Origin of the sequence: Gordonia sp. AC31, assembly GCF_031844505.1 — a bacterium.
GTDB lineage: Bacteria > Actinomycetota > Actinomycetes > Mycobacteriales > Mycobacteriaceae > Gordonia > Gordonia hongkongensis.
Genome location: NZ_JAUZVK010000006.1, coordinates 1 through 57671, shown reverse-complemented (window position 1 = coordinate 57671; position 57671 = coordinate 1). Strand labels below are relative to the sequence as shown.

Below are 57671 nucleotides of genomic sequence, written 5' to 3'. Positions count from 1 at the left end.
TGTGAAACCACAATCCGGTCCGTCAGCTCACATGGGTGGCCGCATCCGGCAGTTCTGGAGTAAACTCCGCTCTGCGGAATTTGATTTCCATTGATTCGACATGAAGGGGCGCCCGTGAGCGTGCAACCCGGTCGCCTCGGCGCGGCCTTCCTCGCCGAGATCGAGGCCGCCCTCGCAACGTCGGACGCGGTCCTGTCCGATCGGTATCCGGGTGACGACGGGAGCCGGCAGCCGGTCCACACGGTCTATGTCCCCGCCGACCGGTACTCCGCGGATCTCCCCCAGGCGTGGGGACGAGCGGCTCTCGAGGCGGCTGCCGACCACGGCGGTCTCGCCGCGATCGCCCGCTCGACCGTCGCCCGGACCGACTCGGCGGCCACCGCCCTCGCAGATCTCGTCGAGAACAAGCTACGCACCGAGCCCATCGAGGATCTGCGCATCGACTTCGAGGACGGTTACGGTGTCCGCGCCGATGACGAGGAGGACGCGCACGTCAGCGCCGCCGTCGCCGCGATCCGGGCGGCCGGCGACGCCTCACCGCCGTTCCTCGGCATCCGCTTCAAGTGTTTCGAGACCGACGTGCGCGCCCGCGGCCTGCGCACCCTAGACCTTTTCGTCGCCGGTCTCGCGGACACCGGCGAACTCCCGGCGGGGTTGACCCTCACCCTGCCCAAGGTCACCTCGACCGATCAGGTGCTCGCGATGGTCACGGTCGCCCGGGAACTCGAGCGGGTCCACGGATTCGCCGACGGCCGTATCGGTTTCGAGATCCAGGTGGAGACGCCGCAGTCGGTGATGGGTGCCGACGGCACCGCGGCCGTGGCGGCGATGATCCAGGCCGGCGAGGGCCGGGTGACCGCACTGCACTACGGAACCTACGACTATTCGGCGTCCCTCGGCATCGCCGCGGCGTATCAGTCGATGGAACATCCCGTCGCCGACCACGCGAAGGCCGTGATGCAACTCGCCGCGGCCGGCACCGGTGTGCGGTTGTCGGACGGGTCGACGAACATTCTCCCCGTCGGAGACGCCGAGGCCGTCGAAGCCGGCTGGGCGTTGCACGCGCGACTGGTCCGGCGCCACCTCGAACGCGGCTTCTATCAGGGGTGGGACCTCCACCCCGCGCAGCTCGTCACCCGCTTCCTGGCCACATACGCCTTCTATCGCGACGGATTCGATTCCGCCGCAGTGCGTCTGCGCAACTACGCGCACAAGCTCGAGTCGTCGGTGCTCGACGAACCGGCGACGGCCCGCGCACTCGCCGGCTTCATCCGACGCGGCGAGGTGTGCGGCGCGCTGACCGTCGACGAGGTCGAGACCGCGACCGGTCTGCCCATCGAGAAGGTGCGCGACTTCGCACTCCCCCACTCACAGAGGACAACCCGATGACCGCGACGCCGTACTACACCCCCGCCGGCGGACTCCCGCCGCAGACCGATCTCCTCAGCGACCGCGCGGTCGTCACCGAGGCATACACGGTGATCCCTCGTGGCGTGCTGCGCGACATCGTCACCTCGGTGTTCCCCGAGTGGACCGACACCCGCGCGTGGGTGCTCAACCGTCCGGTGCCCGGCGGCGCGCAGACCTTCGCCCAGACCATCGTCGAGGTCGCCCCGGGCGGCGGATCGGCTGCGCCCGAACCACAGTCGGAGGTCGAGGGTTTCGTCTTCGTCACCGCCGGTGCGCTGACCGTGACCGTCGAGGGCGTGGAGCACACGCTGACCGACGGCGGCTTCGGTTACCTGCCCGCGGGCACACCGTGGTCGGCGCACAACCGCGGCGACGTCCCCGCATCCTTCCACTGGATTCGCAAGCGTTACGAGCCCATCGCGGGTCACGAACCGGCCCCGAAGTTCGGCAACGAGCGCGACATCGAGCCCACCCCGATGCCCGACACCGACGGCGCCTGGCGCACAACGAGAATGCTCGACCCCCAGGACCTCGCCTACGACATGCACGTCAACATCGTGACCTTCGAGCCCGGCGCATCGATCCCCTTCGCCGAGACCCACGTGATGGAGCACGGTCTGTACGTCCTGGAGGGCAAGGCCGTCTACCGCCTCAACGAGGACTGGGTGGAGGTCCAGGAGGGCGACTACATGTCCCTGCGCGCCTTCTGCCCGCAAGCCTGCTACGCCGGCGGACCGTCGAACTTCCGCTACCTCCTCTACAAGGACGTGAATCGGCAGATCGTGCTCTGAACTGAACGAGCAGGGACGGAATGGGCCGCAAACTGCCACGCCGCTCGTCCACCTGGTCACAACCGCTTGACTGGCGGGCCCGAGACAACTCGTCCTGCTGCGGTGACTCCCACCTCAACCTCGTCTCGTGACCGCATCCGGGCCGGTTCTAGTGATCCCTACGGGTCGCGCCACAACCTGACGTAGCCCGGACTTAGTATGTGCGCTATGGCCGGACGACAGTTGAAAGAGATCTTCCGCGCGTTCCGCACTCGGGATGAGCTGGCGTTTCGGCGAGCAGCGATGGAGATCATCGAGGAAGAGCAAGCCAAGCACCACAACGCCCTCGCGCGGGACCTGCAGAAGCTCCTCGCTGCTGGCGGCGGTCAGGTCGACGGTGGGTCCTCAATTGTTGTGCCGGCCCCGCCCAAAGATCGCGAGGGCGAGTGGGACCTCGGCGAGGTTCGCGAGCCTCAGCGTCTCTTAGAGGATCTGATCCTCCACAAATTGGTGCTCTCGAACTTGGAGAGCATCGTCGAGGAGGTTCGGAAGTGGCCCGTGTTGGATGCCGCAGGCTTGCCGCGGCGTCAACGGCTTCTGCTTCAGGGGCCACCGGGATGCGGGAAGACGACTGCTGCCGAGGCCTTGGCAGCCGAGCTGGGTCGCCCGCTATTGGTCGTTCGACTCGACGCGGTCGTGTCTTCCTACCTGGGAGAGACAGCGAGCAATCTTCGGCGGATACTCGAGTACGCCGATCAGGCGCCGTTTGTCGTTCTGTTCGACGAGTTCGACGCGTTGGGCCGGTCGCGCGACGACGGATCCGAGCACGGCGAGATGAAGCGCGTAGTGACTGCATTCCTCCAAATGACCGACCGCTATCGCGGACCTAGTCTGCTTCTCGCAGCCACTAATCACCCTTCCCTACTCGACGAGGCTTTATGGAGACGCTTCGACGAGGTACTCACGTTCGGTTTGCCCACAGTCCACCAGTTGCGTCAGGTCTTGCGACTTCGCCTCAAGGGCGTACCGCACAGAAACATCGAAATCGATTTGCACGCGAGCGCATTGAAAGGTCTGCCCCATGCCGCAGCCGAGAAGCTCATCATCGATGCCCGTCGCAACGCACTACTTCGAAACTCGCCCATAGTCGAGACGCAGGATGTGAAGAGGGCGCTAACCGGCGTTACGTCACGGCCGTGGTGACACCATGCCCGAACATTTACTTCTTCCAAACCCTAGGCAACTCCAGTCACGCCGCACCGGCGGCGCTGGGGGCGGCACACCTCAGCGTCAGCGTGGTGCCCACGGCACTCACCTGCGCCAGCAGTTGGCGACGGCTCGCAGGCCGGTTCAGCTGAACGCGGGAGTCGACCCAAACCTGGTGTTCAAAATCAAGGCTCAAGCACGGCCGGAAGACTCTTCGTTTGAAGGTCGCGGACTCCAAGTTCTCGGCGAGACTGTCGATTACACCTACTTCGTCCTCGCCGGCGACCAGGGCGCGGCGCTCGACGAAGCCCTTGAGTGGTATGTCCGGACCGGCAACTTTCGGTCCTTCTTCAACCAGGTAGACGATATCGAGCCGTACGGACCCGAAGACCGGACTGGACCGGGGGTTGATCCTCTCACATCGTCGACCACAGTCGTGGTGGTCGACGTGTCCGTCTGGGCATCCGGGAACTATCAGGAAGCCTCGCAGCGAGCGGGTCTCCTAGAGTCAATCGTCAACGGCAACAACGGGACCGTGCTGCTTCGCACAGTGTCAGCTCGACGAACCTACTTCCGTGTCCAGGTTGATGCGACGGGACTCTCCGACCTTCTGAATACGAGCGTCGTCGAGTTAGTCCGAACACCGCCCGTGCCATTCTTGGACTTCCGAGACTGGCGATCACTCAATGTGACGAACCTGACTCGCACTTTTGAGGATTCCGAGGTGGTGGGGGTCCTGGATGACTCACCCGAATCATCGCACCCCCTTCTGGACAGCCTGGTCTTATCAGATGAGTCTCTGGCCCCAAGCGGATACGTGTGGCAGCAGCGCGGAAGCCATGGCACCGAAGTGACCGGACGGGTGCTTCTACCTGCACTCCACGAGGAACTCCGCGACGCTGAGCCGATCACGGCTGTTGGAACAGTCCGATCTGTGCGGATCCTCGAACCAGACCCAGATCGCCCACAGCATCCCCCTAGATTTGCTACTTATGCACCACCGCACATCCTTGTTGAACAAGCTATCCGCCACCTGCACGAAAGCTACAACGTCCGCATTTTCAACATTTCGGTGGGATACGACGAACCGTTCAACGACCTTCATGTGGGGCCACTCACCGAAATTCTGGACGACCTGGTACGAGAACTCGGAATCGTCGTAGTGGTCCCGAGTGGCAACGCGCCAATCGATCTCAACGCACGCACCTTAAGCGGGCACCACATCATTGATGACAAGCCAGAATTCTTCTTTAGCCCCGAGCACAGGCTTGCAGAGCCCGCTCCTGCCGCGTTGGCCGTGACGGTCGGCAGCATCGCCCTCAGTGGGGCTCCCGCTGAGATCCCTAGTCATTTCGGCTGGCAAGCCGCTGCCTCCGAGAACGAAGCATCGCCGTTTAGTCGCAGCGGCCCTGGGCTAGGAACGAACAAGAAGCGCGCCAACAAGCCGGACTTGACGCACTACGGCGGAAACACCGTGGTGAACGACAGCGGAGGTGCGATCTTTAATGACCCTGGAGCCTCAATTGTCAGCATCTCGACGGGAGGGCCCGCCGGAAGTATCTTCGCCGCCGTAAACGGCACAAGCTTCGCAGCGCCAGCTGTTGCCCGCGTGGCAGCCGACATCGCGTATGCCTACCCAGATGCGAAAGCCAACCTCATCCGCGCTCTACTCGCTACTGGTTCGGCGCACAGTAGCCCCGCCGCAGTTCTGTCGGAACCACACAGCCGCAGTAGGGTTTACGGACATGGCCGCCCAACGACCCCGTCCGCAACTGCAAGCGACGCGAGCCGTGTCACTATGACGTTTGAAGGATCTTTGCCGGTCGACACGGTGCAGATTCATCCTGTACCAATACCTGACGAGTTCCGGTCAGGTAGCAAGCGCGACCGCTCAATTGCGGTTGCCCTCGCGTTCGACCCGCCCGTCCGGCGACAGCGCCGGGAGTACCTGGCTGGGTCGATGAAGTTCGAGGTCTACCGCGACATAGACCCCGATGAACTAGCCAGAATTCTCACCCGTCAGGACCCAGATGATCCATCAGAACCCATTGCAGATCGCCGAAGACTTAACTTCAAACCTGGGGTAAACACTTTTACTCACAGCACCCTTCAACTGCGCAGCTGGGTCGGCAAGCAGTCGTTCCCGAACGATGCAGACACTTTCTATGTCGCAGTCACTCACAAAGCGCAGACGTGGGCACGGGAAGATCCAGAGTATCAGCGGCAGGATTATGCGCTGGCAGTGACGCTCGAGGATCGAGACTTAGTCACGGCGAACCTGCACGAGATCCTCAAAGCGCGTCTCCGACTACCGACAAGAGTTCGCGTTCGCTCCTGAGGTGGCGCCGGCTTGAAACCCGGATTTACTACCGATCGAAGCATCTCCGACACTTGCCGCGTATGTCGACACCGGAGACGCTCCTGGTCCAAGAACGCTGACGCTCCACCACATAGGACGGCCAGCCCGCCCTCCTCGTCTCCCGCACAAGAGGATGACGCACCTCCGCATTCTAGAGGCTTGCAGCACAGCGCTTTCGGCGATTTTGACCAACCAATCGCGGCCGTCAACTATCCAAACCGCAGGCGCGGCGTAAACCTAGCGCGCAAGTTCGAGCAGCCTGGGACAGCTAATGCCACCCAACTGGACGTACTCGTAGGACACCGCGCGGTCGACCAATCAACGATGGTGGGATTCTGTTCTCAGTTCGACTCGGTCTCCTACACAATGAGTCTCGACACCCGACCGACGACCAACGTCTGTCGGGATCGGGATCGGGATCGGGATCGGGAGGCTGAGCGATCCTCGTCAGTAGACATTCCGGTCCGGTGGCGCCATAACCAAGAACGGTCCGAGCGCTTCGTCGCGCCATCCCCAGTGGCGCCGTCGACCGAAAACCTAGAAGGAGACCATCGCGGCGGCGCGGTAGAAACCCCGAAGCCGTCCCCCTTTGACTCCACACCTCGCCTCATCTCGATAAATTGTCTGGTCTGGATCTGTGTGCACGTGGTGTGCGCGTCCACCGTCACGCTCCCGTTCCTGTCGTACCGTGGAAGCGATGCGTATCGCGGTGGTGGAAGACGACGACGGGGTCGGTGACGCACTCGTCGACGCCCTGAACGAGGTCGGCCACGAACCTCGTCGGATGCGCCGCGGTGCCGATCTCCTCCTCGGTCACCGGGAATTCGACCTCGCACTGCTGGACCTGGGATTGCCTGACGAGGACGGGCTGACCGTGCTGCGCCGATTGCGGGCGGTGAGTGAGATGCCGGTCGTGGTGCTCACCGCGCGGCAGGACGAGCGGTCGGTGGTGCGGGCGCTCCGCGGGGGTGCCGACGACTATGTGGTGAAACCGGCGCGCCTCGGCGAGTTGATGGCGCGCCTGGAAGTGGCCGCCCGTCGGCGCACCGCCGACGCACCGGCACCCGCGGCGCGACAGATCGCCACCGGCGACATCGTCGTCGATCTCGACGCGCGACTGGTGACCGTGGCCGGCACCGACGTCGCCCTCACTCCCAAGGAGTTCGAACTCCTCGCGCACCTCGTCACCCGCCGGGGTGAGGCCGTGAGCCGCGAACAGTTGATGGATGCGATCTGGGGCGACGCCTACGTCGCCATCTCGCGCAGCCTCGACGTCCACATGACCGCGCTCCGGGCGAAGCTCGGCAGGCCCGGCGTGATCGAGACGATCCGCGGGTACGGCTACCGCTGGGGTTCCTGAACGATGTGGCGGCGCGTGCTGCTCGTGCTCGTCGTCTATTCGGCGATCGTGGTCCTGGGTCTGGCGGTCCCCCTCGCGACGACGGCGAGTCGTGAACGGCTGCAACGGTTCACCGAGAGCCGGACCGCGTCCGCGGTCTACTTCGCCGACCTCGCCGATCGGGACCCGGAGATGCGGGGTACGGAACTCCAGCGGGCCGCCGAGCGCTACCGCGACCTCTACGACGAAGGCGTGGTGGTGGTCGATCGAGCCGGCACGACGCGCGCCTCGGCCGGCCTCGCAGCCCGGTCACCCGCGGTCGCCGAGGCCGTCTCCGAGGCATTGCGCAATCAACGCACGCGGATCGCGTCGGGGCTGACGCCCTGGTCGCCCGACTCGGTACTCGTGGCCATGCCGATCGGCACGGGCACCCAGGTCGACGGCGCGGTCGTCATCGAGGCGTCGACGACGGCGGCGAAACGCGATGTCGTCAGAACGTGGGCCGTGATCGCCGCCGGGGCCCTCGCGATGCTCGTGATCGGGTCGATGATCGCGGTTGCGTTGTCGCGGTGGACGGTTCGCCCACTCACGGCGTTGTCGGCACGGGTGCGCTCGCTGCGCGCCTCGATCATCGACAGCGGCCCGTCGGCGAACGACACGACCCCGGACGGATCGCCCGGTCAACGCCACACCGGCCCACCGGAGGTCCGCGAGCTGGCCCGGATCTTCGACGCGATGGCGGACGACGTCGAGAACGCCACCGCCGCCCAGCGCCGCCTGGTCGCCGACACCGCGCACGCACTTCGTAATCCGTTGGCGGCGGTCCGCTTTCGCCTCGACACCCTCGGCCTCGGATTGACCGGCCGCTCGCTGGAATCGCATCGGAAGACCGTCGTGGAGATCGACCGGCTCGACCGCATCGTCGACGACCTACTCGTCCTCGCCACCGCCGAGTCGCGGCCCGCCGGTTCCACCACAGGGGTCTGCGACGTCGCCGCCGTGCTGGTCGAGCGCCACGATTTCTGGGCGGACGCGCTCGCCGACGCGGGGATGTCGGCGTCGATCGCTTCGCCGCCCCGGCCGATGATCGCCGCACTCGACGAGGACGACCTCATCCGGGCGACGGACGTCCTGATGAGCAACGCGGTCAACCACGCCGGGGAAGGTGCCCACGTAGAGCTGGGCTGTCGATCCGAGGGAGCGCGTATCCGGGTCTGGGTCGCCGACACCGGCCGTGGCGTGACGGCCGACGACTTGCCACGCATCACGGAGCGGTTCTTCCGCGCGTCGGCCGACAGCGGGCCCGGCTCCGGACTCGGATTGGCCATCGCGGCGGCCCTTGTCGAAGGAGTCGGAGGCGAACTGAGGGTGACCGCCGGACGCCCCGCGGGACTGCGGGTGGACCTCTGGATCCCGGCCTCCGACGTCCCGTTCCACTAGGCCGAGGACGACCTGTCCTAAGGGACTGTTAGGAAACGGCGATCGGCTTCCGTTCCGCCTGTGACTGCGTTCACAGTGTTTAGGGGCACCGACGCCGGACCGGGTCGGGTGCACGTTCGACGACCTGGAGGACCCTGATGACCGACTCGCCCACCCGGCAGCCCGCGAACGCCCGGAGCGCACCGCCGACGTCGTCGGCCGCGGCGACGCGTCGTGCCGTGCTCAACACCCTGCGCGGGTCCTCCGGCAACCTCGTCGAGTGGTACGACGTCTACGTCTACACCGTCTTCGCGACGTACTTCGAGAGCCAGTTCTTCGACTCGGCCGACAAGAACTCGACCGTCTACGTGTACGCCATCTTCGCCGTCACCTTCCTGATGCGGCCGGTCGGCTCCTGGTTCTTCGGCCGGTACGCGGACCGCCGGGGCCGCCGGGCGGCGCTGACGTTCAGCGTGTCGTTGATGGCGGCGTGCTCATTGGTCATCGCGCTGACACCGGGTCGCGAGTCGATCGGCGTGTGGGCGGCGGTCGTCCTGGTGCTCTGTCGACTGGTACAGGGATTCGCGACCGGTGGCGAGTACGGCGCGTCGGCCACCTACATGTCCGAGGCGGCCACCCGGGAGCGTCGCGGCTTCTTCTCGTCGTTCCAGTACGTCACGCTCATCGGCGGACATGTGCTGGCGCAGCTCACCCTGCTGGTGATGCAGGGCTTCCTCGACTCCGACCAGATCTCCGACTTCGGTTGGCGTATAGCGTTTCTCATCGGCGGCGTGGCCGCGGTGGTCGTCTTCTGGCTGCGCCGCAGCATGGACGAGTCGCTCACCCCGGAGCAGTTGGAGGCCGTCCGCAGCGGGGCCGACTCCGAGTCCGGCTCGATTCGCGAACTCGTCCTGAACTACTGGCGCCCTCTGCTGGTCTGCTTCCTGGTCACCATCGGCGGCACCATCGCCTTCTACACCTACAGCGTCAACGCACCGGCCATCGTCAAGACCGCCTACGAGGACCACGGTCGCACCGGGACCTGGATCAACCTCATCGGTTTGATCTTCCTGATGGTGTTGCAGCCGATCGGCGGAATGATCAGCGACAAGGTCGGACGCAAACCGGTCCTCATCTTCTTCGGCGTCGGCGGTGTCCTGTACACCTACGTCCTGATCACCTACCTGCCCCAAACCACCTCGGTGGCAACGTCGTTGACCCTGCTCGCCATCGGCTACATCATCCTCACCGGCTACACCTCCATCAACGCGATCGTGAAGGCGGAGCTCTTCCCCTCTCACGTCCGCGCGCTGGGAGTGGGTCTGGGCTACGCGCTAGCGAACTCGGCGTTCGGCGGCACCGCGCCGCTGATCTATCAGGCCGCGAAGAACGGCGGTCATGTCCCGTGGTTCATCGCCTACGTCACCGTCGTGATCGCGGTGTCGCTGATGGTCTACATCTTCGTGCTGCGCAACAAGGCGGAGACCCCCCTCGATCGCGAGCAGGGGCGGGCCTTCCTCGACGCAGAGGCCGTTGCCCGGCGGGCCTAAGGTGTCATCATGTCGTTCGCGCGCGGGCCGGTGGACCGGCGGACTCTGCTCCGCGGGACCACCGGCCTGGGCGCGCTGCTTCTCCTGACCGCGTGCGGAACAGAGCGTGGCGCACCGGTCCGCCTCGCGGCGGGCGAGCCCGGTGGCTTCTTCTGGGAGTTCGCCGGTCTTCTCGCCGCGGCGGCGGACCGGTCCGGCGCGCCGGAGATCCGCCCGCGGCAATCCGGCGGCTCGGCCGAGAACCTCGACGCCCTGGCGGACGGTTCCGCCGAACTCGCGATCAGCCTCAGCGACACGGCCATCGAGCGAACGGGGACGCAGCTGACCGCTCTCGGCTGCGTGTACGAGAACTACTTCCAGGTGGCGGTCCGCACCGGGTCCGGGATCGCGACGGTCGCCGACCTGCGCGGGCGGTCGGTGAGTGTCGGAGCACCGGGGTCCGGCGCCGCCGGGCTCTCCGAGCGGGTACTCGCCGCAGCCGGCCTCGACGCCGGCCGCGACATCCGCCCGGTCCGGCAAACGATGGCCGACGCCGGCGCCGCCCTCGCCGCCGGAGAGGTCGACGCCGTCATGTGGGCGGGCGGTCTGCCGACCCCGGCGTTCACCGACCCGCGCGTGCCGATCGTCCTGCTCGACCTCGGTGACGTGGTCGCGGGCTTACGACAGCGGTTCGGACCCGCGTACGAGCCCGTACGCATCCCCGCCGACATCTACGGCCGGCACCCAGCAGTCACCACCGTCGGGATCGCGAATCTCCTTCTCGCCCGACGGGATGTACCGGACGTCACCGCCGCGGCCATCGTCGACGTGCTGCTCGACCAGGCCGCACACCTCGTGCCCGCCCAGGCGATCGGCAGCCAGTTCCTCGACGCGCAGTCGTTAATCCTCACCGGACCCATCCCCCTGCATCCGGGTGCCGCGGGCGAGTACCGCCGTCGGCACGGGTGAATCGCAGCCGCTCGGCGACGGGTCGCGGTCCGTGATACACCTAGGCCGACGAGTCGAGGGTCGAGAGGATCACATGAAACTGGTGGCTTCCCGCCGCGCCCAGTTCGTTGCCGGATTGTTCGTGACCACGCTGATCGCCGCCGGTTGCGGCACGTCAGACGCGGACGAGTCACCCTCCGGAGCCGCAACGACCGGGGTGTCGACGACGACCGCAGCCGCCGGCGACACGACGGGCCCCGTTCCTGTCGTGGAGAATGCGAAGCCCACCGAGACCACGGTCATGGGCGAGGACGATGTCGAGGTGACTCTCACCGGCCCGATCGCAACGAAGTACGCGTCGGCGACCGAGGCACAGCGGGCCGCCCTGGGCAAGCCGTTGACCGGCGATCACAACGCGGGGACACGAGAGAGTGGCGTTGTCTACCAACAGTTCCGCGGTGGCGTGATCATCGCGAGGAACAGCGACCCCGCAACGCCTGGGTACATCGTCACCTCCGGCAAGATCCGGGACGCCTGGAACACCGAGCGCGCTCCGGACGGCACCCCGTTGCTCCTCGGCACCAACGGCTCGGCCGGGCCGCTCGGTGTGCCCACGAGCGACGTGACGGTCGACGGTGACCTCGAGGTGGTCACCTTCGAGCACGGCGAGATCTCCGAGAACACCGAGACCGGCGAGGTGACCGTCACGGTCAACGGCAAGATCGTGCCCTCCGGTTTGCGGTGAGGCGATGAGACGTCGGATTGTCGCGGTGGCTGTCAGCGTGATCGCGCTCGTGGCCGGTGGTTGCTCGACTCCGCCGGACCAGCAGTCGTCAACGCCATCAACGTCTTTCGGTACGCCATCGGCTGCGCACGGACCCGCGACGGCTCCCCCGGTCCCCGCGGGGACCGAATCCTTCGACGTCGTCCGCGTCGAGTATCTCGATTCCGACGATGCCGACCCCGCCGAGAACTGGGCCGATCTGTACCTGCCTGCGGGCGCCCGCGACGACGACTCGCTGCCGCTGGTGACGATCATCCACGGTGGCGGTTGGGAAAGCCGGGCCGGTGCAGAGCAATTCGACGAGATGGCCAGAGACCTCGCCGACCGGGGGTTGGCCGTCTACAACGTGGAGTACCGACGTCTGGGCACCGGCGGAGGGTGGCCTACGACCTTCCACGATGTGGCTCGAGCACTCGACCATGTGCCCGAATTGGCAGAGACCCACCCCCAGTTGCGAATCGATGACGAGTTGGTGATCGGTCACAGCGCCGGTGCGCAATTGGCCGTGTGGGGCGGCACCCGCCATCGCCTCACCGACGACGAGGTGGGTTCGCGTCCGGCCTTCGTGCCCTCTCGGGCAGTGTCCATCTCCGGCCCGCTCGACATGCGTTTCGCCGCCGACCACGGCAACAACCGGGTGATCACCCATGTCCTGGGTGGCACACCACGACAGGTCCCCGCGCGCTATGACTCGGTCGACCCCATCCGCAACCTCGATCCGGCGCTACCGGTCACCTTGTTCCACGGACTGGCCGACGACGATGTCGATCCGACCAACTCCCGCCGCTACGCGACCGCCCTTGACGCCGCCGGCGGCTCGGCCGAGCTGCACCTGTTCGACGGCGAGACCCACACCTCCCTCGTCCACCGCCAGTCCCCGTCCTACACCCGAATCCTCGACCGGCTCACCGAGATCACGCGGACCGACATCGATGAGCTGCGCGACGAATAGCTACGCCGCCTCTCGGACGACTGGTGCTGAGCGAGTCTCGTTGCGCTGCTTCCATTCCCACACCGCATAGAGCACCTCGGTGGTGTAACCCAAATCCATCCGACCCCCACCGATCGGCACCGTCGCATCTACCCCGATCCGTTGATCGGGTCGCCACCCGCCCGGCCTCGAAGTCGGTGGCGCCACCTCGATCTCAGTGCCGTCCGGGCGTTGAAACGTGAACCGCTGCTTCCCGTGCGCGGTGATCGAGAACTCGCCCCGATGCAACGACCGATGACACGACCCACACAACAAGATCAGGTTGTCCGGATCCGTCCGCCCACCCGCCGACCACAACTGCACATGATGGGCATGCAGATGACGCGTCCGACCACACCCCGGCACCTGACAACACCGATCCCGCACGAACAACGCCCTGATCAGGGCTTTGTTCGGCACCCGCTTCCGACGCCCCACCCCCAACAACGCCAGCTTGCCGGGCTGCCCGGGAACCCGGCGACTCGCCACATCCCGCGTCGACGCCCCGCACCGGGCTTCGGCCACCTCAGCCTCCGACAACGCCGGACCATCATCGAGATGAGCCGACTCCACACCCTCACCGGCATGGATCAGGATCTCCGCACCCGGCGCAAGATCGGGCATCGAAATCCCGTCATGCACCATGTCGGCCATCGCCACCACCGCCGGCGCCACATTCGACGGCACCTGCCGCCACAGATCCCGACGCCGAGACGGAACCACCTCCGAATCCTCAGGTGCCGAACCGGCTTCAGTGTTCCGCGGAACACTCTCCACAGTGGGCAGATCCGGATCATCGCAGGTCCGGGTGCGTTCATACTCCGCCCGCACCGACCCAGCAAGGAACCGCGCACCATCCAACGGACTCAACCGCAACGACACCGACAACGACCCGTCATCGTTCCACGTCCACCGACCGGTCGACTCCACCGGTGGCCGGCTTTCCTCTTCGACGCCACGGTTGCGGTCGATCTGGCCCATCGCCCGTACCGCCCGATCCAACTGACTCGCCGTCGTCGACAACGCCAGATTCACCAACTCCGCCTCACGCTCCGGCGTGGCGACTCGCGTCAACGCGCGGACCTTCGAATACGACAACCGACCTTCGCGAAACGCCGTGCGGATCACCGGCAATTCCCGTATCGCCTTGGCGACCCTCAACTGCTCATGCGCCGTTCGCGGTGCGATGCCGGCCTTCCACGACAACCAGTGCGCCAGCGAATGAATCCCCGGCCCCCGCCACGACTCCCGCCCATCCAATTCCGCCACCAGTACAAGGAAGTTCGCTGTCAGCGCCGTGATCTGCGCGGCGTAACCCAGCACCCGCGCCTCGAGCACCTCATCAGACAACGACGCCGGATCCGCATCGTCGAACATCGACGACACATCCCCACCGCAACGAAAAGCACTGACCCCCACCGCAACCCCCAGACCCGAACGAGATGTACAGCAACAAGATATCGCCCGGCACCGACAAACTTTCGGAGCTCAACCCGAGGTCGAGAGTGTTCCGCGGAACACTGCGCCGGCTGCGGCGACCTCGACTCAGCTCGCCGCACTCTCCCGCTGCGCGACCTTGGGTTCGATCACCTCGGTCGCGTAGGTCTTCCCCCACTCGTTGAGGGCGGTGACGAAGGGGCGCAACGCCCGTCCCTGTTCGGTGAGCGAATACTCAACTCTCGGAGGGACTTCGGGATAGGCCGTACGCTGCACGATGCCGTCGCATTCGAGTTCACGTAGCTGGCGGGTGAGCACTCGTGGCGTGACCGGACCGACTGCCCGCCCGAGGGCGCCGTATCGCAACGGCCCCTCGAGAAGGTTCTTGACGATGGTCATCTTCCAGGAACCGCCGAGCACGGCGACGCTCACCTCGACGGGGCACACCTCGTAGGCACGTCGAACCGGGTCGCGCAGAACGGACTCGCCCTCGTTCTCCATCGTCAGACCCCTGCCGTCGGCGTGGACATCCTCGTCCATATGGACAATATTGTGCATACTACCGCCGAAGTGCATCAGGCGTTAGACAGAAGTCATGCACCTTTCCGTCGACAACCCCGAGACCTCTGTAGACCAGGACTTCGCGCGCTTCACCTCCCCGACGGTCGGAGCAGCCCTCGGCTCGGTCGCGATTCTCGCGACCGTCGCGACTGCGGCCCTCTCCGACACCGGAACACTGCCGGGGTTGCTCGGGATGGCCGGCGCCGGGGCGCTCCTGGCCCTGATGCAGATCGCCGTGCAGTGTCAGGCGGCGATACTCGTCCTGCGAGACAGACGATGGCTTCCGGCACTGCCGGCCGCGGCGATCTGCGCCGCGACACTGACCGCGCTCTACCTGCTGGCCTTCGATCACGCTGCCGGCTGGTACCTGCTCCTCATCAGCGCAGTAGCTGTCGCCGGGTATGTCGCGGTGCTCGGGGAGGGGCACGCAGCCATCCGCGTCTTCGACGGCGCCGAACGTCATATCGAGGACACACCAAGGCACCGGTGAAGCCAACTGCCGACGCCACCAGGCGGACCTCGAGGCGCTGCCATCTCACGGACGGGCGACTTCGAGCGAACAGGGAGGCAGGGCTACATGAGGGCAGACAGCTTCGAACCGGTGGTCGTCGACGATGACCAGGACGCGTCCCGGGCAGGTCGCGCGCTGGCAGTGATCTCGACGCAGCGCGATCAACTCATAATCCTGACTGTGCACGGCAGCATCGACCTGCTCACCGTCCCGCAGTTGGGTGCCGCCGTTCTGGAAGCAGTGAGCGAGCAACCCCGAGGGCTGATCATCGATCTCACCGCCACCGACTTCCTCGCGTCGTCCGGCATCGCCGCGCTCCTCGCCGCACACGCGTCCGTCACCCCGGCCGGCGGCCGGTTCGGCGTCGTCGGCGGGCATCCCGCCATCACTCGGCCCCTGCGGCTGACGGGCCTGGATGACACTCTCGACCTCTACCCCACCCTGGCCGACGCGTTCTCGGCGATGGTCCCGGACTGAGGGCGCCGGCTCACTCCGCCCCGAGAAACTGGACAAGGATCGCGTTCACGGCCTGCGGGGCCTCGATCGGGATGAGGTGCGTCCCGGGGATCACGGCCAGCCGGGCACCCGGAATGGCGGCGACGACGTCGCGGCTGTGCTCGAGGGTCACCTCGTCGCGGTCACCCTGCATGACCAGCGTCGGTGCAGTGATCGCGGCCAGATCACCGAGATCGATCTCGGGTTCGGAGTTGATCATGGCCATCGTCTTGTCGAAGACGACCTGGAAATGCTCTGCCCCGTCCGGGGATTCGGACGCGTAGTCGGCAGCGAAGAACTCCATCAGCTCGTCGTCGGCGGAATCGAGCGCGTCGAGGATGCCGCCGACCGCCCGGCCCGAACTGTTGTAGTACTGGCCGATCAAGACGAGATGCCGGACCAGATCGGGCCGACGCAGCGCGACCAGCACGCCCACCACCGCACCGTCACTCCACCCGACGATCTCGGCTGGACCACCCACCACCTCGTCGAGATAGGCGATCGTCTCGTCGGCCATGTCCGCATAGTGGAACTCGTCGGTCACGTCCGGGCTGTGACCATGGCCGTGGCGCTCGGGACAGAACACCTTCCAACCCGCGTCCACGAGGGCGGGTACCTGCCCACCCCACGACGACGCACCGGAGAACGCGCCGTGCAGCAGCACGACCGGCTGCCCGTCACCCTGGATCTCATGCCACACACGGGTGTTCGGTTCCGGATGGCTGATGGTCGTGTACTCGCGTGTCGGAGACGTCACGTAACCACAATACGGGGACATCGATGCGCGCGACCGATGAGAAATCGGCGTCGAGCGAGTCGGTCCCGGTGACTGTTCGAAAGACGACGAGAGGGATACGCATGCCCACCGACACGACCCAGGCGCGTCTGATATCCGAGGCCGCCGATCACATGCTCGGCTACACCGCCCGGATCACCGACGCGGAACTGGACCGTCCGACCCCGTGTCCCGACATGGCACTTGCCGCGCTGCTCGCCCATGTCGATGGACTCTCGCAGGCGTTCGCGGCCGCGGCGCGCAAGGACTTCGGTCCATTGACCTCGACGCCGCCGGACCCGGCGGAGAGCCGACTCTCATCGGAGTGGCGCGATGATCTCCACCGCCACGTCCGCGAGCTCGCGGACTCGTGGAACGACCCCGCCGCCTGGGACGGCATGACCCAGGCCGGCGGTGTCGACCTGCCGGCCGAGATCATGGGGATGGTGGCGCTGTCGGAGCTCGTCCTGCACGGCTGGGATGTCGCGCGCGCCGCGGACATCGCATTCGACATCCCCGACGAGATCCTCCAGGTCGTCTTCGACTTCCACCATCCGCCGCAACCGCAGGAAGAACGCGACGGCATGTTCGGACCGGTGATCGCGGTGCCCGATGACGCACCGCTCGTCGACCGTCTCGCGGGCCTGGCCGGGCGCGACCCGCGGTGGCCGAACGGTACCCGCCAGGACTAGCGGTTGAACGGCCAGCCGGTGATCTTCTTCTCCCGCGGCGGGGCGTAAGTCCGGACCTTCGAGGTTGAAAGCCCCATTCGGACAAGACCCTCGGCGATCGTGACCGCCGCCCGCACGCCGTCGACGATCGGCACCCCAGTCGCCTCGCGTACCTGTTCCTCGAGCTCGGCCATCCCGCCGCAGCCCAGGCAGATCACCTCGGCGTGGTCGTCGGCCACCGCGCGGGTGGACTGCTCGACGATCGCCCGGACCGCCCGCTCGGGGTCCGATTCCAGTTCCAGCACACCGAGTCCCGACGCCCGGACCGACGCACAACGCTGGTCGAGGCCGGCGAGCTTGAGCCGGTCCTCGATGAGCGGGACCGTTCGGTCCAGCGTCGTCACCACCGAGAACCGGTGTCCCAGATACATCGCCGTCGACGCCGCGGCCTCGGTGATGTCGACGACCGGCACCTCCAGGAGCTCTTGGAGTCCCTCTCGACCGTGTTCGCCGTAACCGGCCTGGATGACGGCGTCATACGGTTCGGGGTAGGCGAGGATCGCGTCCATCACGGCGATCGCGGCGAGGTAGGACTCGAAGTTCCCCTCACACGAGTCGGCGCCGAATCGCGGTGTGATACCGACGATCTCGGTCCCCGGGGAGGCGACCGAGCGGGCCGAGTCGGCGATGGCCTCGGTCATCGACACGGTGGTGTTGACGTTGGCGACCAGGATGCGCACGGTGATGTCCTTTGTGGGTCAGTGGGTGCTGGCGACGGAGATCGGCTCGCCCGACACCTCGGCGAACGGACCGCGACGGTCGGCGACCGCCAGGTACACGATCGCACCGAGACCGGCGCCGATGAACCAGGAGAACTCCGAGATCACCTCGAAGGCCGGGACGAAGGCCATCACCAGGGCGATGGCTGCAGTCGGGACGAGCGCGAGGATCGCCCGCATGTTGACCCCGTTCCGGTAGTGGTAGGCGGCACCCGGCGCCTCGGTGAACAACGCGGGCACGTCGATTCGCGAACGGCGGACGAGCCAGTAATCGGCCATGACGATACCGAACAGCGGGCCGAGAAGGGCACCGAGTCCGCCGAGGAAGTAGTTGATCACCGCCGGCGAGTTGTAGAGGTTCCACGGCAGGATGACCAAGCCGATGATCGCGGCGACGAGCGCCGCGCGCCGGAAGTCGAGGTGGCGCGGGAACAGGTTGGACAGCGCGTAGATCGGCGCGACGAAGTTGGCCATGAGGTTCACGGCGACGGTGAGGATCAGCAGCGCGAGGCAGGCCAGCACCAGCAGGAAGGTGTTGGGAACGGTCTGGACGATGTCCGACGGCGACTCGATGACGGTGCCGTTGATGCGGAACTGGGCTCCGGCGAGGGTGATCACGATGGCGCCGAAGAGCAGCATGTTCAGCGGGATGCCCCAGAAGTTGCCGCGCACGATCGCTTTTCGCGATTCCGCGTTGCGGGTGAAGTCGCAGAAGTTGAGGACGAAGGTGCCGTAGATCGCCACCCACAGGCTCGCGCCGCCGATGATCTGGAGCCACATGTCCACGCCGGTCAGCGAATCGGGCGTCGACCACGCGATGGTCCAGTCGGCGTTGCTCAGCATCCAGACGGCCAGGGCGACCATGGTGACCAGGATGACCGGACCGGCGAAGGCCTCGTAGCGACGGATCATCTCCATGCCGTAACTGACGATGATCACCTGGATCACCCACAGCGAGACGAACGAGATCCAGCCGAGGGTGGAGAGCCCGAGGAAACGGTTGGTGTCCAGGTCGGCGGCGCCGGGGAACAGCGCCACCAGCATGATCCGCAGGACGACCGACGCGAGGTAGGTCTGGATGCCGAACCACGCGATCGCCACCCCGCCGCGGATGAGGGCGGGGATCTGCGCGCCGCGGAACCCGAACGAGATGCGGCTCATGACCGGGAACGGCACGCCCGTCTTCTCTCCCATGAAGCCGGAGAGATTCAGCAGCAGGAAGAGGAACACCCCACCCAGCACCAGGGCGGTCAGGATCTGCCACCCGCCGAGCCCGAGCGCGAACAGACCGATGGCGAAGGCGTAGTTGCCGAGACTGTGTACGTCGTTGGCCCACAACGTGAAGATGTTGTAGGTGTTCCATCGTCGTCCGACGCGGCTGGTCGGTGCCAGGTCGTCGTTGTACAGCTTCGGACTCAGCCCGGCCGGGACGGTGCCGGTGACCTCGGAAACCGGTCCGTCGACGGGGGCTGTGTGCTGCTCAGTGCTCATGTCTGCACTTTCGGTCGGACGGTCATCGATGACCGCGCTCCTACACTCGCGGAGTTCCGTGATGTGGAATGAAGTTTCCGCGTTCGTGACAGTTAGCCTGACGATCGAGGCCGTTGTCAATAGCACGACACCGGCCTACTCGCGAGTTGAGTTCCGAAATGAGACGGCTTCATTCCATGATGAGGAATAACCTGGGTTAGTCTCTGGAACGACACCGGACACGGCACCAGCAAGGAGTCCCGCCCCATGACCGCAGCACCCGATGCCCCGGCCGCTACTCCCGACGCACCGTTCGACCTGGTCGTGCGGGGTGAACAGACTCTCACCACGGCCGGGATCGTGGCCCGCGAGATCGGTATCCGCGACGGTCGGATCGTCGCGATCGAGCCCCTCGGCAGCGGGCTGACCGGGGCCGAGGTCATCGAGCTCGCCGACGATCAGGTCATGATCCCCGGACTCGTGGACACCCACGTACACGTCAACGAGCCCGGGCGCACCGAGTGGGAGGGTTTCGACTCGGCCACCCGGGCGGCGGCCGCGGGTGGTGTCACCACGCTCATCGACATGCCGCTCAACTCGATCCCGCCGACCGTGAACGTCGACGCGTTGGCCGAGAAACGTGCTGCGGCACAAGGTAAGACGCACATCGACGTCGGATTCTGGGGCGGCGCCATCCCGGGCAACGAGGACGATCTGCGCGGCCTGCACGACGCGGGTGTGTTCGGCTTCAAGTGCTTCCTGCTGCATTCGGGAGTGGACGAGTTCCCGCACCTGACGGCCGACGAGATGGAAGCCGACATGGCCAAACTCGCCGAGTTCGACTCGCTGATGATCGTCCACGCCGAGGACTCCCGCGCCATCGACAAGGCCCCCTCCCCCGAGGGCGATGAGTACACCCGCTTCCTCGCGTCCCGTCCGCGCGGCGCCGAGAACCTGGCGATCGCGGAGGTCATCGAGCGGGCGCGCTGGACCGGCGTCCGCGCCCACGTCCTCCACCTGTCGTCGTCGGACGCGCTGCCGATGCTGGCCAGCGCGAAGCGCGACGGTGTGAAGATCACCGTCGAGACCTGCCCGCATTACCTCACCCTGCTGGCCGAAGAGGTACCCAACGGCGCGACGGCCTTCAAGTGCTGCCCGCCCATCCGCGAGGCCGGCAACCGTGAACTGCTGTGGGAGGGGCTGCTGGCCGGCACCATCGACTGCATCGTCTCCGACCACTCGCCCTCGACCGTCGACCTCAAGGACCCCGAGAACGGCGACTTCGGCGTCGCATGGGGTGGGGTCGCCTCGCTTCAGCTCGGGCTGTCGCTCATCTGGTCCGAGGCAAAGAAGCGCGGCATCGACCTGCCGCAGGTCATCGAGTGGATGGCGTCGAAACCCGCCGACCTCGCCGGCCTGCCGACCAAGGGACGCATCGCCCTCGGCTGCGACGCCGACTTCGCGATCTTCGAGCCGGAATCCGCGCAGATCGTCGACGTCAACCGCCTCCACCACAAGAACCCGGTGAGCCCGTACGACGGCCGCGCGCTCGCCGGCGTGGTCAAGGGGACCTGGGTTCGCGGGCAGAAGGTCGACTTCGAGACCGCCCGCGGTCGCATGCTCCGTCGCGGCGACGTCTGAGCCCCGGTCCCCGCTGCCTGAGCCCCCGGTAAGCTGGGCCGAATGAGTTCGGATGACCAGCACACCGGCCTGGCCGATGAGTTGGCCGCGCGTTCCGACGATGCGCTGACCGAGCTCCTCCTCGAGCGCCCCGACCTCGCCTCACCGACTCCGTCGGGGACGCGGGTACTGGCGCAACGGGCGCTGTCGGCGGCGTCGTTGGCCCTGGCCGGCGAGGATCTCGACATCCTTGCCGTCGCGGTTCTGGAAGAGGTCGCCGCCCGCCACAGCCGCAGCCCGAAGAAGTCGCGGCGTCCGTCGGTCACCACGATCGTCAAGGCCCTGGCCGGCCGCGCCGATGCGGCCGCCGTCCGCGCCCGTCTCGATCTCCTCCGACGCCGCGCGATCCTCTGGGGCGAGGACTCGTCCCTCGGCGCCGGTGAACACGTCGACTCCGCGATGCCGTGGAAGGCCAAGCACCTCAGCGGTCCGCTCGTCGGACTGTCGGGCGAGGAGATCGCCGCGCTGATCGCCGGTCTCGACGAGCGGCCCCTCGAACTGCTGCAGACCCTCGCCCGCGGACCGGCGCTGGGCCGCAGCCGCGATGCGGCACCCGACGCCGACCCGGATTCCCCGGTCGCGCGCCTCATCTCGTCGGGCCTGCTGGCCCGCGTCGACACTCACACCGTGGAGCTCCCGCCGATGGTCGGTGCCATCCTCCGCGACGAACCACCCTGGCACACAGACGTTCTCACACCACCGCCGTTACACGAACCCGGCGCCAAGCCCCGTTTCGGGGCCAAGGCGGTCGACGCGGCCGCCGGCGGCGAGGCACTCGAACTCATCCGTCATCTCACCCAGCTGATCGCGGTCCTCGGCGCGACGCCGGCGGCGGTGCTCCGCTCCGGCGCGCTCGGCGTCCGCGAGCTGCGTCGTCTGGCGAAGCTGACCGGTCTCGAGACACAGCGGGTGGCGTTCCTCGTCGAACTCGCCGCCTATCTCCGCCTCATCGACGCGGGCTTCCCGGATCCCCCGCCGCCCAACGATTCCGGCGAACAGTCCTTCGCGCCCACCTCCACCGCCGACACCTGGCTGCACCAACCGCGCGAGCGCCAGTGGCTCGCGCTGGCCGACGCCTGGATGCACATGCCGCGCCGCGCCTGGCAGGTCGGCGAACCCGATCGGGACGGCAACGCGCTGCCGACGCTCGGCTCCGACCTCCACGACGCCTACGCCCCGGTGCAGCGTCAGCTCATCCTGTCCACCCTCGCCCACGCCGACCCCGGGGTGGGAGTCCCCGCCGACACCCTCCTCGCGAACCTGCACTGGCACCGTCCCCGTCAGATCCGGCGCTTCAGCCGCCGCGTCGTCGCCGAGACCCTGCGTGAGGCAAGGGAATTGGGCCTGGTCGCGCACGATGCCCTGACCACCGTCGGTCGTGCGTACACCATCGAGGAGTCGCCGGACTCCGACCCCGCCGACGTCGACGCAGCGGTGCTCGCCGCGATGCGCAAGGCCCTGCCCGAACCGGTGGACCACTTCCTGACCCAGGCCGATCTGACGCTGACCGTCCCCGGCCCGATGACACCCGAACTCGCCGAACAGGTGGAGCTCGTCGCCGATCTGGAGTCCGGTGGTGCGGCGTCGGTCTATCGGGTCTCACCCGAGAGCGTGCGCCGAGCGCTCGACGCGGGCCGCAGCAGCAACGAACTGCTCTCGATGTTCACGAAACACTCGAGAACCCCGGTGCCACAGTCACTCACGTATCTCATCGACGACGTCGCACGACGCCACGGCCAGTTGCGCGTGGGCGTCGCGTCGGCGTTCATCCGCTGCGAGGACCCGACCGTGCTGGCCGCCGTGCTGCGCAGTCCGGCCGCCGAACCGCTCGCGCTGCGAGCGCTGGCCCCCACGGTCGCGGTGTCGCCGTCGGAGGTCCGCGACGTCATCGATCAGCTGCGGGCGGCGGGATTCGCTCCGGCAGGCGAAGATTCGTCCGGAGCCCTGGTCGACCTCCGCGAACGCGGCAGCCGGGTCACGGTGTCGCGGGCACGACGACAGAGCCAACCGCGCCGGAACGCGCCATCGGAGGCCCAATTGCGGTCGGTGGTCACCCGGGTTCGATCGACCGATCGCGCGGCCGCGGCGACACCTGTTCGGAGCACCGCCACGACGACCCCGGTCCGGGCCACCGGTGCGGGCGAATCCGCCACCGCGCTCATCCAGCTCGCGCTCCGCGCCAACCGCAGGCTGCGCGTCGGGTACGTCGACGCACAGGGATCGGCGAGCAGGCACGTGGTGACCCCGAAGATCCTCGGCGCGGGCCAGCTCGTGGCCGTCGAGGAGGGCAGCGACGACGAGCAGCGGTTCTCGCTGCACCGGCTCACCAGCGTGGAGTTGCTCGACACCTGAACCCTGGCGATAGAGACATCATGTGACAGACGTCTCATCCTTGGTATCCTCGGGTATGACCGCGGCACGCGAGATCTCCGCAGGACAACCACCCGGCGGCGTGGCTGACACGTATCAGCACGACCTCGTCACCCGGATGAAACCCTCGCGCAAGCGCCCCCGGGTGACCCGACCCGCCGATCTGGTCACCGCCATCGGGCCTTCTCTCGCCGGCACCAACGTGATCATGCAGCTCGCCAATCCGAAGGTCGGGTACGGCGTCCACGAGAGCCGTGTGCCGCCGGGCAATGCGATCAAGCGACCCATCAAACGGGGGCGCACCACCGGCACATTCCTCGCCGTCGCACTGATGGGCTCCGACGACGACAAGGCCTACATCCACGAGGCCGTCGGCCGCATCCACGACGAGGTGTACTCCACCCAGTCGAGTCCCGTCCGCTACAGCGGGAACGACTCGCGTCTGCAGCTGTGGGTCGCGGTGTGTCTGCTCAAGTACTTCATCGACCAGTACGAACTGCTTTACGGTCCGCTGAGCGCCGAGGAGAAGCAGATGGTGCTCACCGAGGCGCACCCGCTGGGCACCGCACTCAACGTTCCCCGGGACAAGTGGCCGGCGACCTACGACGATCTGCTCGTCTACTGGAACGCCGAACTGTCCTCGCTGCGCATCGACGACCCGGTGCGCGACGAGCTCCGCAGCCTCGCCGACCTGTCCTTCCTGGAGTACCGCGTCGGAAAGCTCGGCACGCTGCTCCACGCCACGATCGGGCCGTCGCTCGCCTACGCGATCAAGGCCGGGCTGCCGCCGGAGTTCCGCACGATGATGCGGTGGCGGTGGACCGAACGCGACGAACGCCGCTATCAGCGGGCGCTCGCCGGCTTCCGCCGCGTCGACCCACTGGTGGCACCCGTACTGCGCGGAATCTTCCGGCTCAACATCATCGATCTGCGGGTGCGCCGCAAGCTCGGCATCCCCGTCTTCTGACTTCGCCGAGGTCACTCTCGTCACAGCGCAGGCCCGACGCTGACAATCGTCGGTGCGATCTGGACAATGGAGCGGGTGACCGATGGACCCCTGATCGTGCAATCCGACAAGACGCTGCTGCTCGAGGTGGATCACCCCGACGCCGCGGCGGCGCGCGCGGCGATCGCACCCTTCGCCGAACTCGAACGCGCCCCCGAGCACGTCCACACCTACCGGGTCACCCCGCTCGCACTGTGGAACGCCCGCGCCGCAGGTCACGACGCCGAACAGGTCGTCGACGCACTCGTGACGTACTCGCGCTACGCGGTGCCCCAGCCGCTGCTGATGGACGTCGTGGACACCATGGGCCGGTTCGGCCGGCTGCAACTGGTCAAGCATCCCGCCCACGGGCTGACCCTGGTCAGCCTCGACCAGGCCGTCCTCATCGAGGTGATGCGCAACAAGAAGGTCGCCCCGATGCTGGGTGCGCGCATCGACGACGACACGGTCATCGTGCACCCGTCCGAGCGGGGCCGCCTCAAGCAAGTGCTGCTGAAGGTCGGCTGGCCGGCCGAGGACCTCGCCGGATACGTCGACGGCGAGGCACACGCCATCGACCTCGCCCAGGACGACTGGCAGCTGCGTGACTACCAGGAGATGGCAGCCGACTCGTTCTGGGCCGGCGGCTCGGGCGTGGTGGTGCTCCCCTGCGGTGCCGGCAAGACGATGGTCGGTGCGGCGGCGATGGCCAAGGCCGGCGCGACGACGCTGATCCTGGTGACCAACACGGTCGCCGGCCGCCAGTGGAAACGTGAACTCATCGCGCGCACGACGCTCACCGAGGAAGAGATCGGCGAGTACTCGGGCGAGCGCAAGGAGATCCGTCCCGTCACGATCGCCACGTACCAGGTGATGACGCGGAAGTCGAAGGGCGAGTACAAGAATCTCGACCTGTTCGACTCCCGCGACTGGGGCCTGATCATCTACGACGAGGTCCATCTCCTCCCCGCACCCGTCTTCCGGATGACCGCCGACCTGCAATCGCGTCGTCGACTCGGCCTCACCGCGACCCTGGTCCGCGAGGACGGCCGCGAGGGCGACGTCTTCAGCCTCATCGGACCCAAGCGCTACGACGCCCCGTGGAAGGACATAGAGGCACAGGGCTGGATCGCCCCGGCCGACTGCGTCGAGGTCCGGGTGACGCTGACCGACGAGGAGCGTCTGCAGTATGCGGTCGCCGAGCCCGAGGAGAAGTACAAGCTCTGCTCGACGGCCCACACGAAGGTCAACGTGGTCAAGGCGATCCTCGACAAGCACCGGGGTCAGCAGACCCTGATCATCGGCGCCTACATCGACCAGCTCGAGGAACTGGGCCGCGAACTCGATGCCCCGGTGATCCAGGGGTCGACGAAGAACAAGGAACGCGAGGTCCTGTTCGACCGGTTCCGCTCCGGCGAGTTGCAGACCCTCGTCGTGTCGAAGGTGGCGAACTTCTCCATCGACCTTCCCGAGGCGTCGGTCGCGGTGCAGGTGTCGGGGACGTTCGGGTCACGCCAGGAGGAGGCGCAGCGCCTCGGCAGGTTGCTGCGCCCGAAACGCGATGGCGGACAGGCACATTTCTACTCGGTGGTGTCGCGCGACACCCTCGACGCCGACTACGCGGCGCACCGCCAGCGGTTCCTCGCCGAGCAGGGATACGCATACCGGATCACCGACGCCGACGACCTCCTCGGCCCGACGATCGGGTGAGGGTTCAGCCGGGTGATTCACAACTCGGCGCCTGGAGCGACCACCGGATAACCGAGCGCAGACGCACCCGCCGTGAGTCGTTGGTCGTAGGCGACGAACGCGGTCATCTCGGCGCGGATCACGGTTGCCGAGGCCAAGTGCAAGGCGTCGAGCGAGCGCAGCGAAGACGGGCCGATCGAGTCGGCGATGTCGATGACGGCGGCGCTGAGCGGGATCACGTCCAGAGCATCGAGGAGATCACGAGCTCGCTCATGAAGGCCCGGGCTGCCATCACGCAACGCGGTGCGCATCAATTCGACTCGTCCCAGCGCACTCGTCACGGTCGGGACCCCTGGATGCAGCGCGAGCCACTCGATCAGCGGTGCGGTCTCCGCCTCGCGCACCACGAGTTTCACCATCGCTGAGGTGTCGAGATAGATCAACGATCCTCGCGAACCTGCTCGAGGACTTCGGTGAGCGCGCGCGTCGGCAACGTCTCGGGGTGCAGCCCGGTTATGCCTCCCGCACGGCGGGCCGGCACGAGTATCCCGGCCTCGATGAGCGCGTCTCTACTTCTTTCCCCCGCAGACACCGGGACCAACCGCGCAACCGTGCGGCCTCGGTTGGTGATGGCCAACTCTTCCCCGGCCTCGACTTGCGCCAGATACTGCGAGGCGTGCTGCCGGAGCTCGCGGATACCGATCGATCTCATTCCTGCAGGGTAGCACCTGAAGTGCTACTTGACCCCGTGCTTCCGGAGGAGCCTCACCTTCCGCTCCCTGATCCGGAAGAACGACCTGCCCCCTGCTCCCTGAGGAGCGCCCGGAGCTTGCGGAGGGCGCGTCACGAAGGGTCAGATCTCTACGAGGCAGTACCCGATCGACTCCGGCTCGTAGAAGACCCATGTCGTCTCCCCGCCCGGGCAAGTCACCGACGCATCCGACCGCGTCGTGACACGGGCGAGGACGGTCTGCGCCGTTGCGGCGCTCGTACAGGGGGCTTCCCGGTAGTCGGCGAGGGAGCCGCCCGACAGCGGCACCAGATAGCACAGATTCTCGTAGAAATTCGGTGTGAGACAGACCTTGTCGGAGCTGCCCGGGAAGGTGAGCGTCGAGTTCTGCGGGCTCGCGCACGACGACGACGCGGCGATCTTCGACGCGGTGTAGAAGTTGAGACCGGCCGAGTCGCAGTCGACCTTCGACGCGTTCACGCTCGTTGACGACGCGGCGTCGGTCGCGATGCCGATGCACTCGCCGACCTGCACGTCCCCCGGTCCGTTGACCGGCGACGTCGAGGAGTCGGTGGTGCGGGGAGCAGACGTGCCGGCGCCGGAGGTCGGGGTCTCCCGCCCGGCGGCCGTGGTGGACCGCGACGTCGAGGTGTCGCTCGCGGTGGGGGCGCTCGACACCTGCGTCGCCACATAGACGACCCCGGCCACGATCGCGAGCACGAGGACCGCTGCGAGTGAGCCCAGTGCGATCGGCAGGCCGGACCGCCTCTTCGGTGGTGGTGGCGCGTAGCCACCCTGCGAGGGGAATCCGCCGGGGTAGGTCCCCGGCTGCGACTGGTACGGCGAATACTGCTGCGGCCCGTGCGGATAGGACACGGGGTTCACCGGAACGGGCGGCGGGGCCACCGGAACCGGTGGCACGGGCGACGGTGCGCGCACCGTCGGCTCCTTGGACAGCTGAGGAACGGTGAGCGCGCGTTCGAGGTCGACGGCGAAGTCGCGGCACGACCCGTACCGGCGGTCCGGCTCTTTCGCGAGGGCGCGACCGAACACTGCGTCGACGTCGCCCGAGATACCCGGGCGCAGGGTGGATGGTCGCGGCGGCATCGCCTGCAGGTGGCCGGCGATGATCGACGCGGTGCCGGCACCCTGGAACGGCGGCCGCCCGGTGAGCAGTTCGAAGACGGTGGCCGCGAGCGCGTACTGGTCGGCGCGGCCGTCGACCGGATCGCCAAGCAACTGTTCGGGTGAGGCGTACGCGACGGTGCCGAGGAAGACGTTGGTCGAGGTGAGGTGGCTGACGTCCTGTTCCGACTTGGCGATCCCGAAGTCCGCGAGCAACACTCGCGGCTCGGGTCCACCCGCGCCCTGCAGCAGGATGTTGGCCGGCTTGACGTCGCGATGGAGCAGCCCCGTCGCGTGGGCCCGGTCGAGCGCGGCGCCCACCGCGCGCACGATCGCGATCACCGTCGCGGTGTCGAGTCCCCGCGGGTTCTGCCGAAGCAGCTTCAGCGCATCGATGCCGTCGATGTACTCCATCGCGATCCACAGGTGGCCGTCGTACTCACCGGAATTGAAGATCGTCACGATCGACGGGTGGACGACGCTCGAGGCGTGCTCGGCCTCTTTGACGAACCGCTGCCGGTACATCGGGTCGCGACTGAGATCGGCGGGCAGTACCTTCAGCGCCTCGTTCCGTGGCAAGTGCGGGTGCCTCGCAAGGTAGATCTCGCCCATGCCACCCCGGCCGACGAGTCGGATGATGGTGTAGCCGGCGAAGTGCTCGCCGGGATTGCGCGGCATCGCTCCTCCTCATCCGTGTCGGCGACTGGGGTCAGTCTGTCACCCCCGCAGCGCCCACCGCGACCGTTGAAGAGAGGACCTGTGCCACTGTTGGAACATGTCATCCGCGAACCGGACAGTCGACCGCCTGCGTCCGTTCACCACGACGATCTTCGCCGAGATGTCGGCGCTGGCCGTCGAGCACGACGCCGTGAACCTCGGACAGGGCTTTCCCGACACCGACGGGCCGGCATCGATGCTCGATGCCGCGCGCGAAGCCATCAGCGACGGTCGCAATCAGTACCCGCCGGGTATCGGTGTACCGGAGTTGCGGCACGCGGTCGCTCGGCAGCAGCGTGACCGGTATGGCCTGGACTATGACCCCGACCGCGAGGTGTTGATCACGGTCGGCGCGACCGAGGCGATCGCCGGTGCCGTCGTCGGTCTGGTGGAGCCGGGTGACGAGGTCATCATGATCGAGCCCTACTACGACGCCTACGCCGCCGCTGTCGCGATGGCCGGGGGTGTGCGGCGCGTCGTGCCGCTGGTCCCCGACGGCGACGGCTTCCGTCTTGATCGCGAGCGGCTCGCCGCTGCCTTCGGGCCGAAGACGTCGATGGTGGTGGTGAACAGCCCGCACAATCCGACGGGGACCGTGCTGTCGACCGACGACCTCGCCGAGATCGCACGGCTGTGCGTCGAGCACGACGTCATCGCCGTCACCGACGAGGTCTACGAATACCTCGTCTTCGACGGACGGACGCACACCCCGCTCGCGGCGCTACCGGGTATGCGGGAACGCACGCTGCGTATCTCCAGCTCCGGCAAGACCTTCAACTGCACCGGCTGGAAGGTCGGCTGGGTGAGCGGTCCGCCCGAGCTCGTCGGCGCGGCGCGGACGGCGAAGCAATACATGTCCTATGTCGGCTCCGGGCCGTTCCAACCCGCGGTGGAACACGCGCTGGAGCACGAGTTGGACTGGGTCCGCGAGTCGGCGCGGGGGCTGCAGGCCAAACGCGACCTGATCTCGACCGCGCTGTCCGACGCCGGTTTCGCCGTACATCGCAGCGAGGCAACCTATTTCGTCTGCGCCGACCCACGTCCCCTCGGCGTCGACGACGGCATCGAGTTCTGCCGATCGCTGCCCGAACGCATCGGCGTGGCCGCGGTACCGGTCAGTGTGTTCACCGACGACCGCGAACCCTGGCACCACATGCTCCGGTTCGCGTTCGCCAAACGCGACGACGTGATCGCCGAGGCCGCCGAGCGGTTGCGCCGGTTGTGACTCCACCCCCGCTGGTTGAGCCGGCCCCGAGCGGAGCCGCCGGGCCGAGCAAGCGACGAAGGAGCGCGTCGAGGTCGAGGCGCCGAGTCGAAGCCACTTGGCGACCACCCCCGCTGGTTGAGCCGGCCCCGAGCGCAGCCGCCGGGCCGAGCCAAGCGACGAAGGAGCGCGTCGAGGTCGAGGCGCCGAGTCGAAGCCACCCCCGCTGGTTGAGCGGCCCCGAGCGGAGCGAGGCGCCGAGTCGAAGCCACCTGGCGACCACCCCCGCTGGTTGAGCCGGCCCCGAGCGGAGCGAGGCGCCGAGTCGAAGCCACTTGGCGACCACCCCCGCTGGTTGAGCCGGCACCGAGCGCAGCGAGGCGCCGAGTCGAAGCCACTTGGTGACCACCCCCGCTGGTTGAGCCGGCCCCGAGCGCAGCGAGGCGCCGAGTCGAAGCCACTTGGTGACCTCGACAAGCTCGGCCAGCGGAAGGAGGCTCGGCCAGCGGGCGGGGCAGTGCGGCTCAGCGCAACGCCGGGATCACCCGCTGCTCGAACATCTCGAGGTCCTCGCGGTCGACGGCGATGTTCGGGAAATAGCAGATCCCGTAGGACATTCCAGCGTCGGCGAGCCCGCGAAGGTTCTCGGCGACCTGCTCGGGTGTCCCGACCGCAGGCATACCCCGAAACGCGCCCATGCTGCCGGACGCCGCGTCGGGCCCGACGATCTTGCTCAGCCGGGCTTCGAGATCGGCAAGTTTGCGCTCCACGTCGGCCTCGGTCTCGCCAAGCATCACGTTGTAATTGGCCGAGCGGGTGATCGACTCGAAGTCGCGTCCGAGGTCGGCGCAATGTTGTTGCAGGACCGACGATTTGTGCGCGAACCCGTCCGGCGTGCCGTCGAAGTTGGTGTAGTTGGCGTACTTCGCCGCGATCCGCAACGTCTTCTTCTCCCCGCCGCCCGCGATCCATAGTGGCAGCCGCCCGGCCGTGGGCTGGGGGGCGCAGATGGCGTCGTCGACGGTGTAGTGCTTGCCGTCGAGCGTCGCCCGTCCGGTCTCCCAGGCCTGCTTCATGATCTGCACGCCCTCGTCGAGCCGCGCCAGCCGCTCACCCGCCGACGGGAATCCGTAACCGTATGCACGCCACTCGTGTTCGTACCAGCCGCCGCCGATGCCCATCTGCACGCGACCGCCGAAGATCAGGTCCGCGGTGGCGGCGACCTTCGCGAGGTACATCGGGTTGCGATAACCCATCGCGGTGCACATCTGGCCGATCGCGACCCGGCTGGTGGTGGCGGCGAGTGCGGCGACCAGAGTCCACGCCTCGTGCGTGGCCTCGTCGGTGGGCAGCGGGACGGTGTGGAAATGGTCGTACACCCAGATCGAGTCCCAGCCGCCCGACTCGGCGCGGTCGGCGACCGACGACATCACCCCCCACTGGTCCGCGGGTTCCACACCCACGAGATCGAGACGCCAGCCCTGGGGAATGAAGAGTCCGAATCGCATGAGGTCCAACTTACGCGGCGGCAGCTCCATCTACACTTACAAGCAGTCCGGACTGTTTGTGCTATCGTCGCTAGTGTGACCGAGCCCACCCGAGCCCCGCGTCGTCGTACGCAGGCCGAACGCACCGCGACCACCCGTGCGCTCATCCTCGACGCGGCCGTCGACGCCCTCGTCGACGTCGGCTACGCAGCCACCACCACGCAGGAGGTGAACCGCCGCGCGGGCATCTCGCGCGGCGCCCTGCTGCATCACTTCCCCACACGGGAATCGCTGGTGGTCGCCGCGGTCGGGCACCTCGTCGAACGCCGGCTGGCAGAGATCCTGTCGCGGCCCCGCACGGGCGACGAGGGACTCGAGATCCTCGTCGAGGCGTTCAGCGGCCCGCTGTTCGACGCCGCTCTCGAGTTGTGGGTCGCCGCCCGCTGCGACGTCGGGCTACGAACCGCGATCATCCCGCTCGAACAACAGGTCTCCGACGCCCTCGCCGTCGGTTGTGCCGAGTTGTTCGGCGACCGATACACCGCCGCGGAACTCGAACTCTCCATCGAACTCGCACGCGGACTCGCGGTGTCGCGCATCCTGCGCTCGCCCGACGCCGACCGCGCGCTGCTCGACCGACTCCTGCCCGTATGGAAGGAACTCCTGTCTCATGACTGAACCCAGTCCGACTCTCCAGCAGCAGAACACGCTGCCCCGGCGCGTCGACGTCCTCGTCGTCGGCGTCGGATTCGGCGGCCTCGCCGCCCTGCATCGTCTGCGAAAGGACCATCCGCAGCTGCAGACCCTGGCGATCGAGCGCGGCGACGGCGCGGGTGGCGTCTGGCGCGAGAACGACTACCCGGGCGCGGCCTGCGACGTCCCGACGTCGCTGTACTCGCTGTCGTTCGCGCCGAATCCCGACTGGTCCAACACCTACGGCCGGCGCAACGAGATCCACCAGTATCTGCGTTCGGTCGCAGCCGATTTCGCCGATCAGATCCGCTACAACTGCGCGCTGACGTCGGCGCGCTGGGACAGCAGCACGCAGGAATGGGTCGTGGACACGACCGACGGTGAGATCCGATGCCGATACCTGGTCGCCGCGCCCGGCGCCCTGTCCGAACCCGGCCTGCCGACCGTCCCCGGCGCCGACGAGTTCACCGGCACGATGTTCCACTCCGCCGACTGGGACCACTCCCACGACCTGCGCGGTCGCCGCGTCGCGATCGTCGGTACCGGCGCGTCGGCGATCCAGATCGTGCCCGAGATCGTGGACGAGGTCGGGCATCTCACGGTTTTCCAACGCACCCCCGCTTGGGTCGTCCCGCGTCTGGACCGCAACATCGGCACCCTCGAACGCGCGCTCTATCGTCGTGTTCCCGGCATCCACCGACTCGTCCGGCGGATGGTGTGGACCTATCGCGAGGCCTACGTCCTCATGATGGCCCGCAACCCCAAGCTGCTGCCGATCGCGAAGACCATCGCGCTGGCCCAGCTGCGCGTCCAGGTCCGCGACCGCGCGTTGCGTCGTCGGCTCACCCCCGACTACACCATCGGCTGCAAGCGGATGTTGTTGACCAACAAGTGGTTTCCCGCCCTCCAGCGTGACAACGCGACCGTCACCGGAGCGATCACCCGCCTCACCGCACGCGGTGCCGTCGACGACCAGGGTCGCGAGCACGAGGTCGACACGGTCGTGTTCGCGACCGGGTTCACCCCCACCGAGCCTCCCATCGCATCGGCGATCACCGGGCGCGACGGCCGCACCCTGGCCCAGGCGTGGAAGGGTTCGCCGCGCGCCTACCGCGGGGTCGAGGTCCACGGCTTCCCCAATCTGTTCTTCCTGTACGGCCCCAACACCAATCTCGGTCACAGCTCGATCGTGCTGATGCTGGAGCCGCAGGCGTACTACATGAGCAAAGCCCTCGCCGAACTCTCGCGTAGCGGCCGGTCGACCTTCGAGGTCACCGAGGACGCACAGGACCGCTACAACTCCGAGCTCGATCCCGAACTCGAACGCACCGTCTGGAATGCGGGGGGCTGCTCGAGCTGGTACCTCGACTCCACCGGTCGCAACTCGGTGATGTGGCCGAAGTTCACGAGCGACTTCCGCCGGATGATGTCGTCCTTCGAGCCCACCGACCACCGCTTCGACACCGCGATCCCCGCCGCGTCCGTCGACCAAGCCGTCACCACCGAATCCGACACCGAGAGGACCGTCGCACCGTGAGTTCCACCCCTGACCATTACGACGCCATCGTCATCGGCTCCGGTTTCGGCGGATCGGTTGCGGCCCTGCGACTCACCGAGAAGGGTTACCGCGTCGCGGTCGTCGAGTCCGGTCGGCGTTTCTCCGACGCCGAGCTGCCCAAGACGAGCTGGCGCCTCAAGGACTACGTCTGGGCACCCGCGCTCGGATTGTTCGGGGTGCAGCGCATGCATCTGCTGCGCGACGTGCTCGTGATGGCCGGGGCGGGCGTCGGCGGTGGATCGCTGAACTACGCGAACACCCTGTACCGACCGCTGCCCGCGTTCTTCGACGACCCGCATTGGGGATCGATCACCGACTGGGCGTCCGAGCTCGACCCGTATTACGACCAGGCCTCACGCATGCTCGGCGTGACCACGTATCCGAAGGTGACGCCCGCCGACCGGGTGATCCGCAAGGTCGCCGAGGAGATGGGCGTCGGCGACACCTTCGTCCACACCCCGGTCGGCGTGTTCTTCGGCGAGGCGGGGAAGACGGTCGACGACCCGTTCTTCGGCGGCGCCGGCCCGGCACGCACCGGGTGCACCGACTGCGGCGCCTGCATGACGGGATGTCCGGTGGGAGCGAAGAACACGCTCGTCAAGAACTACCTCTACCTGGCCGAACAGGCCGGTGCCGAGATCATCCCGATGACGACCGTGGACACCGTCCGGCCGCGTTCCGGCGACGGGTACGTCGTGGAGTCGCACCGGTCGGGCCGACGCTGGTCGCGCCGTGGGCGCCGCACCTTCACCGCTGATCACGTGGTGTTCGCCGCCGGCACCTACGGCACCAACAAGCTGCTGCTGGACATGCAGCAGGGCGGCCACCTGCCCGGGCTGTCGTCTCGCCTGGGCAAGGTGGTCCGCACCAATTCCGAGGCGGTCCTGGCCGCCACCGCACGCGACCTCGACATCGACTACACCGAGGGTGTCGCAATCACGTCGTCGTTCCATCCCAACGACCACACGCACATCGAACCCGTGCGATATGGCAAGGGCAGCAACCTCATCGGCATGCTGCAGGCCATCCTCGTCGACGGTGGCGGTCCGCTGCCGCGACTGCTGCAGGCGCTGATCGAGATGGTCCGTCACCCGGTGATCACGCTGCGCGGCCTCTCGGTACGACGCTGGTCGGAGCGCACCATCATCGCACTCGTCATGCAGACCGCCGACAACTCGCTCGAGTTGTTCTCCCGCCGAGGTCGTTTCGGCCCGATGCTGCGCAGCCGGCAGGGCGACGGCGATCCCCCGCCGACGTGGATTCCGGAGGGGCACGAGGCGGTGCGCGCCGTCGCACGCGAGATCGACGGCGAAGCCGGCGGTTCCATCGTCGATCTGCTGAACATCCCGATGACCGCGCACTTCCTAGGTGGTTGCTCGATCGGACGGTCGGCGGCCGACGGCGTGGTGGACCCGTACCACCGGGTGTTCAACCACCCGGGGCTGCACATTGTCGACGGTGCGACCGTCTCGGCCAACCTCGGCGTCAACCCGTCGCTGACCATCACCGCGCAGGCCGAACGCGCCCTGGCGATGTGGCCCAATGCCGGCGAGGCCGACCCGCGGCCCGAGCTCGGTGCGGCGTACCGGCCCGTCGAGCCGGTGGAGCCCCACCGCCCGACGGTCCCCGCCCACGCGCCCGGCGCGCTGCGCCTCCCGATCACGCCGGTCTCCGACGCCACTCGCGCCGGCTGACCCGACCCCCCGCTGGTTGAGCGGCGGCCAACCCCCGCTGGTTGAGCCGGCACCGAGCGAAGCGAGGCGCCGAGTCGAAGCCACTTGGCGACCGATTATGCGAGGTGACCTCAACGCACGCGACCTCCCCGCGACGCTCGACCAACACCCGCTGGTTGAGCCGGCCCCGAGCGAAGCGAGGCGCCGAGTCGAAGCCACCTGGCGACCGATAATGCGAAGGGACCTCAACGCACGCGGCGTCCGCGCCGCGCCCGGTCGACGCTGCTCGGCCAGCGGCGGCCAACCCCCGCTGGTTGAGCCGGCACCGAGCGAAGCGAGGCGCCGAGTCGAAGCCACTTGGCGACCGATCCGCGAAACCTGCCAACGACCCTGGGGACAGACTCACCACGATCCGCTGGCTGTGGAGGCATCGACCGATTTGTCGCAGCAATCCTCGACAGTCACACCATGAGTGGCTTTCTCTACATCCTCGAATGTTCCGACGGCACGCTGTACGTCGGGAGTACTCGGAACGTCGAGCATCGAGTCGACCAGCACCAGACCGGAAACGGCTCGCGCTACACGCGTCCTCGTCGGCCGGTCCGGCTCGTATTCCAGCAGGAGTTTCCCAACATCGGCGAGGCTTACGCGGCCGAGCGCCGTGTCCACGGCTGGTCTCGCGCGAAACGGTCCGCCCTCGTCGCAGGACGGTTCGACCTGCTTCCGGAACTGTCGCGCACGAATCCTGGATAAGGCGCTCGAACACACGTGCGACCTGGGTGTAGCCTGAAGTCATGTCTCTCGGCACCCAGGGCTCTTTGTTCTCCGAGCAGGCTGCAGAGCCGACGCTCGGCGACCTGTCGACATCGATCTCGCGCCGTCCGCTGACCGAGGGGGCGTGGGTCGACCTGTGTCCCGGTTGGATCAGTGGTGCCGACGAGCTCTTCGACCGCCTCCGCGAGTGCGTCCCCTGGCGGGCCGAGCGTCGTCGTATGTACGAGCGGGTGGTCGAGGTCCCGCGGCTCGTCTCGATCTACCAGGCCGATGACCGATTCCCCGACCCGATCATCACCGGCGCACGCGCCGCATTGACCGAGCACTACCGCGCCGATCTGCCGGAGGGATTCGCGACTGCCGGGATCAGCCTCTATCGCGACGGCAATGACTCGGTTGCGTGGCACGGCGATCGCATCGGCCGGGCATCCACACACGACACGATGGTCGCCATCATCTCGTTCGGTTCACCTCGGCCACTGATGCTCAGACCCCGCGGTGGCGGGCGGTCACTGAAATTCACGCTGTCGTCGGGCGACCTACTCGTCATGGGCGGCAGTTGTCAGCGCACCTGGGAGCACGCGGTTCCCAAGGTGCGCGGCGTCGGTGCCCGGATCAGCATTCAACTGCGGCCGCCCGGGGTGTGGTGACCTGGGCCGCCCTCCGCTGGCCGAGCAGCGTCGACCGAGCGCAGCGAGAACGCCGCGCCCGTCGAGGTCACCAAGTGGCTTCGACACTTCGCCTCGCTCCGCTCGGAGCCGGTTAGACCAGCAGGGGCGGTCACCGGGTGGCTTCGACACGGCGCCTCGCTCCGCTCGGAGCCGGCTCAACCAGCAGGGGCGGTCACCAAGTGGCTTCGACACGGCGCCTCGCTCCGCTCGGGGCCGGCTCAACCAGCAGGGGCGGTCACCAAGTGGCTTCGACACGGCGCCTCGCTCCGCTCGGGGCCGGCTCAACCAGCGGGGGTGGCTTCGACACGGCGCATCGACCTCGACGCGCTCCTTCGTCGCTTGCTCTGTCCAGCAGATCCGCTCGGGGCCGGCTCAACCAGCGGGGGCAGTTGTCTACGCACACGCCGATCCTCGTGCTTTAATCATTTCGTTATAAACGTGAGGACCGAGAGAAGTCGATGAAGCGCACCCGTATCGCCGCCGCCCTGCTCGCCACCGCCGCACTGGCACTGCCCGTCGCACCGGCGACCGCCAACCCGCTCGACACACTCTTCGGAAGCGCGAGCGGCAGCCTCGACTCCGGCAGCGCCGCGCTCGGCTCGTCCGGCGGCGACAAGGTCACGCACTACGGCAAGCTCGGCCGCCCCGGCGCACCGAACGGCATCAAGTCGATCAACGTCTGGGTGTACACACCGAACAACACCGCGGCCGTCGTGCCCAACACCTATCCGAAGAACTCGCGTCTGGGCGTGCGCTGGAACTCGATCATCGACGCCGGGCCGATCGTCGACGGCAACGAGTGCCGCATGGAGGTCCGCCTGTCCGGACCGAAGGTCCCCAAGCAGGCCTCGCTGTTCAAGACCCAGGACTGCACCGCGGTGAAGTCCTACTTCTTCAAGGGCGCAGGCGATTTCACGATCCGCGTCACCGACACCATCTCGGGCGCGTCGAACAGCATCGCGTTCAGCGTCCAGTAGTCGGGCCTTTTTCAACCGGTTCAGCGCACCCCGACGAAGACCTGGATGGGGAGAATGCACTCCCCCGCTCTCGTCGGCGCTCCGGTGGTCACGACCGACAGTTGCCCCGGGCTTCTCCAGGGCCCATACGCTTCGAAGGTCGTGGCGTAGAGCGCCGGAACGATGCAGCCCGCCTCCACCCGGTGCTCACCGGTGCCACCACTGCAGTACGACGCCGAGACGACGATCGCCGACCCCGCCACGCAACCGGTGGGTTCGGCCGATGCCGAGGACGCGGACACCGCCGACAACGCAGCACTGCCGACGCACAGGGCGCCGGCAACCAGGGTGCGCGCCAGGATCACCGCACGCCCGTGATCGCGATGACGGGGAGTATGCACTTCCCGACGTTCGTCTGAGCGCCGATGGTCACGACCGACAGCTGCCCCGGTGCGCGCCAGGGGCCGTTTGCGTTGGTGAGTGTCGCGACCATGGTCGAGTCCAGACATGCAGCCTGCACCCGATGCTCCCCCGTACCACCACTGCAGTAGGACGCGGCGACGACGACGGCCGCCCCGGCGACGCAACCGGTGGGTTCGGCCGATGCCGACGGGGCCGCGACGGTGGAGAAGGTCGCGCCGGCAACGCATGACGCTCCGGCCAGGACGATGCGCAAGGAACGTTTCGAGAGAGTCATGCCGAGAAATCTAAGGCACGCAAGCGTCCGAAGTTCTCTATCTCGAACATCATTCGTCCGATCATGGGAACGGACGAGGCGGTGACTCGGCTCTCAGCCGACGGCCCCGACGTCGAACTTCTCCCCCGTGAGCCGCTCCGATTCCTCCCAGAGCGCGGTCCGGAACTCGACGTCGTCGGCGGCCTTCTTGTAACCGCTGCGTCCGGGGGCGCCGCGCATCCCGAAGAACTGCGTCGGCCCGTAGAACGTCCCGGATTTCGCATCCGGCAGGGTCGCCGCGTACAGCTGGGGCAGCGCCCCGTCGGCCGCCGGCTGGGCGATCGGCAGCTTGTTGCCCAGCTTCGCGAAGAAGTCGAAGAAGTTCTCGCTTCTGCCCTGCAATTCCGTTGAGGCGTAACCCGGATGGGCGATCAACGACTTCTTCGACGACCCGGCCGCCGCCAGCCGTGCGGCGAGCTCCTTGCCGAACATCAGGTTGGCCATCTTGGAGTCGCCGTAGGCCCGCCAGCGCCGGTAGCGGCGCTGTTCCCAGTTCAGGTCGTCGAGTTGGATGTCGCCGATCTGGTGCATCGTCGACGACACGGTGACCACCCGTTCGGTGATCTTCGGCAGCAGCAGCGCCGTGAGAGCGAAATGCCCGAGATGATTGGTGCCGATCTGCATCTCGAAACCGTCGGTGGTGCGTCGAAACGGGACCGCCATCAGTCCCGCGTTGTTGATCAGCACGTCGGCGCCGGTCACCCCGGCGGCGAAGGCTCGCACGGATTCGAGGTCGGCGAGGTCCAGTTTGGCGACGGTCGCCTTCGGCCCCAGCTCCGACGCCACGGCATCGGCCTTGGCGGTGTTCCGGCACGCCAGCACCACCTCGGCACCGGCGCGGACGAGCACCTTCGCGGTCTGATACCCGAGACCGCTGTTGGCGCCGGTCACCACGAACGTCCGGCCCGTCTGGTCCGTCACGTCCGCTGTCGTCCAACCACTCATCGCGACCCCCTGGGATGCGTTGTCTCGCCCGGCACCGACGCCGGGCTCGTGCGACCCACGCTATTGACACACCCGGAAGGCGTCAACGAGTCACCCGCCGAAGAATGTGGTCAGCCGCAACGGGTTGGCGCCGACGATGCGACGTGCGGGCCGTAGCAATTCCGCGATGAGGTTGGTCGACGTCCCCAACCGCTCGACGAGTTCGATCGGCGCATGGAAGGCGGTGGGCTCGGAACGGCCGCGCATGATCCGTGTGCCGAGCAGCTTCCACTCCTGCGCTTCCTCGCCGGCGGCCTCGACGGCAGCGCCGCTGGCCAGAGCCGGGATGCGTCCGGTCTTGGCCATGTCGGACAGCCGCGCGCACTCGTTGACCGGGTCGCCGATGACGGTGTACTCATAGCGTCGCTCGGCGCCGATGTTGCCGGCGAACGCCTCGCCGTAGGAAACGCCGATCCCCCAACGGATGTCGAGGCTGCTGGCGAGACGGTCGGCGAGATCCCGAGCGGCTCCGAGTGCGGCGCCGGCCGGGTCGTCGATCTCGACGGGCGCACCGAAGACGGCGAGCGCGGCGTCGCCCTCGAATTTGTTGACGAACCCGGAATGTTGATCGACGACGTCGGCGACGATGCTGAAGAAGGCATTGAGCAGGGCGGCGGTGTCGTCGGGACTACGCTGCTGCGCCAGCCCGGTCGAGCCGACGATGTCGACGAACAGGACACCGACGCGAGTGTTGGTGCCGTGCATGCCGACACCGTCGGAGATCGCGAGCTCGGCCACGGTGTCGCCGACGTGTCGCGCGAATATCTCACGCATGCGGTCCCGTTCGGCGAGACCTTCGACCATCCTGTTGAAACCGTGTTGCAGCACACCGAGTTCCGAGGAGTCGTACACGGGCACGCGAGCCTTGTAGTCACCGTGGTCCACGCGGTGCACCGCCCGGCGCATCTCCGTCAACGGATCGGTGATCGCCTGCCCCACAAGCGCGATGACACGGGCTCCGGATGCGAGGCCCACCAGGCAGAGGATCACGGTCGTCCAGTCGACCGCGCCGTAGACATCGGGCAGCAGACCGGTCCAGCGCCCCGCGTTCACCGTCAACAAACCGACCATCGGTACCGCCGAGCTCACCGCCCACACGGCCAGCATCCGCACGCGCACACCGTTCATGACGTGGTTCGTGGGGAAGTCCTCGAGGACGACGACGGCCAGGGGGCGGGCGGCGCGTTCGGCGAACAGATAGGTGAGACAGGCACTCGACATACCGGCCAGCGCGAAGGCCACCGCGACGCCCGCCACGGTCGCGGTCGTGAGCTCTTCGGCGATGAACACGTAGAACAGCGCCGCCGCGCTCCACGAGACGACCGTGACTCCGAGCTGCACGATCGGTATCCGCTGTACGGCGCGTCGACGGGCATGGTCGGCGGGTTGGCAGCTGATGAACCAGCGCAGCTGGGGCCGGACCGCCAGCATCCCCAGCAGCAGATTCGTGAGGATGCCGACGATGATCGCACCCACGACCACGGGAAAATTCGGCGCGCCCAGCGTCTCGTCGAAGGTGAGTTGGCCGCCGTTGAAGGCGAGTTGGACGAGCAAGAAGGTCTCGACGCCGATCACCGTATTGCTGGCGATCACGGCGGTCATCGCGGTGACGGTGGCGTGCAGGGCGATCTTGCTGCGCGTGGGCGGGCCGATCCGGGCCCATCCCCGGGGGCTCGGAACCGTCGAGGTGCCCCACAAGAAACCCGCGGTGCGTCGGCGCAGACGTGTCCACGGCACACCACGACGGGTCCGGCGTGGTCGTCCCATCGGCTTCTCCTGCCTGACGGCGTTCCCCGAAGCCTACCCAAGGGAGAGCCGACCATCCCGCTGGTTGAGCCGCCACGCGGACGCGAAGCGGCCACGCGGCCATCCCCCGCTGGTTGAGCCGCCACGCGGACGCGAAGCGGCCACGCGGCCATCCCCCGCTGGTTGAGCCGCCACGCGGACGCGAAGCGGCCACGCGGCGTGTCCGCAACCACAAATGGACCGGCACCTCACGGTGCCGGCCCATCGGGGATCGTGCGGATCAGGCCTGGAGGGCCTCGATCTCGAGCGTGATGGTGATCTTGTCGCCGACGACGACGCCACCGCCCTCGAGCGGCATCTCGATGTCGATGCCGAAGTCCTTGCGGTTGATGACGACCTTCGCCTCGAAGCCGGCGACGGCGCCCTGGCCCATGCCGGGGTTGGTGCCCTCGAACTCGAGTTCGAGCGTGACGGGCTTGGTGACGCCCTTGAGGGTGAAGTCGCCGTCGAGGAGGTAGTCGTCGCCGTTCTGGCGGACGCCGGTGGAGACGAAGGTGGCCTTCGGGTACTTCTCGGCGTCGAAGAAGTCAGCGGACTTGATGTGGCCGTCGCGCTGCTCGTTGCGGGTGTTGATCGAGGTGACGTCGATCTCGGCCTGGACGGCGGGGGTGCCGTTCTCGTCGACGGTGATGGTGCCGGAGAAGGTGTCGAAGCTGCCGCGGACCTTGCTGACCATGAGGTGCTTCACGGAGAAGTTCACCGCGGAGTGCACGGTGTCGATGGTCCAGGTGCCGGCGGGGATGGGTGCCTTGACGGTGGTGGCGGAGGTCATGTCGTGGTCCTTCCAGAAATTTTCGGTTCGGGTCTCGATCGATGGCTGGTGGGCCTTCGCGACCCATCACCAGACACCAACCGGACCGCGGTCCGATTTCATCCCACCGGCGTTGTGATCTACATCACCGTCGAACTATCAGTGCTCCGATCGCGGCGATGGCGATTCCACGCGGCGCCTCGTAGATGAATCCCGAGATTCCGGCGACCGCGGGAATCGGCAGCATGAAACCGACCATGCCGACGACGGTGAGGATGCCGATCCAGAGCGGGACCGCCCGGTTGCGGATGAGGCTGGCGCCGAACATCCCCATACCGACCAGCATCACGAGCCCGCCGACCGTGTTGAGCAGCTCGAAAGCGGTGGTACCCAGCATCGAGTCGTCGGCGGCGATGAGCGCGGCCTTGTCCGGGTCATGCGCGAACGGGTACGCGACGAACAGCTCGACGATGAGGTGCCCGGTCGCGGTGACGAGATTGCCGACCGCGTAGGCGACGAGGCCGATCAGCCCGGCGATCCCGATCCGGGGTGCCAGCCACGCGTACATCCCGGGCAGGCCGAGCAGCAGCAGCGTCGTGCCGACGGCGAGCAGGATCTGCGCCCACGGTGAGCCCACCGCTTGCAGCGCCTCCACGGAGTGGGCCTCGCCGTCGACGATGGGATGCAACGTCCCGCCGGCGATGCAGGCGACTCCGCCGAGGGTCAGGGCTCCGCCGCTGAGACGGCGTAGGACCGGCCAGCTCGGGCTGCGAAACGGGCCGGGTGTGTCGCCATCCGACGCGTCGTGGTTCTGGTTCTGGGTGTGTGCAGTGGTTGTCATGACGACAACGCTGACAACCCGCGCTGGTGTTAGCCTTGTGCGCGACTGGTGCGACCCGACGAACGGCGCGTGAGTTGGCTTCTGAACCACATCTGGCGATCCGGGTCCTGGGTCCACTGTCGGTCACCGCTGCCGACGGGTCGCCGATCCCGATGACAGCCCGCAAGCACGCCGAGTTGCTTGCCATCCTCGCCGCGGAACGGACCGCGTGCTCCCCTGAGCGGGTGACCGAGCTCCTGTGGCGTGGTCGTCCACCGGCGTCGGCGGCGAGCACTCTGCACGGATACGTGTCCCGGCTTCGACGCTCGCTCGCCCCGACCGGCGTCGTCCGCATCGACACCGTCCCCGCGGGATACCTACTGCACTGCGACGGCGCAGTCACCGACCTCGATCTGCTGGACCAGTTCGGCCAGGAGGGATTGCAGCTCGTCCGGTCCGACCCCCGGGCCGGCGCAGAGGTGTTGTGCCGAGCGCTCGAACTATGGCGGGGCGAACCGCTTCCGGAGATCGCCGACATCGCCGACATCGCACCCGAACTCGTCCGGCTCGCGGAGATACGTGCCGAGTTCACCGAGACCGCAGCCGACGCGCTGCGCACGGTCGGCGAGTACCGTCGCTCGGTCGCGTTGCTGACGCCGCTCTGTCAACGGGACCCCTACCGCGAGGGCGCCGCGCGGACCCTCGCTCGTGCGCTGCACGACGACGGACGCACGGTCGACGCCCTCGGCGTACTGCGCCGACTCCGGCAGGCCCTCCGTGACGACCTGGGTCTCGATCCGCATCCCGACACGATCGCGCTGGAAGACGACCTGCTCGACCCGTCTCCCGCGGTCTCGCCGCTCTCCGCCACCTCCGCCACGCCGCAGCCGGTACGCGAACTCATCGGCCGAGTCGCCGAACACGCAGTGCTCGAACAGGTCTGGCAAACCGGCGCGGACCGTCCCGCGGGTGTGGTCCTCATCGGCCCGTCGGGCATCGGGAAGACCGCGCTGGTCGAGCACCTCATCGCACGGCACAGTGCCGTGGCCCGCCGCTTCATCGGCCGACCCGGCCCGCCCGGACCGACGTTCGGCGGCCTCGAAGAACTCTTCGGCGAGTCCCCGGTCTCCGTCCCGACGGCGCGAATCGTCGCCGACCTCACCGCCCGCATCTGGTCCGACGTCGCCGAGCACGGGCGGTCGGTGTTACTCGTCGACGACGCCCAGTGGCTCGACGCCGACTCGGCTCTTGTGCTGGGACGCGTGCTTGCAGGTATCGGACAGGCACCGATGACGGTCCTGGTCACCTGCCGCGACCCCGACGCCGAGCCCGTCGAGATCCTCCGGTCGACACTGAACCGGCACGGGCCGGTCGCCGAGGTGCGTCTGACCGAACTCGGCTCCGACGACATGCGCGCGCTGATCGTTCGGCGTCTCGAGCAGCTCGGTGACACGGGCCGGGTCGACGCTGACGCGCTGGTCGCGCAGTCATTCGGCAATCCTGCTGTGGCGCAACAACTGTGCACCATCGCCAGAACCGGGGCGCCGCCGGACCGGGACCATCCCGCCCGATCGATGTACTCGACGCGGTTCGACGATCTCTCCCCTGCCGCTCGTGCGCTGGTCACGGCCGTGACGATCGCAGGCGGCGATCTCCCCGACGATGTGTTCACCGAGGTGGCCCGCACCCTCGGTCAGGGCGTGGCCGACGAGGCAGTCCGCAGCGGGCTCATCAGCCCCCTGAGGAGCGAGCTTGCGAGCGTCACCACCAGCCCCCTGAGGAGCGAGCTTGCGAGCGTCACCACCAGCCCCCTGAGGAGCGAGCTTGCGAGCGTCACCACCAGCCCCCTGAGGAGCGAGCTTGCGAGCGTCACCACCAGCCCCCTGAGGAGCGAGCTTGCGAGCGTCACGAAGGGTCTCGCCGACCACCTCTCGCGCGAGCAACGGATCGAGGCGCACGCGCGGCTCGCCGCTGCGTTCGAAGCGGTGCGTCCCGACGATCTCGAGTCACTGGCCGTGCACCGCGTCGAGTGCGCCGTCGACGAGGACTCGACCGCCGTCGCCGCTCGCACATGCATCGGGGCGGCTCACCGCGCACTCTCGGCAACGGCCGATCATCGTGCGCTCGACCTGGCACGACGTGGGCTCGGTCTGCCCGGACTCGACCCCGACTCGACCGTCGAATTGCGCCGGATCGCCGGCACCGCCGCGCTGCGCATCGGGGAGTTCGATTCGGCTGCGGACTCTTTCGAATCGGCGGCGACGGTGAGTCGGCTGACGCGGGATTGGCCCGCGCTCGCCGAGACCGCACTGCTGTCGGCACCGAACGGGGTCGCGGGATACTGGTCCGGTTACGGCGTCGTCCAGACCGACCATGCCGCTCTCGCCCGCGAGGCACTGACGCACGGCGAGGCCTTGGACCCCGAAGTGGTTGCGCGCCTTCACGCATCGGAGGCAGCCCGGTTGACCGTCCTCGGCTTGCCGGGCGCCGACGACCATCTCGGTGCCGCACGTGTCGTCCACGACAGCGGTGCCGTGGATTTCGAGATCGACCTCGCCGAGTTCCTCGTCCGGTGGGTTCCCGACCGTCTGGCGGATCGACGCAAGATCGCCCGGGAGCTGTACGAACTGTCGGCCGGCGACCTCCACAAACGCGCCACCGCGCTGCATCTGCAACGTGTCTGCGCGGTGGAGGCGGCTGATCTGCGTCTGGCGCGACGCCTGTCCACCGAGTTCACCCGGCTCGCCGAACGTATCGGCGGTACCGATGTGGAGACGATGCAGTTGTGGTGGCAGGTGATGATCGCGCTGTTACGTGGCGACTACGACACCAGCACGGCACTGACCGCGAGGTTCGCTGCGACGGTCGGCGGGCTGTCCGACCGTGCACGACTTCTCGCCGAGTCGTCGATGGCGACCAGCGCGTCGATCGCCGCGTGGCACCGCGGCGAGCTCGCCTCGGCGTTACCGCCGTTCGATGCGCTCGCGGAAGAGGTGGACGAGGATTTCACCCTGGTGATCGCACTGGGCGCCGCCGAGAGCGGCGACCTCGACCGTGCCCTCGAACTCGCGACGGAGCTGACCGCGGACGCCGACCAGTGGGCCGGTTCGCGCGTGGTGGCGCGCGTTCCACTGCTCATCGAGACGCTCTACGCGGTCTCACGCGATTCCCGTCACCGCGACGCCGCTGGTGAGATCTGCCGCCGCATCGAGCCGTTCACCGCCGACTGGTCGTCGGGCCTGGTGGTGCAATGGCCCGGACTCGTGTGTCTGGGACCCGCGACGCTGTACCGCGGAACCGCGCGCGAGGTCGTCGGGCTGGATGGAACCGCCGACCTGCAGGATGCCGTCCGGGTGGCCCGCGACACGGGAGCCCGGCCCTACGTGCGTCGGGCCGAGCAGCGACTCGTCACCGGCTGAGCGGCTATTTCCAGGCGAAGACCGGCTGCTCGAAGCCGTCGACCCGTGTCTGCCGGTTCCGCAGGACCACCTCGGCGAACTGGTAGATCACCGCGGCGGTCGGGGCGTGGACGAGGGAGCCGACGATGGGCAACTGGATGACCGGGAGATCCGACTGCGGGATCGTGAGGAACCGCGGTTCGACGAGAAGTTCCTCAAAGGTGACGAAGAACAGCAGCGCCACCTCGTCGGGATTGGGCGTCGGCTCCTGGTATTCCTCGGCCCAGCAGACGATCGGGGTGATCACGAAACCCGAGCGCGTCGGATAGTCGTCGAGCGCCCCGAGCACCGAGCTCGGCGGCAGCTGGATGCCGAGTTCTTCGTCGAGTTCGCGTAGGCCGGCCGTGACATGGTCCTCACCGGGGTCGAGCCGGCCACCGGGGAGTGCGAACTGGGCGGCGTGGCGTCGCATCGTCGTGGGACGCTTGCACAGCCAGATCCCCTGACGGCCGTCCTTCTCCGCTACCGCAAGGACGACCGAGGCGGCCCGTGCGCCCGGGACGTCCGCGGTCCGCCGGTCGAAGCCCTCGACACGCGCGGCAGCCACAGTCCGATCGAGATGAGTCACACCCTCAGTTGATCACGACTGCCGTCCGACGCGACGGACGCCTGCGCGAGGTGGAAACTCACGATGCTGAGGGCGAACAAGCCCAGGGCGAGGTTGTACAGGGCACCGAAGCCCTCGAGCGCGAAGTCGACGAGAGCGTTCGACAGCATGAACACCAGGGCGGCGATACGCAGCCCTCGTAGCGGCCCGGCCGGCTCCACACCGCGCCGGCGCGCGACCATCGCCGGAAGCGCCAGGGCGAGTGTCGCGATCCCGCTGATCAACAGAATCCAGGTGGCGGGCGTGCTGCCGGTGAGTTCGATGTAGATGTCGAGTTCTTCGCTGCGGTCTCCGGAGAAGTAGAAGCTCAGCACGCCGACGATGACGGTGAGTGCGGACGCGATGACCAACCCCCACCCGACGACCGGAATCCATCGGGGACTGCGGAAGAAGTCCGGGATCAGGGCGACCGCCCGGTCGCGGAGTCGCATCAACCGGTCCGGCGTACCCTCGCTCGATTCGAGGAGCGCTCGGATGTGACCGATCGTCTCGGCGTCGAGCCCCTTGCCCTCGGCCACCACGAGAAACTCTTCGGCCTGCCGTCGACGACGTTCCGGAAGCCCGTGCGCGACACCGTCGGCCGCGATGACCGCCGCATTGGCGAGCGCCTCGGCGCCGGTGGGCCGCTTGACATCCCGAACGACGCGGCTGATCAACAGGATCATCACGACGAGCACGTACATGATCTCCGCCGACGGCCCGTAGAAGTAGTCGTTGGAGCGGGTGACGAACTTGCCGACCTCGTCGAGAAACAACCCGAAACCTATACCGCCCAGCACGATCGCGATGATCCGCGCCGTCGCCCCGAGGAACAGCCATCCGGTGATGAGCGCCAGCATCATCAGCGCGCCACCCCACAGCGCGTGCGCGATGTGCAGTGTTCCGCTTCCGACCTGCGGATACCCGGTGAGGTGCAGATACAGGCGCGTGACGATGATCGTCGCGATCGCGAGGATCAAGAACCACTCGACGGCGGCGGTACCGTACACGCTGCGGACGACCACCCTGGTCGTGCGAGTTCTCATCAAATGAGTATGGCCGGTCCGACGAACGGAAGCGGCACGATTGGGCCGTTGCCGCTGGTCGAGCCGGCACCCCTCCGCTGGTTGAGCCGGCTCCCCCTCCGCTGGCTGAGCCGGCGCCCCACTCCGCTGGTTGAGCCGGCAACGAGCCGTTAGGCGAGTCGCCGTGTCGAAGCCACCTGGCGACCACCCCTTCCCTCCGCTCGTTGAGCCGGCGCCCCCACCGCTCGTTGAGCCTGCTCCCCCACCGCTGGTTGACCCGGCGCCCCCCGCTGGTTGAGCCGGCAACGAGCCGCCAGGCGAGTCGCCGTGTCGAAACCACCTGGCGACCCGACGATCTCATCCGCCGCCAACCCGGACGGCACCACACCGCAACGCCCAGAGAACATTTCGTCGACAACGATGTCACTCCTGTGGAGACTCATCCGGAATTGTCGGTGGCCGGGTTTACATTGTTTTTCAACGGATCACCTGGTCGCAGCGGGTGAGTGGACAGGCGTCGGGGGGGCGTTGTGAAGGCGTGGACCGATCTACCGGGCGAGTTCGTCGCCGGGGTCGATCCTGCCCACGTCGCCGAGACCGACATGGTGTCGTTGATGGCCGGCCTCGACGCCACCCGGCGCGGCGAGTCCTACCTCGCCTGGCACCAGTATCAGACGATCGCGGCGATGACCGACCGCCTGATCACCACCAGCGCGTCCGGGTTCGTGATGGACGGCCACGCCGACTGCGCCGCCCGCATCGCCCGCCAAGCCGGGGTGTCCCGCCGCCACGCCGAAACCCTGATCGATGAGGCGATCGCGCTGCGCGACCGGCTCCCCGAGGTAGCTGACACCCTGCGTGACGGGGTCCTGTCGCAGTGGCAGATCCGGCTGATCATCTCCCGCACCGAACTGATCCCCACCGACGACCCCATCACCCCCGCGTTGGATGCCGAGATCGCCGACACTGTGCGTCGCCGAACAGGTGTGTGGGATCGGGCCCGCCTGCGGGACATGGTCGACCGCCTCGTCTTTCGCCACGACCCCGACGCGGTACGCCAACGCCGCCAAGACGCGATGGATCAACGTGGGGTGTGGACCCACGAACTGCCCGACGGCACCGCCGAACTCACCGCCGTGATGTCGGCGGAAAACGTGCGGATCTCGGCCAAAGCCGTCGCCATCCTCGCCGACACGGTCTGTAAGCGGGATGGCCGCACCCAGGGGATACGACGATCCGATGCGATGTTCGCGCTGTTGACCCGCACCAGCTTCGACTGCCAGTGCGACGATGAACAGCCGTGCACTGCCGACATCCCAGACCCGCAAAGCGTCCTCGACGCGGTCCGCGCCGAGATCGTGATCCATGTGGTCACCGATGCCGCGACCCTGGCCGGGGCGCCCGGGGTGGGGTTTCTCGATGAACACGGCATCATCAGCGACGAACACGTCCGTGACCTCGCCGCCCGCCCCGACGCCACCCTGTCCCCGGTCACCCCCGCCCGCACCCAACCCACCTACGTCGCCCCCAGCACCAACGACGATGAAGCGCAGCGAACTGCCCATCGCTCCGCGCCGGCTGACACAGTCGAGTCGACTGTCCACGGCGGCACTGATGTCGACGCAGCCGAACCCGGTGATGTCGGCGGGACCGGTGGCCTCGCCTCGGGCGTCGCGGTGGTCTACCCGGCCACCCATCCCGGCAACGGGTATCGGCCGACCGCGTCGTGTGCTGATTTCGTGCGGGTGCGGGACGGATATTGCACCGAACCCGGCTGCACGCGTTCAGCGTTCGCGTGCGATCTCGACCATGTCACCGAGTACGACCACACCGACCCCGCCCGCGGTGGAGCGACGTCGAGTGAGAACCTCAACGCCAAATGCCGTCCCGGTCACCTGTTCAAAACCCACGGGGACTGGGTCGATGTGCAGTACCGCGACGACGACGGACGCCTGGTCACCGAATACGAGACCCCCGAAGGGGTCACCCTGCCCGGCGACGCCGAAACCCTCGAAGACACCTTTCCGAACCTTCGGCGGATCCGGTTCGAACAAGCCGCCCAAGCCCCACCCACCCCACGGGTCATCGCCTCCGACAACCCGGAGCGCACACACAGCCGACTGGACGCCAAACTCGCCCGCCGGCGACAAGAACGCGCCCGAAACCAACGAGCCCGCGAAGAACTCGACCGCATCGACCCACCCCCGTTCTGACAAACACAAGCGTTCCCCTGATCGGGTGAAAACTCGCCGGTAACTTGTCCTTTTTCCTTGCGGCTGCGAACAATTGACCTGGTTTCACGATCGTAGAGATCGAATCAAACATGCCAATGGCCGGTGATCAGGTCGGCGGCGGGGGCAAGGGCGGGAAGACATGAACGGATTTCGACGGACGCTGCGCGCGTCCACGGTGGGTTGCGCGCTGTGCCTCGGCATGGTCGTACCGACTGCACTGCCCACAACCGCGTCGGCCGCGCCGGTGATTTCGGCCGAGACCCTGGCCACCATCGAGGAACTGAACGACGACGGCGTGTTCCGCCCCGCGGAACCCGACGACGGGCTCGGTCCGGACTGGCTGTCGACGACGTTCCCGCATGTCGACGGGAACACGATCGTGGTGGTGACGCCGGGAACCGACGACGGAACCTTGTTCCCACGTATCAAGGGTCTGCGTGCCGGCCGTCAGATCTTGGTGATCGAGTATCCCGAAGCGCTCGGCCCGATTGTCTCGGGCCGGTCCGGTGCGATCCTGCCGATCTTCGCCCCGAGTTACGACGCTTCTCGGGATGTCGCCGTCGAAAACAACCTCACAGTCATGCGGGCGTTCGCGCAGCAGACCGAGGGGCAGCCGTACATCGTTTACACCGGTTACTCGCAAGGCGCCGAAGCCCTGGGCAATGCTGCGGAGATCGCGGTCGGTCAGCCCAACGGGATCGACGTCGACAACTCGACGATCCTGCTCATCTCCGATCCGCGGAGCCCGTGGGGTCTGAAGGCGTGGGCCGACAACAACGTCGTCGGTTCAGTGTTCGAACTATTCGGCGCCGAGAGCAACGGAGCGCGCGATCCCGGCGACACCGGCGACGATCTCCCCGTGGTTTCCGTCATCGTGGTCGGCGATCCGGTTGCCAACTTCCAGTGGCGAACGCTCCGGCCGGTGAGTTCGCTGCTCGTCAACGCGGCCGGCTTCATCGCGATCCATTCGGGCCTGGGCGAAGAGAACTACGGCAACCTCATCGACTACACCACAGCGCCGACGACGATGAAAAGCCGCGACGGCAATACGACGTACGTCGTCTATCAGCCGAAACACCACCCGCTCACGCTGGTCGCGATGATCCTCAACGACGCGGTGGGTATCGAGCCGAGTGAGGACGATCTCGAGCGATGGGACGCGGTCAACAACGCCTTCTATCCTCTGGTCACACCGACCGCCTCGAACGCCGCGGTGCCGGTGGAATCCTCGCCCTCAGAGGACGTCCCGGTCACCGCCCGCCTCGGGGATCCAGCCGATGATCTCGTCGAGCCGCTATCAGTTCCGAGTGTGGACGCGTTCGAGCCCGACGGCGAGGTGCCATCGGGAGGACGCCATCGCGCCCCCGAGGTCGTCGACTCGGAAGCAACGACTGAATCGACCCCGACCGAGGGCGGACGACACCGGCTCACCGGCAGCGGACGGCATTCGGCCGACCCCGACCCCACCAGCGTTGAACCTGCCGAATCCGAGCCCGCCTACTCGAGCGTTGACGCCGACGCGTCGACGACCGACGCGGATTCATCGGACGGGCCTGAAGCGGACACTGCCGACGACACGAGCACCTCGTCCGACTCAAGTGACGGGGAGTCCGGTGCGGCAGCCTGACAGCTGAAAATTGCTCTACAACAGCAGTATTCAGATACCCAGCCGAGCCACTCCGCGGTCGCGTCGACTCCCCCGCCCCTCGGTGGAGCCGCCGACAAGTCCGGCGCTGGGCCGAGCATCACCCCCTCGGCTCAGCGCCGCCCTCCGTTGGCCGAGCCTGCACACCACGCTGGCTGAGCCTACGCCCGCCCATCGCTGGTTAGACCCCACTGCTGGTTGAGCCGACACCGACCCCACTGCTGGTTGAGCCGGCACCGAGCCGCCCCTCACACTGCTGGTTGAGCCGGCACCGAGCCGCCCCTCACACTGCTGGTTGAGCCGGCACCGAGCCGCTAGGCGAGGAGCCGAGTCGAAGCCACTTGGCGACCTACATCGAAACCCTCACCCCTGCCCGATGAGAAACGCTGCGACCGCAAAGGCGATGAGCACCAGGGAGATCGCGCATCCCAGCGCCACCTGTTTGGCGGCGGACATGGGCGCGTACGGGTCCTTGTACTCGTACCGGTATGTCGGTGGGATGGAATCGGCAGCATGCCGTGCCGACCCGTTGTCGGGCTGTTCCGGGAATCTGTTTTGTGAGGGTAGACGCGGCGTACCCCCCGGTATCGCGTTCACCGGACCCATCATGCCAATGTCAGCGGCATCGTGCATCAAGCCACGCGTCGTCCGTTCGGCGGAATCGGTTGTCGTCGTTGCGATCTAGACCACAACGAACGATTCCTCCAGACGAAGCCCACATGCAAGTCTCCATCAAATAAAGAATCCCCAGCAGTCTCAGACTGCTGGGGATCGTTGTGGTGGCCAGAGTCGGGATCGAACCGACGACCTTCCGCTTTTCAGGCGGACGCTCGTACCAACTGAGCTACCTGGCCGGAAGGTACCGGTTGACGATGAACCGAAACCTTTGGCGACCCTGACGGGACTCGAACCCGCGACCTCCGCCGTGACAGGGCGGCGCGCTAACCAACTGCGCCACAGGGCCTTGTTAAATTATCTGCGCGGTCCTCGTTGCCGAGTGCCGCGCAGGCGTACCCCCTACGGGATTCGAACCCGCGCTACCGCCTTGAAAGGGCGGCGTCCTAGGCCGCTAGACGAAGGGGGCCGGTCGTGTTCTCCGTTGGGAGCTCGCATAGCTTATGACAGGTCTCGCGCAAACCACAAATCGACTGGTCAGACCCATAAACGAAGCATCGCGACCAGTTCGACGACACGCACACCGAGGGCCAAGTTCGCACCGTCTGCACACGTTGTAAACTCATCGACGCCCCGGCTCGCCGGGGCCCTGCCCCTATAGCTCAGTTGGTAGAGCTACGGACTTTTAATCCGCAGGTCCCAGGTTCGAGCCCTGGTGGGGGCACCATCGCGATTGTTCGCTGCGGGTCGCTGCATACTCCCCGCGCTCTCATCGCGGACGACACGGCGGGCGATCGAGCCAGGCGTTCTCAGAGTCGAAAAGTGTCGTCGTGAAACCGGCCTGCATCAGCTCTTGAGCGCGGGATTTTCCTCCGGTTTCTACGAATCTTCTCGGGCCAATCGGCAGACCGGGTGGCGGCACTGCGCCCGTCATCGAGTCGACCCCTGAGACCACCCAGGCTCTTGTAGTGACTCTTCGGCGGGGCAACTTGGCAAGCAACACCAGAAGCTCGGACGAACACAGCCGCGCAACAGAATTGCGACACCGAACCGCCGAACCTGACTACACTGTGCAGAGCTCGCTGCCGGGAAACATGGCCGGATATGGCATTGCGGAGCGTTCCAGCCAGGTTCCGATTCGGAGGCCGCACGAATGTCACCAAACGACACAGATTCGTTTGATGCAACGATCGATCGCATCCTCGCAATGCCCGACCTCGACGCGACGTGGCTCAACGTCGCCGTCGAACTGTTGAAGTACTGCAGCGAGAACACGGCGGGCTCCGATACGTGGGCGAACCTCGATCCGGGCGAACCCTTCGACACAATCGCTTCGATCCACGCGGGAGCCCTCGCCGCAATGTTTGCCGCCGATCCCACGTTGCGTGAGCTGGCCTCCAAGGACTCGGGCGACGTCCGTCCATTGTCCTTCATGTCTCGCGCATCCCGAAAAGCTCTGTGTGAGTTCGGTAGACACGCGGTCGGCCAAGAGAGCTCGAATACACGTCGCATGCACGCGCTCGCGGTCGCGCGTGGGATGGCCGAGTGTCTTGACGAGCTTGCCGGCGATACGTACCTCCACTGGTTTCGAGCACGTGGTGAGGTGGTCCTGTCGCCGGGCGAACCATACCCGGTATGCCGGCATGACCCCCGACGCTGGCTGGGACCACATGCCGCCAACACAAAGCCGGCCAATCTCCCCGACCGTGATCTGGCACAAACGCGGCGCCTACGGATTGCCGGCGCGGCACCGTACACCTACGTCATCGATTTCGACAGCTGGAATCGGCTGAGCCCCGTGGGGGCATCAGGCCGATTGACAGTGGGGGTTGGTCAACCCAACAGTGACCTCACCGAGTTCGATATCGCGTTCGAGGATAGGCCGCGTCGCACTTTCGCAAACTTTGGCCCGAAAGATGTTGCGGCCCAGGCTGGCCGAATCGCAAGATTGAGCTTGCGCGCAGCGGGACGTGGTGCCGATATTCTTGTCATGCCGGAGTACACGCTCACCGAGGCGGTCCACACCGCTCTTCTCGCCCGTGAGCCGCGGGAGCCGCGGCCCACAGTGGTGTGCACTGGTCTCGGAAGCGGCCCTGACGACGAAGGGTTCATGACCAACGAGGGCAGACTCGTAGTGCATACTCCCGATTTCGCCCGGGATCACTCTGTGTCCACGCCTCGCAAGCTGCATCCCGCATACATCGGCGATGCAATCGAACAAGTACGGTCTGGCACCGAGGTTCGCGTCTTCGCCAGTGAACGGTGGACGCTGTGTGTGTTGATCTGCCGTGACGGGATGGACGACGCAGTTTTGAGTCAGCTGGCGGCGATCGGAGTGAATCTCCTACTGGTTCCCGCCATGAGCCCTAAAACAGCCTCGCTGACCGACAGTGCCGCCTCACTGTGTCGCCGAAGCCAAGCTTTCGTCGTTATCGCCAACGGCCCTGCGCACTGGGCTGACGACCAGTCACCGGTCAACGCATCGCAGGCGACGGCAGTCAGCAGGGCAGAAGCCGTTTTCGCCGGTCCGTACGCCGAACAGCCAGATCGCTACTGGGCCGTGTCGGAGAACAACAGCACGCCCGGGCGAGAGCCGGGCTTGTGGACCTTCTCCTTCGATGAGCGACTCGTCCGCCGGACCGAAGACAATGATTGACAATAGTTGCGCCTGTGCTAGGTTGTGTCAATGCCGTCAGTCGCCGCTGCTTCACTCGTGTCGCTTCTGAACGACCTCGCAGAACGCACTCGAGACCAAAGCAAGGAACCTGACCTGCGGCCTGCGATCGGCTTGGTCTACGACCTCGGGCGGCTTGTCGCCGCTGGAGCGGAGGCCGACATTCGGCTGGCCCAGGCTGCTGTCGCGGGAGCGCGAGAGCAGCTCGAGGTCGGCGATCACGCCATCAATACCCCGGAGAAAGCTCTGCTCGGAAAGGAACGACAGGCATACCTCGCCGGGGCCTTGTGGGCGATCAACGAGCTCATGACCGTTCGTCTGGAACAGCTCGGAACCGCGTTCATCTCGGGCGGCCTTACTCGTCGCGGTCAGATCAGGGCACTCGTTCTGAGCAACGTCGCCGTCGATGAAACTCTCTCACCTTCAGAGTTGAAGAAGCGGATCGCCGACAACGGCACTGACGTTCGCCTTGACGAGATATCGCGTGCCTTGGGCGACCTCTTCACTGAGGGTCTTGTGGCACCTTCGCAGCCAGGTCCGGGCTCAGATCGGCGCCGTAAGTACTTCGCCCTCACCGCCGAGGGTCGACGCACCGTCGCACAGGTCGACGAATAAGCAGCGGGTCGAAGCCACCCGTTTCGCCGGGGGGGTGACCATCGAGGCCCCGGTACGTAATAAGCCCATGACGAAAACGAGTTTGTGTTTCTGCACGGACATGACCCTCTGCGGCACAACAGAACCGAGTGTCACCCGATCGGGTGAACTCGGCCGGTGGAGGTTCCGGCGAGGCCGTCGACTACCTACTATCCGCAGGTGACGCTATCCGCCCGGCTGGGCTCTCTGGCCATCCTCTGTCTCCTTGTGGCCGCATGTAGCACGTCGGGCGACGGCAGCCCGAGCTCATCGTCGGAGAGCACGACCGCGTCTGCCGATTCTTCCCCGGTGGTCGTCGTGCTCGATGGATCAGAGTCGATGCTGACTGCCGACGCTCCCGGCCCCCGCATCGACGCTGCACGCGCCGCCGTGACGGATTTTGCGACCGGCCTCCCCGACGGCACACCGTTCGGACTCGTCGCCTACGGGAACACGCTCAACGCGAAGACGACGCGCCAGGCGGCCGGCTGCCAGGACGTCACGACGATCATGGATCTGGCACCGATCGACAAGGGGGCAGCAACCGAAGCCATCGCCGGTGTCGAGGCCCAGGGATGGACCCCACTGTCGAAGGCTCTCACCCAAGGCGTCGAGCTGCTGGCCGACAGCGGAGGGTCCGTCGTTCTGGTCTCCGATGGAGAGGCAAACTGTCCGCCCGATCCCTGCGACACGGCCCGGCAGCTGCGCGCTCGCTACCCCGACGTCACGATCAGCACCATCGGCTTTCGTGCGACGAACACCCAGCTGGAGTGCATCGCCCGCGAGGGCGGCGGTGTGTACATCACGGCAGACAACTCGCAACAGCTCGCCGCACGGATCGCCGCCGCCCGTGACGCCGACTCGGCGTCGACGAAGCTGACCAACACCGGACTGGCCGGGGTGAACTTGGGGTCTCGGGCCGATGAGATCAGAGCCACGACGCCAGGCTTCCCGGAGCTGTCCACGGGAACCGTGGACGGCGACCGCGTAGTCGTGCGCTGGCGGGACTGCGAGTGGGTATTCGCCGACGGCGTCCTGGTCGAGATCCGCCCGCTCGGATCGGCGGTCACGACAGTCGACGGGGTGACGGTCGGCACTCCGATGAGTCGCGTCGTCGAACTGTTCGGCGAGCCGGTTCGTGACGACAAGGCCACGTCCACAGCATATTTCGCAGCAGATGAACCCCGCGGTATCGCACTCAAGGTTTCCTACGACGGCGATGTCACCAGCGGTACCGTCAAGACTCTCACCCTGTGCACGTGCCTGCCGAAACCGGCTTCCCAGGACGAGGCCGACAACTGCGGGCCCACAGCCGATTTCCCGAAGCTTCGCGTCGTCGCCAGAGGTGTTGATTGCCAGAGCGCCCTCCGTCTCGTCGAACGCTACGTCGACGATCCCCGCACCCAACGCGGTGATCGCGGCGCGCAACTCGATTCGTGGGGATGCAACATCCTCGGCGCCGCGGAAACCGAGGCGGGTGAACCTGTCATCCGCTGCAAGCGGCCCGACGGCGCGCAGGTCACGGTCGAGGAACCCAGAAGCGCGTCGGATGAGAACACGGCTCCGACGAAGCAGGACGTCTGCGACGCATGGCAGAAAGTCTCGGACCTGTACCGAACCAGGACTCTGATCAACTCCCGCGGTCCTGCAGGTGGCCTCGAAGCCGTTGCGAGACTTGGTGAACTCGCCCAGCAGTTTCCCGCCGAGGCGCTTCGATGGGAAGGAGCTCAACTATCCGAGGCTGCCGACAGCGGTTCGGTCACCTTGACGGACTTCAACTCGAAACAGAACCTCAAGGCCTTCTGCTGAAGAAGGCAACGCGCCCCCTCGTCCCGCAAGAGAAACCGGAATACCATCATGCTCGACGGCCTCCGCTCCCTGATGACCCGCGTCCGCATCACGACTGTCGCAGCCCTCCTCTGCATCCTCGGCACCGTCCTGGCGGTGCCCGCGACGGCG

At 67.1% G+C, this 57671-nt stretch carries 47 protein-coding genes and 4 tRNA genes; 31 read left to right on the top strand and 20 right to left on the bottom strand.

Features of this window, described 5'->3' with window-relative positions; genetic code table 11:
• Positions 1-114 precede the first annotated feature (114 nt).
• The 10 genes from Q9R39_RS09215 to Q9R39_RS09170 all read left to right on the top strand — a co-directional run bounded on the left by Q9R39_RS09215 (position 115) and on the right by Q9R39_RS09170 (position 12716).
• Positions 115-1389 (top strand): DUF6986 family protein, encoded by a 1275-nt coding sequence (locus Q9R39_RS09215; RefSeq protein ID WP_311277372.1) that lies wholly within the window; start codon positions 115-117, stop codon positions 1387-1389.
• Positions 1386-2201, top strand: coding sequence for a bifunctional allantoicase/(S)-ureidoglycine aminohydrolase (locus tag Q9R39_RS09210; RefSeq protein ID WP_311277371.1), 816 nt, complete (start codon positions 1386-1388; stop codon positions 2199-2201). Before Q9R39_RS09215 ends, Q9R39_RS09210 begins: the two co-directional genes overlap by 4 nt.
• A 207-nt stretch (positions 2202-2408) precedes the next feature.
• Positions 2409-3383: an AAA family ATPase gene (locus Q9R39_RS09205; protein WP_205334243.1), complete on the top strand. Its 975-nt coding sequence runs from the start codon at positions 2409-2411 to the stop codon at positions 3381-3383.
• A 4-nt stretch (positions 3384-3387) separates the two neighbouring features.
• Positions 3388-5724, top strand: coding sequence for a S8 family serine peptidase (locus tag Q9R39_RS09200; protein WP_311277370.1), 2337 nt, complete (start codon positions 3388-3390; stop codon positions 5722-5724).
• Between the two features lie 718 nt (positions 5725-6442).
• Positions 6443-7105, top strand: a complete 663-nt coding sequence (locus tag Q9R39_RS09195) for a response regulator transcription factor (protein WP_159370267.1) — start codon at positions 6443-6445, stop codon at positions 7103-7105.
• Positions 7106-7108: 3 nt separating this feature from the next.
• Entirely contained in the window at positions 7109-8524 is a 1416-nt protein-coding gene (locus Q9R39_RS09190; RefSeq protein WP_078113537.1) for a HAMP domain-containing sensor histidine kinase, read from the top strand.
• A gap of 137 nt (positions 8525-8661) precedes the next feature.
• Positions 8662-10053 carry an MFS transporter gene (locus tag Q9R39_RS09185; protein WP_058251640.1) on the top strand — a complete coding sequence of 464 codons (1392 nt, stop codon included), beginning with the start codon at positions 8662-8664 and terminating at the stop codon, positions 10051-10053.
• A 9-nt stretch (positions 10054-10062) separates the two neighbouring features.
• Positions 10063-11001, top strand: a complete 939-nt coding sequence (locus Q9R39_RS09180) for a TAXI family TRAP transporter solute-binding subunit (RefSeq protein WP_311277369.1) — start codon at positions 10063-10065, stop codon at positions 10999-11001.
• A 73-nt stretch (positions 11002-11074) separates the two neighbouring features.
• Positions 11075-11725 (top strand): LGFP repeat-containing protein, encoded by a 651-nt coding sequence (locus tag Q9R39_RS09175; protein ID WP_078113535.1) that lies wholly within the window; start codon positions 11075-11077, stop codon positions 11723-11725.
• A 4-nt stretch (positions 11726-11729) separates the two neighbouring features.
• Positions 11730-12716 carry an alpha/beta hydrolase gene (locus tag Q9R39_RS09170; RefSeq protein ID WP_311277368.1) on the top strand — a complete coding sequence of 329 codons (987 nt, stop codon included), beginning with the start codon at positions 11730-11732 and terminating at the stop codon, positions 12714-12716.
• On the opposite strand, the gene Q9R39_RS09165 is transcribed toward Q9R39_RS09170, so the two are convergent.
• On the bottom strand, positions 12717-14111 hold the full coding sequence (locus tag Q9R39_RS09165; protein ID WP_311277367.1) for an HNH endonuclease: 1395 nt from the start codon (positions 14109-14111) through the stop codon (positions 12717-12719). It abuts the gene before it with no gap.
• 168 nt (positions 14112-14279) lie between these two features.
• Entirely contained in the window at positions 14280-14672 is a 393-nt protein-coding gene (locus tag Q9R39_RS09160) for a helix-turn-helix domain-containing protein (protein WP_058251692.1), read from the bottom strand.
• 94 nt (positions 14673-14766) lie between these two features.
• Here Q9R39_RS09160 and Q9R39_RS09155 point away from each other — a divergent pair, with 94 nt between their 5' ends.
• Both Q9R39_RS09155 and Q9R39_RS09150 read left to right on the top strand, forming a co-directional pair.
• The gene (locus Q9R39_RS09155; RefSeq protein WP_058251642.1) at positions 14767-15222 is read left to right on the top strand and encodes a hypothetical protein; all 456 of its coding nucleotides are present in this window, start codon (positions 14767-14769) and stop codon (positions 15220-15222) included.
• A gap of 87 nt (positions 15223-15309) precedes the next feature.
• Positions 15310-15720 (top strand): STAS domain-containing protein, encoded by a 411-nt coding sequence (locus Q9R39_RS09150; protein WP_058251643.1) that lies wholly within the window; start codon positions 15310-15312, stop codon positions 15718-15720.
• A gap of 10 nt (positions 15721-15730) precedes the next feature.
• On the opposite strand, the gene Q9R39_RS09145 is transcribed toward Q9R39_RS09150, so the two are convergent.
• Positions 15731-16495 carry an alpha/beta fold hydrolase gene (locus Q9R39_RS09145; RefSeq protein WP_058251644.1) on the bottom strand — a complete coding sequence of 255 codons (765 nt, stop codon included), beginning with the start codon at positions 16493-16495 and terminating at the stop codon, positions 15731-15733.
• A 101-nt stretch (positions 16496-16596) separates the two neighbouring features.
• Here Q9R39_RS09145 and Q9R39_RS09140 point away from each other — a divergent pair, with 101 nt between their 5' ends.
• Positions 16597-17205 carry a TIGR03086 family metal-binding protein gene (locus Q9R39_RS09140; protein WP_058251645.1) on the top strand — a complete coding sequence of 203 codons (609 nt, stop codon included), beginning with the start codon at positions 16597-16599 and terminating at the stop codon, positions 17203-17205.
• On the opposite strand, the gene Q9R39_RS09135 is transcribed toward Q9R39_RS09140, so the two are convergent.
• Together Q9R39_RS09135 and Q9R39_RS09130 are read right to left on the bottom strand one after the other, a co-directional pair.
• A complete protein-coding gene (locus Q9R39_RS09135; protein ID WP_058251646.1) occupies positions 17202-17924 on the bottom strand; it encodes an aspartate/glutamate racemase family protein in 723 nt (240 codons plus the stop codon). The two genes, Q9R39_RS09140 and Q9R39_RS09135, sit on opposite strands and share 4 nt — an antisense overlap.
• Positions 17925-17942: 18 nt before the next feature.
• Positions 17943-19454: an NCS1 family nucleobase:cation symporter-1 gene (locus Q9R39_RS09130; protein ID WP_058251647.1), complete on the bottom strand. Its 1512-nt coding sequence runs from the start codon at positions 19452-19454 to the stop codon at positions 17943-17945.
• Between the two features lie 246 nt (positions 19455-19700).
• Between Q9R39_RS09130 and allB the strand changes: the two genes are divergently transcribed.
• From allB to Q9R39_RS09110, 4 genes are all read left to right on the top strand, one after another.
• Positions 19701-21074, top strand: coding sequence for an allantoinase AllB (gene allB, locus Q9R39_RS09125; protein ID WP_058251648.1), 1374 nt, complete (start codon positions 19701-19703; stop codon positions 21072-21074).
• Positions 21075-21116: 42 nt separating this feature from the next.
• Positions 21117-23465 (top strand): helicase-associated domain-containing protein, encoded by a 2349-nt coding sequence (locus tag Q9R39_RS09120; RefSeq protein WP_058251649.1) that lies wholly within the window; start codon positions 21117-21119, stop codon positions 23463-23465.
• A gap of 55 nt (positions 23466-23520) precedes the next feature.
• Positions 23521-24450 carry an oxygenase MpaB family protein gene (locus Q9R39_RS09115; RefSeq protein ID WP_311277366.1) on the top strand — a complete coding sequence of 310 codons (930 nt, stop codon included), beginning with the start codon at positions 23521-23523 and terminating at the stop codon, positions 24448-24450.
• A 75-nt stretch (positions 24451-24525) separates the two neighbouring features.
• Positions 24526-26178, top strand: coding sequence for a DNA repair helicase XPB (locus Q9R39_RS09110; RefSeq protein ID WP_331456752.1), 1653 nt, complete (start codon positions 24526-24528; stop codon positions 26176-26178).
• 17 nt (positions 26179-26195) lie between these two features.
• Here Q9R39_RS09110 and Q9R39_RS09105 read toward each other — a convergent pair whose 3' ends face one another.
• The 3 genes from Q9R39_RS09105 to Q9R39_RS09095 all read right to left on the bottom strand — a co-directional run bounded on the left by Q9R39_RS09105 (position 26196) and on the right by Q9R39_RS09095 (position 28690).
• The gene (locus Q9R39_RS09105) at positions 26196-26600 is read right to left on the bottom strand and encodes a type II toxin-antitoxin system VapC family toxin (protein ID WP_058251652.1); all 405 of its coding nucleotides are present in this window, start codon (positions 26598-26600) and stop codon (positions 26196-26198) included.
• On the bottom strand, positions 26597-26869 hold the full coding sequence (locus tag Q9R39_RS09100) for a type II toxin-antitoxin system Phd/YefM family antitoxin (RefSeq protein WP_058251653.1): 273 nt from the start codon (positions 26867-26869) through the stop codon (positions 26597-26599). The genes Q9R39_RS09105 and Q9R39_RS09100 overlap by 4 nt, the downstream gene beginning before the upstream one ends.
• A 141-nt stretch (positions 26870-27010) precedes the next feature.
• Positions 27011-28690: a serine/threonine-protein kinase gene (locus Q9R39_RS09095; protein ID WP_058251654.1), complete on the bottom strand. Its 1680-nt coding sequence runs from the start codon at positions 28688-28690 to the stop codon at positions 27011-27013.
• Between the two features lie 97 nt (positions 28691-28787).
• On the opposite strand from Q9R39_RS09095, the gene Q9R39_RS09090 reads away from it, so the two are divergent.
• A complete protein-coding gene (locus Q9R39_RS09090) occupies positions 28788-29954 on the top strand; it encodes a pyridoxal phosphate-dependent aminotransferase (protein ID WP_311277365.1) in 1167 nt (388 codons plus the stop codon).
• 503 nt (positions 29955-30457) lie between these two features.
• Here Q9R39_RS09090 and Q9R39_RS09085 read toward each other — a convergent pair.
• Positions 30458-31441: an LLM class F420-dependent oxidoreductase gene (locus Q9R39_RS09085; RefSeq protein WP_311277364.1), complete on the bottom strand. Its 984-nt coding sequence runs from the start codon at positions 31439-31441 to the stop codon at positions 30458-30460.
• 75 nt (positions 31442-31516) lie between these two features.
• On the opposite strand from Q9R39_RS09085, the gene Q9R39_RS09080 reads away from it, so the two are divergent.
• The 6 genes from Q9R39_RS09080 to Q9R39_RS09055 all read left to right on the top strand — a co-directional run bounded on the left by Q9R39_RS09080 (position 31517) and on the right by Q9R39_RS09055 (position 37766).
• Positions 31517-32098, top strand: a complete 582-nt coding sequence (locus Q9R39_RS09080; RefSeq protein WP_058251656.1) for a TetR/AcrR family transcriptional regulator — start codon at positions 31517-31519, stop codon at positions 32096-32098.
• On the top strand, positions 32091-33650 hold the full coding sequence (locus Q9R39_RS09075) for an NAD(P)/FAD-dependent oxidoreductase (RefSeq protein WP_311277363.1): 1560 nt from the start codon (positions 32091-32093) through the stop codon (positions 33648-33650). The genes Q9R39_RS09080 and Q9R39_RS09075 overlap by 8 nt, the downstream gene beginning before the upstream one ends.
• Positions 33647-35365 (top strand): GMC family oxidoreductase, encoded by a 1719-nt coding sequence (locus Q9R39_RS09070; RefSeq protein ID WP_311277362.1) that lies wholly within the window; start codon positions 33647-33649, stop codon positions 35363-35365. Before Q9R39_RS09075 ends, Q9R39_RS09070 begins: the two co-directional genes overlap by 4 nt.
• Positions 35366-35812: 447 nt before the next feature.
• Entirely contained in the window at positions 35813-36097 is a 285-nt protein-coding gene (locus Q9R39_RS09065) for a GIY-YIG nuclease family protein (RefSeq protein WP_065631742.1), read from the top strand.
• Positions 36098-36138: 41 nt separating this feature from the next.
• The gene (locus Q9R39_RS09060; RefSeq protein WP_311277361.1) at positions 36139-36768 is read left to right on the top strand and encodes an alpha-ketoglutarate-dependent dioxygenase AlkB; all 630 of its coding nucleotides are present in this window, start codon (positions 36139-36141) and stop codon (positions 36766-36768) included.
• Between the two features lie 479 nt (positions 36769-37247).
• Complete coding sequence (locus tag Q9R39_RS09055) at positions 37248-37766, top strand: hypothetical protein (protein ID WP_058253916.1); 519 nt, start codon at positions 37248-37250, stop codon at positions 37764-37766.
• Between the two features lie 20 nt (positions 37767-37786).
• Here the strand turns inward: Q9R39_RS09055 and Q9R39_RS09050 are convergent, their stop codons facing one another.
• The 6 genes from Q9R39_RS09050 to Q9R39_RS09025 all read right to left on the bottom strand — a co-directional run bounded on the left by Q9R39_RS09050 (position 37787) and on the right by Q9R39_RS09025 (position 42863).
• The gene (locus tag Q9R39_RS09050) at positions 37787-38146 is read right to left on the bottom strand and encodes a hypothetical protein (RefSeq protein WP_249356467.1); all 360 of its coding nucleotides are present in this window, start codon (positions 38144-38146) and stop codon (positions 37787-37789) included.
• On the bottom strand, positions 38107-38442 hold the full coding sequence (locus tag Q9R39_RS09045) for a hypothetical protein (protein ID WP_065631740.1): 336 nt from the start codon (positions 38440-38442) through the stop codon (positions 38107-38109). Before Q9R39_RS09045 ends, Q9R39_RS09050 begins: the two co-directional genes overlap by 40 nt.
• A 93-nt stretch (positions 38443-38535) precedes the next feature.
• Positions 38536-39426, bottom strand: a complete 891-nt coding sequence (locus Q9R39_RS09040) for an oxidoreductase (RefSeq protein WP_311277360.1) — start codon at positions 39424-39426, stop codon at positions 38536-38538.
• Positions 39427-39516: 90 nt separating this feature from the next.
• Positions 39517-41232, bottom strand: a complete 1716-nt coding sequence (locus Q9R39_RS09035) for an adenylate/guanylate cyclase domain-containing protein (protein WP_311277359.1) — start codon at positions 41230-41232, stop codon at positions 39517-39519.
• Positions 41233-41491: 259 nt separating this feature from the next.
• The gene (locus tag Q9R39_RS09030) at positions 41492-42043 is read right to left on the bottom strand and encodes a YceI family protein (RefSeq protein WP_065631738.1); all 552 of its coding nucleotides are present in this window, start codon (positions 42041-42043) and stop codon (positions 41492-41494) included.
• Positions 42044-42167: 124 nt separating this feature from the next.
• Positions 42168-42863 carry a hypothetical protein gene (locus Q9R39_RS09025; RefSeq protein WP_311277358.1) on the bottom strand — a complete coding sequence of 232 codons (696 nt, stop codon included), beginning with the start codon at positions 42861-42863 and terminating at the stop codon, positions 42168-42170.
• Between the two features lie 74 nt (positions 42864-42937).
• Here Q9R39_RS09025 and Q9R39_RS09020 point away from each other — a divergent pair, with 74 nt between their 5' ends.
• Entirely contained in the window at positions 42938-46261 is a 3324-nt protein-coding gene (locus Q9R39_RS09020; protein ID WP_311277357.1) for a BTAD domain-containing putative transcriptional regulator, read from the top strand.
• 4 nt (positions 46262-46265) lie between these two features.
• Here the strand turns inward: Q9R39_RS09020 and Q9R39_RS09015 are convergent, their stop codons facing one another.
• Together Q9R39_RS09015 and Q9R39_RS09010 are read right to left on the bottom strand one after the other, a co-directional pair.
• On the bottom strand, positions 46266-46868 hold the full coding sequence (locus tag Q9R39_RS09015) for a CoA pyrophosphatase (RefSeq protein WP_065631735.1): 603 nt from the start codon (positions 46866-46868) through the stop codon (positions 46266-46268).
• Positions 46865-47911, bottom strand: a complete 1047-nt coding sequence (locus Q9R39_RS09010) for a hypothetical protein (protein ID WP_211538575.1) — start codon at positions 47909-47911, stop codon at positions 46865-46867. The genes Q9R39_RS09015 and Q9R39_RS09010 overlap by 4 nt, the downstream gene beginning before the upstream one ends.
• Positions 47912-48441: 530 nt before the next feature.
• On the opposite strand from Q9R39_RS09010, the gene Q9R39_RS09005 reads away from it, so the two are divergent.
• Together Q9R39_RS09005 and Q9R39_RS09000 are read left to right on the top strand one after the other, a co-directional pair.
• Complete coding sequence (locus Q9R39_RS09005) at positions 48442-50124, top strand: DUF222 domain-containing protein (protein WP_311277356.1); 1683 nt, start codon at positions 48442-48444, stop codon at positions 50122-50124.
• A gap of 160 nt (positions 50125-50284) precedes the next feature.
• A complete protein-coding gene (locus Q9R39_RS09000) occupies positions 50285-51772 on the top strand; it encodes a PE-PPE domain-containing protein (RefSeq protein WP_311277355.1) in 1488 nt (495 codons plus the stop codon).
• A gap of 795 nt (positions 51773-52567) precedes the next feature.
• Here Q9R39_RS09000 and Q9R39_RS08995 read toward each other — a convergent pair.
• From Q9R39_RS08995 to Q9R39_RS08985, 3 genes are all read right to left on the bottom strand, one after another.
• Positions 52568-52644 (bottom strand) — tRNA-Phe (locus tag Q9R39_RS08995).
• 33 nt (positions 52645-52677) lie between these two features.
• Positions 52678-52754: transfer RNA gene (locus Q9R39_RS08990), tRNA-Asp, on the bottom strand.
• A gap of 47 nt (positions 52755-52801) precedes the next feature.
• Positions 52802-52874 (bottom strand) — tRNA-Glu (locus Q9R39_RS08985).
• Positions 52875-53056: 182 nt separating this feature from the next.
• Here Q9R39_RS08985 and Q9R39_RS08980 point away from each other — a divergent pair.
• From Q9R39_RS08980 to Q9R39_RS08965, 4 genes are all read left to right on the top strand, one after another.
• Positions 53057-53132 (top strand) — tRNA-Lys (locus tag Q9R39_RS08980).
• 426 nt (positions 53133-53558) lie between these two features.
• Entirely contained in the window at positions 53559-55061 is a 1503-nt protein-coding gene (locus Q9R39_RS08975; protein WP_311277354.1) for a hypothetical protein, read from the top strand.
• 30 nt (positions 55062-55091) lie between these two features.
• Positions 55092-55694 carry a PadR family transcriptional regulator gene (locus Q9R39_RS08970; protein ID WP_311277353.1) on the top strand — a complete coding sequence of 201 codons (603 nt, stop codon included), beginning with the start codon at positions 55092-55094 and terminating at the stop codon, positions 55692-55694.
• A gap of 156 nt (positions 55695-55850) precedes the next feature.
• Positions 55851-57521, top strand: a complete 1671-nt coding sequence (locus tag Q9R39_RS08965) for a VWA domain-containing protein (protein WP_311277352.1) — start codon at positions 55851-55853, stop codon at positions 57519-57521.
• The last annotated feature ends 150 nt before the right edge of the window (positions 57522-57671 follow it).

Excerpts from the sequence above, each read along its gene's own strand:
- Q9R39_RS09085 (WP_311277364.1), bottom strand. The coding sequence starts at position 31,441 with ATGCGATTCGGACTCTTCATTCCCCAGGGCTGGCGTCTCGATCTCGTG.
- Q9R39_RS09060 (WP_311277361.1), top strand. The coding sequence starts at position 36,139 with ATGTCTCTCGGCACCCAGGGCTCTTTGTTCTCCGAGCAGGCTGCAGAG.
- Q9R39_RS08975 (WP_311277354.1), top strand. The coding sequence starts at position 53,559 with ATGTCACCAAACGACACAGATTCGTTTGATGCAACGATCGATCGCATC.
- Q9R39_RS09115 (WP_311277366.1), top strand. The coding sequence starts at position 23,521 with ATGACCGCGGCACGCGAGATCTCCGCAGGACAACCACCCGGCGGCGTG.
- Q9R39_RS09040 (WP_311277360.1), bottom strand. The coding sequence starts at position 39,426 with ATGAGTGGTTGGACGACAGCGGACGTGACGGACCAGACGGGCCGGACG.
- Q9R39_RS09045 (WP_065631740.1), bottom strand. The coding sequence starts at position 38,442 with ATGACTCTCTCGAAACGTTCCTTGCGCATCGTCCTGGCCGGAGCGTCA.
- Q9R39_RS09210 (WP_311277371.1), top strand. The coding sequence starts at position 1,386 with ATGACCGCGACGCCGTACTACACCCCCGCCGGCGGACTCCCGCCGCAG.
- Q9R39_RS09200 (WP_311277370.1), top strand. The coding sequence starts at position 3,388 with ATGCCCGAACATTTACTTCTTCCAAACCCTAGGCAACTCCAGTCACGC.
- Q9R39_RS09165 (WP_311277367.1), bottom strand. The coding sequence starts at position 14,111 with ATGTTCGACGATGCGGATCCGGCGTCGTTGTCTGATGAGGTGCTCGAG.
- Q9R39_RS09030 (WP_065631738.1), bottom strand. The coding sequence starts at position 42,043 with ATGACCTCCGCCACCACCGTCAAGGCACCCATCCCCGCCGGCACCTGG.
- Q9R39_RS09140 (WP_058251645.1), top strand. The coding sequence starts at position 16,597 with ATGCCCACCGACACGACCCAGGCGCGTCTGATATCCGAGGCCGCCGAT.
- Q9R39_RS09170 (WP_311277368.1), top strand. The coding sequence starts at position 11,730 with ATGAGACGTCGGATTGTCGCGGTGGCTGTCAGCGTGATCGCGCTCGTG.
- Q9R39_RS09150 (WP_058251643.1), top strand. The coding sequence starts at position 15,310 with ATGAGGGCAGACAGCTTCGAACCGGTGGTCGTCGACGATGACCAGGAC.
- Q9R39_RS09055 (WP_058253916.1), top strand. The coding sequence starts at position 37,248 with ATGAAGCGCACCCGTATCGCCGCCGCCCTGCTCGCCACCGCCGCACTG.
- Q9R39_RS09130 (WP_058251647.1), bottom strand. The coding sequence starts at position 19,454 with ATGAGCACTGAGCAGCACACAGCCCCCGTCGACGGACCGGTTTCCGAG.
- Q9R39_RS09160 (WP_058251692.1), bottom strand. The coding sequence starts at position 14,672 with ATGGAGAACGAGGGCGAGTCCGTTCTGCGCGACCCGGTTCGACGTGCC.
- Q9R39_RS09190 (WP_078113537.1), top strand. The coding sequence starts at position 7,109 with ATGTGGCGGCGCGTGCTGCTCGTGCTCGTCGTCTATTCGGCGATCGTG.
- Q9R39_RS09195 (WP_159370267.1), top strand. The coding sequence starts at position 6,443 with ATGCGTATCGCGGTGGTGGAAGACGACGACGGGGTCGGTGACGCACTC.
- Q9R39_RS09095 (WP_058251654.1), bottom strand. The coding sequence starts at position 28,690 with ATGCCGCGCAATCCCGGCGAGCACTTCGCCGGCTACACCATCATCCGA.
- Q9R39_RS09025 (WP_311277358.1), bottom strand. The coding sequence starts at position 42,863 with ATGACAACCACTGCACACACCCAGAACCAGAACCACGACGCGTCGGAT.
- allB (WP_058251648.1), top strand. The coding sequence starts at position 19,701 with ATGACCGCAGCACCCGATGCCCCGGCCGCTACTCCCGACGCACCGTTC.
- Q9R39_RS09075 (WP_311277363.1), top strand. The coding sequence starts at position 32,091 with ATGACTGAACCCAGTCCGACTCTCCAGCAGCAGAACACGCTGCCCCGG.
- Q9R39_RS09185 (WP_058251640.1), top strand. The coding sequence starts at position 8,662 with ATGACCGACTCGCCCACCCGGCAGCCCGCGAACGCCCGGAGCGCACCG.
- Q9R39_RS09065 (WP_065631742.1), top strand. The coding sequence starts at position 35,813 with ATGAGTGGCTTTCTCTACATCCTCGAATGTTCCGACGGCACGCTGTAC.
- Q9R39_RS09180 (WP_311277369.1), top strand. The coding sequence starts at position 10,063 with ATGTCGTTCGCGCGCGGGCCGGTGGACCGGCGGACTCTGCTCCGCGGG.
- Q9R39_RS09100 (WP_058251653.1), bottom strand. The coding sequence starts at position 26,869 with ATGAGATCGATCGGTATCCGCGAGCTCCGGCAGCACGCCTCGCAGTAT.
- Q9R39_RS08970 (WP_311277353.1), top strand. The coding sequence starts at position 55,092 with ATGCCGTCAGTCGCCGCTGCTTCACTCGTGTCGCTTCTGAACGACCTC.
- Q9R39_RS09205 (WP_205334243.1), top strand. The coding sequence starts at position 2,409 with ATGGCCGGACGACAGTTGAAAGAGATCTTCCGCGCGTTCCGCACTCGG.
- Q9R39_RS09035 (WP_311277359.1), bottom strand. The coding sequence starts at position 41,232 with ATGGGACGACCACGCCGGACCCGTCGTGGTGTGCCGTGGACACGTCTG.
- Q9R39_RS09120 (WP_058251649.1), top strand. The coding sequence starts at position 21,117 with ATGAGTTCGGATGACCAGCACACCGGCCTGGCCGATGAGTTGGCCGCG.
- Q9R39_RS09175 (WP_078113535.1), top strand. The coding sequence starts at position 11,075 with ATGAAACTGGTGGCTTCCCGCCGCGCCCAGTTCGTTGCCGGATTGTTC.
- Q9R39_RS09155 (WP_058251642.1), top strand. The coding sequence starts at position 14,767 with ATGCACCTTTCCGTCGACAACCCCGAGACCTCTGTAGACCAGGACTTC.
- Q9R39_RS09000 (WP_311277355.1), top strand. The coding sequence starts at position 50,285 with ATGAACGGATTTCGACGGACGCTGCGCGCGTCCACGGTGGGTTGCGCG.
- Q9R39_RS09090 (WP_311277365.1), top strand. The coding sequence starts at position 28,788 with ATGTCATCCGCGAACCGGACAGTCGACCGCCTGCGTCCGTTCACCACG.